The sequence below is a fragment of the Phytobacter palmae genome, from assembly GCF_039409775.1.
Lineage (GTDB): Bacteria > Pseudomonadota > Gammaproteobacteria > Enterobacterales > Enterobacteriaceae > Phytobacter > Phytobacter palmae.
In genome coordinates, this window is record NZ_JBCIVJ010000001.1 from 172,882 (window position 1) to 230,552 (window position 57,671).

56 protein-coding genes (2 of these 56 only partly in view) are annotated in these 57,671 nt (G+C 53.2%); 35 read left to right on the top strand and 21 right to left on the bottom strand.

Annotated features, from left to right (window positions below):
* Positions 1-499: the 3' portion of an SDR family NAD(P)-dependent oxidoreductase gene (locus AAIG39_RS00860; protein ID WP_090082144.1), read on the top strand. Its footprint begins 269 nt before the window's first position; the window shows 499 of its 768 coding nt (coding positions 270-768); its start codon lies beyond the left edge, outside the window; the stop codon is at positions 497-499.
* Positions 500-607: 108 nt separating this feature from the next.
* On the opposite strand, the gene AAIG39_RS00865 is transcribed toward AAIG39_RS00860, so the two are convergent.
* The 4 genes from AAIG39_RS00865 to AAIG39_RS00880 are packed head-to-tail and all read right to left on the bottom strand — an operon-like array spanning position 608 to position 3,578.
* Positions 608-1,369, bottom strand: coding sequence for an amino acid ABC transporter ATP-binding protein (locus AAIG39_RS00865; RefSeq protein WP_090082146.1), 762 nt, complete (start codon positions 1,367-1,369; stop codon positions 608-610).
* On the bottom strand, positions 1,362-2,027 hold the full coding sequence (locus tag AAIG39_RS00870; RefSeq protein ID WP_090082149.1) for an amino acid ABC transporter permease: 666 nt from the start codon (positions 2,025-2,027) through the stop codon (positions 1,362-1,364). The genes AAIG39_RS00865 and AAIG39_RS00870 overlap by 8 nt, the downstream gene beginning before the upstream one ends.
* A gap of 14 nt (positions 2,028-2,041) precedes the next feature.
* Entirely contained in the window at positions 2,042-2,683 is a 642-nt protein-coding gene (locus AAIG39_RS00875) for an amino acid ABC transporter permease (RefSeq protein ID WP_047371366.1), read from the bottom strand.
* Between the two features lie 46 nt (positions 2,684-2,729).
* Entirely contained in the window at positions 2,730-3,578 is an 849-nt protein-coding gene (locus tag AAIG39_RS00880; protein WP_041852217.1) for a transporter substrate-binding domain-containing protein, read from the bottom strand.
* 233 nt (positions 3,579-3,811) lie between these two features.
* On the opposite strand from AAIG39_RS00880, the gene pdxR reads away from it, so the two are divergent.
* From pdxR to AAIG39_RS00895, 3 genes are all read left to right on the top strand, one after another.
* Complete coding sequence (gene pdxR, locus AAIG39_RS00885) at positions 3,812-5,275, top strand: MocR-like pyridoxine biosynthesis transcription factor PdxR (RefSeq protein ID WP_090082152.1); 1,464 nt, start codon at positions 3,812-3,814, stop codon at positions 5,273-5,275.
* Between the two features lie 71 nt (positions 5,276-5,346).
* Complete coding sequence (locus AAIG39_RS00890; RefSeq protein ID WP_090082155.1) at positions 5,347-6,465, top strand: YbdK family carboxylate-amine ligase; 1,119 nt, start codon at positions 5,347-5,349, stop codon at positions 6,463-6,465.
* 71 nt (positions 6,466-6,536) lie between these two features.
* Entirely contained in the window at positions 6,537-6,782 is a 246-nt protein-coding gene (locus AAIG39_RS00895) for a DUF1158 domain-containing protein (protein ID WP_047371369.1), read from the top strand.
* A 160-nt stretch (positions 6,783-6,942) separates the two neighbouring features.
* Here AAIG39_RS00895 and AAIG39_RS00900 read toward each other — a convergent pair whose 3' ends face one another.
* Positions 6,943-7,284 carry a RamA family antibiotic efflux transcriptional regulator gene (locus AAIG39_RS00900; RefSeq protein ID WP_047371371.1) on the bottom strand — a complete coding sequence of 114 codons (342 nt, stop codon included), beginning with the start codon at positions 7,282-7,284 and terminating at the stop codon, positions 6,943-6,945.
* Between the two features lie 36 nt (positions 7,285-7,320).
* On the bottom strand, positions 7,321-8,421 hold the full coding sequence (locus AAIG39_RS00905; protein WP_343192981.1) for an MBL fold metallo-hydrolase: 1,101 nt from the start codon (positions 8,419-8,421) through the stop codon (positions 7,321-7,323).
* A gap of 202 nt (positions 8,422-8,623) precedes the next feature.
* Here AAIG39_RS00905 and AAIG39_RS00910 point away from each other — a divergent pair, with 202 nt between their 5' ends.
* From AAIG39_RS00910 to AAIG39_RS00920, 3 genes are all read left to right on the top strand, one after another.
* Positions 8,624-9,214, top strand: a complete 591-nt coding sequence (locus tag AAIG39_RS00910) for a TetR/AcrR family transcriptional regulator (protein WP_090082159.1) — start codon at positions 8,624-8,626, stop codon at positions 9,212-9,214.
* Positions 9,204-9,572, top strand: coding sequence for an MmcQ/YjbR family DNA-binding protein (locus AAIG39_RS00915; protein WP_090082162.1), 369 nt, complete (start codon positions 9,204-9,206; stop codon positions 9,570-9,572). Before AAIG39_RS00910 ends, AAIG39_RS00915 begins: the two co-directional genes overlap by 11 nt.
* Positions 9,573-9,634: 62 nt before the next feature.
* Complete coding sequence (locus tag AAIG39_RS00920; protein WP_343192982.1) at positions 9,635-10,432, top strand: PhzF family phenazine biosynthesis protein; 798 nt, start codon at positions 9,635-9,637, stop codon at positions 10,430-10,432.
* A 7-nt stretch (positions 10,433-10,439) separates the two neighbouring features.
* On the opposite strand, the gene AAIG39_RS00925 is transcribed toward AAIG39_RS00920, so the two are convergent.
* Positions 10,440-11,312, bottom strand: a complete 873-nt coding sequence (locus AAIG39_RS00925; RefSeq protein WP_343192983.1) for a helix-turn-helix transcriptional regulator — start codon at positions 11,310-11,312, stop codon at positions 10,440-10,442.
* 107 nt (positions 11,313-11,419) lie between these two features.
* Here AAIG39_RS00925 and AAIG39_RS00930 point away from each other — a divergent pair, with 107 nt between their 5' ends.
* Positions 11,420-12,841: an MFS transporter gene (locus AAIG39_RS00930; RefSeq protein ID WP_090082168.1), complete on the top strand. Its 1,422-nt coding sequence runs from the start codon at positions 11,420-11,422 to the stop codon at positions 12,839-12,841.
* Positions 12,842-12,846: 5 nt separating this feature from the next.
* Here AAIG39_RS00930 and AAIG39_RS00935 read toward each other — a convergent pair whose 3' ends face one another.
* The 6 genes from AAIG39_RS00935 to pheP form a co-directional block, all read right to left on the bottom strand.
* Positions 12,847-13,716: a DMT family transporter gene (locus tag AAIG39_RS00935; protein ID WP_090082170.1), complete on the bottom strand. Its 870-nt coding sequence runs from the start codon at positions 13,714-13,716 to the stop codon at positions 12,847-12,849.
* Between the two features lie 64 nt (positions 13,717-13,780).
* Complete coding sequence (locus AAIG39_RS00940) at positions 13,781-14,761, bottom strand: LacI family DNA-binding transcriptional regulator (RefSeq protein WP_090082173.1); 981 nt, start codon at positions 14,759-14,761, stop codon at positions 13,781-13,783.
* Between the two features lie 201 nt (positions 14,762-14,962).
* Positions 14,963-16,111, bottom strand: coding sequence for a Gfo/Idh/MocA family protein (locus tag AAIG39_RS00945; RefSeq protein ID WP_343192984.1), 1,149 nt, complete (start codon positions 16,109-16,111; stop codon positions 14,963-14,965).
* Positions 16,108-17,172 (bottom strand): sugar phosphate isomerase/epimerase family protein, encoded by a 1,065-nt coding sequence (locus tag AAIG39_RS00950; protein WP_343192985.1) that lies wholly within the window; start codon positions 17,170-17,172, stop codon positions 16,108-16,110. Before AAIG39_RS00950 ends, AAIG39_RS00945 begins: the two co-directional genes overlap by 4 nt.
* 15 nt (positions 17,173-17,187) lie before the next feature.
* A complete protein-coding gene (locus tag AAIG39_RS00955; protein ID WP_343192986.1) occupies positions 17,188-18,426 on the bottom strand; it encodes an MFS transporter in 1,239 nt (412 codons plus the stop codon).
* 163 nt (positions 18,427-18,589) lie between these two features.
* On the bottom strand, positions 18,590-19,987 hold the full coding sequence (pheP, locus tag AAIG39_RS00960) for a phenylalanine transporter (RefSeq protein WP_090082208.1): 1,398 nt from the start codon (positions 19,985-19,987) through the stop codon (positions 18,590-18,592).
* 491 nt (positions 19,988-20,478) lie between these two features.
* On the opposite strand from pheP, the gene AAIG39_RS00965 reads away from it, so the two are divergent.
* Positions 20,479-20,949 (top strand): helix-turn-helix domain-containing protein, encoded by a 471-nt coding sequence (locus tag AAIG39_RS00965; protein WP_249568750.1) that lies wholly within the window; start codon positions 20,479-20,481, stop codon positions 20,947-20,949.
* 35 nt (positions 20,950-20,984) lie between these two features.
* Here the strand turns inward: AAIG39_RS00965 and AAIG39_RS00970 are convergent, their stop codons facing one another.
* The 4 genes from AAIG39_RS00970 to AAIG39_RS00985 all read right to left on the bottom strand — a co-directional run bounded on the left by AAIG39_RS00970 (position 20,985) and on the right by AAIG39_RS00985 (position 24,204).
* Positions 20,985-21,434 carry a GNAT family N-acetyltransferase gene (locus AAIG39_RS00970; protein WP_343192987.1) on the bottom strand — a complete coding sequence of 150 codons (450 nt, stop codon included), beginning with the start codon at positions 21,432-21,434 and terminating at the stop codon, positions 20,985-20,987.
* A 79-nt stretch (positions 21,435-21,513) separates the two neighbouring features.
* Positions 21,514-22,380 carry an ABC transporter permease gene (locus AAIG39_RS00975; protein WP_090082213.1) on the bottom strand — a complete coding sequence of 289 codons (867 nt, stop codon included), beginning with the start codon at positions 22,378-22,380 and terminating at the stop codon, positions 21,514-21,516.
* Positions 22,352-23,194 carry an ABC transporter ATP-binding protein gene (locus tag AAIG39_RS00980; RefSeq protein WP_249568751.1) on the bottom strand — a complete coding sequence of 281 codons (843 nt, stop codon included), beginning with the start codon at positions 23,192-23,194 and terminating at the stop codon, positions 22,352-22,354. Before AAIG39_RS00980 ends, AAIG39_RS00975 begins: the two co-directional genes overlap by 29 nt.
* Positions 23,195-23,214: 20 nt before the next feature.
* A complete protein-coding gene (locus AAIG39_RS00985; protein WP_249568771.1) occupies positions 23,215-24,204 on the bottom strand; it encodes an ABC transporter substrate-binding protein in 990 nt (329 codons plus the stop codon).
* Positions 24,205-24,462: 258 nt separating this feature from the next.
* On the opposite strand from AAIG39_RS00985, the gene AAIG39_RS00990 reads away from it, so the two are divergent.
* From AAIG39_RS00990 to AAIG39_RS01010, 5 genes are all read left to right on the top strand, one after another.
* Positions 24,463-25,476, top strand: a complete 1,014-nt coding sequence (locus AAIG39_RS00990) for a malate/lactate/ureidoglycolate dehydrogenase (protein ID WP_343192988.1) — start codon at positions 24,463-24,465, stop codon at positions 25,474-25,476.
* Positions 25,477-25,803: 327 nt separating this feature from the next.
* The gene (locus AAIG39_RS00995) at positions 25,804-27,012 is read left to right on the top strand and encodes a SpoIIE family protein phosphatase (RefSeq protein WP_343192989.1); all 1,209 of its coding nucleotides are present in this window, start codon (positions 25,804-25,806) and stop codon (positions 27,010-27,012) included.
* A gap of 8 nt (positions 27,013-27,020) precedes the next feature.
* On the top strand, positions 27,021-27,602 hold the full coding sequence (locus AAIG39_RS01000) for a SiaB family protein kinase (protein ID WP_052958864.1): 582 nt from the start codon (positions 27,021-27,023) through the stop codon (positions 27,600-27,602).
* Complete coding sequence (locus tag AAIG39_RS01005) at positions 27,595-28,011, top strand: DUF1987 domain-containing protein (RefSeq protein ID WP_071193932.1); 417 nt, start codon at positions 27,595-27,597, stop codon at positions 28,009-28,011. The genes AAIG39_RS01000 and AAIG39_RS01005 overlap by 8 nt, the downstream gene beginning before the upstream one ends.
* The gene (locus AAIG39_RS01010; RefSeq protein ID WP_343192990.1) at positions 28,005-28,787 is read left to right on the top strand and encodes a GGDEF domain-containing protein; all 783 of its coding nucleotides are present in this window, start codon (positions 28,005-28,007) and stop codon (positions 28,785-28,787) included. The genes AAIG39_RS01005 and AAIG39_RS01010 overlap by 7 nt, the downstream gene beginning before the upstream one ends.
* A gap of 20 nt (positions 28,788-28,807) precedes the next feature.
* On the opposite strand, the gene accB is transcribed toward AAIG39_RS01010, so the two are convergent.
* Both accB and AAIG39_RS01020 read right to left on the bottom strand, forming a co-directional pair.
* Entirely contained in the window at positions 28,808-29,269 is a 462-nt protein-coding gene (accB, locus tag AAIG39_RS01015; protein WP_343192991.1) for an acetyl-CoA carboxylase biotin carboxyl carrier protein, read from the bottom strand.
* A 582-nt stretch (positions 29,270-29,851) separates the two neighbouring features.
* The gene (locus AAIG39_RS01020) at positions 29,852-30,466 is read right to left on the bottom strand and encodes a cupin domain-containing protein (RefSeq protein WP_343192992.1); all 615 of its coding nucleotides are present in this window, start codon (positions 30,464-30,466) and stop codon (positions 29,852-29,854) included.
* Positions 30,467-30,655: 189 nt separating this feature from the next.
* Here AAIG39_RS01020 and AAIG39_RS01025 point away from each other — a divergent pair, with 189 nt between their 5' ends.
* The 17 genes from AAIG39_RS01025 to AAIG39_RS01105 all read left to right on the top strand — a co-directional run bounded on the left by AAIG39_RS01025 (position 30,656) and on the right by AAIG39_RS01105 (position 49,775).
* A complete protein-coding gene (locus tag AAIG39_RS01025) occupies positions 30,656-31,225 on the top strand; it encodes a chromate transporter (protein WP_343192993.1) in 570 nt (189 codons plus the stop codon).
* Positions 31,222-31,752, top strand: coding sequence for a chromate transporter (locus tag AAIG39_RS01030; protein WP_064180983.1), 531 nt, complete (start codon positions 31,222-31,224; stop codon positions 31,750-31,752). Before AAIG39_RS01025 ends, AAIG39_RS01030 begins: the two co-directional genes overlap by 4 nt.
* A 282-nt stretch (positions 31,753-32,034) precedes the next feature.
* Positions 32,035-32,874 (top strand): ABC transporter ATP-binding protein, encoded by an 840-nt coding sequence (locus AAIG39_RS01035; protein WP_064180982.1) that lies wholly within the window; start codon positions 32,035-32,037, stop codon positions 32,872-32,874.
* Entirely contained in the window at positions 32,864-33,745 is an 882-nt protein-coding gene (locus tag AAIG39_RS01040) for an ABC transporter permease (RefSeq protein WP_343192994.1), read from the top strand. Before AAIG39_RS01035 ends, AAIG39_RS01040 begins: the two co-directional genes overlap by 11 nt.
* A complete protein-coding gene (locus AAIG39_RS01045; RefSeq protein WP_343192995.1) occupies positions 33,745-34,815 on the top strand; it encodes an ABC transporter permease in 1,071 nt (356 codons plus the stop codon). Before AAIG39_RS01040 ends, AAIG39_RS01045 begins: the two co-directional genes overlap by 1 nt.
* 47 nt (positions 34,816-34,862) lie before the next feature.
* Positions 34,863-35,879, top strand: a complete 1,017-nt coding sequence (locus tag AAIG39_RS01050; RefSeq protein WP_064180980.1) for an ABC transporter substrate-binding protein — start codon at positions 34,863-34,865, stop codon at positions 35,877-35,879.
* A gap of 41 nt (positions 35,880-35,920) precedes the next feature.
* On the top strand, positions 35,921-36,568 hold the full coding sequence (locus tag AAIG39_RS01055; RefSeq protein ID WP_090082239.1) for a TetR family transcriptional regulator C-terminal domain-containing protein: 648 nt from the start codon (positions 35,921-35,923) through the stop codon (positions 36,566-36,568).
* A 238-nt stretch (positions 36,569-36,806) separates the two neighbouring features.
* The gene (locus AAIG39_RS01060) at positions 36,807-38,192 is read left to right on the top strand and encodes an NAD(P)-dependent oxidoreductase (RefSeq protein ID WP_343192996.1); all 1,386 of its coding nucleotides are present in this window, start codon (positions 36,807-36,809) and stop codon (positions 38,190-38,192) included.
* Positions 38,185-39,489 carry an NAD-dependent dihydropyrimidine dehydrogenase subunit PreA gene (preA, locus tag AAIG39_RS01065; RefSeq protein WP_064180977.1) on the top strand — a complete coding sequence of 435 codons (1,305 nt, stop codon included), beginning with the start codon at positions 38,185-38,187 and terminating at the stop codon, positions 39,487-39,489. The genes AAIG39_RS01060 and preA overlap by 8 nt, the downstream gene beginning before the upstream one ends.
* Before the next feature lie 83 nt (positions 39,490-39,572).
* On the top strand, positions 39,573-41,021 hold the full coding sequence (gene hydA / locus AAIG39_RS01070; protein WP_249568758.1) for a dihydropyrimidinase: 1,449 nt from the start codon (positions 39,573-39,575) through the stop codon (positions 41,019-41,021).
* Between the two features lie 24 nt (positions 41,022-41,045).
* Positions 41,046-42,332: a Zn-dependent hydrolase gene (locus AAIG39_RS01075; RefSeq protein WP_343192997.1), complete on the top strand. Its 1,287-nt coding sequence runs from the start codon at positions 41,046-41,048 to the stop codon at positions 42,330-42,332.
* A 291-nt stretch (positions 42,333-42,623) separates the two neighbouring features.
* Positions 42,624-43,862 (top strand): EAL and HDOD domain-containing protein, encoded by a 1,239-nt coding sequence (locus tag AAIG39_RS01080; RefSeq protein ID WP_064180974.1) that lies wholly within the window; start codon positions 42,624-42,626, stop codon positions 43,860-43,862.
* 609 nt (positions 43,863-44,471) lie between these two features.
* Complete coding sequence (locus tag AAIG39_RS01085) at positions 44,472-44,876, top strand: winged helix-turn-helix domain-containing protein (RefSeq protein WP_249568760.1); 405 nt, start codon at positions 44,472-44,474, stop codon at positions 44,874-44,876.
* A gap of 293 nt (positions 44,877-45,169) precedes the next feature.
* Positions 45,170-45,757: a fimbrial protein gene (locus tag AAIG39_RS01090; protein WP_343192998.1), complete on the top strand. Its 588-nt coding sequence runs from the start codon at positions 45,170-45,172 to the stop codon at positions 45,755-45,757.
* Positions 45,758-45,811: 54 nt separating this feature from the next.
* Entirely contained in the window at positions 45,812-46,537 is a 726-nt protein-coding gene (locus AAIG39_RS01095) for a fimbrial biogenesis chaperone (RefSeq protein WP_249568762.1), read from the top strand.
* A 95-nt stretch (positions 46,538-46,632) separates the two neighbouring features.
* Positions 46,633-49,257, top strand: a complete 2,625-nt coding sequence (locus AAIG39_RS01100; RefSeq protein ID WP_343192999.1) for a fimbria/pilus outer membrane usher protein — start codon at positions 46,633-46,635, stop codon at positions 49,255-49,257.
* 269 nt (positions 49,258-49,526) lie between these two features.
* Positions 49,527-49,775 (top strand): biofilm development regulator YmgB/AriR family protein, encoded by a 249-nt coding sequence (locus AAIG39_RS01105; RefSeq protein ID WP_343193000.1) that lies wholly within the window; start codon positions 49,527-49,529, stop codon positions 49,773-49,775.
* Between the two features lie 261 nt (positions 49,776-50,036).
* Here the strand turns inward: AAIG39_RS01105 and AAIG39_RS01110 are convergent, their stop codons facing one another.
* Positions 50,037-51,356, bottom strand: a complete 1,320-nt coding sequence (locus AAIG39_RS01110; protein ID WP_249572915.1) for a sensor domain-containing diguanylate cyclase — start codon at positions 51,354-51,356, stop codon at positions 50,037-50,039.
* A 312-nt stretch (positions 51,357-51,668) separates the two neighbouring features.
* Here AAIG39_RS01110 and AAIG39_RS01115 point away from each other — a divergent pair, with 312 nt between their 5' ends.
* Together AAIG39_RS01115 and AAIG39_RS01120 are read left to right on the top strand one after the other, a co-directional pair.
* Positions 51,669-53,345, top strand: a complete 1,677-nt coding sequence (locus tag AAIG39_RS01115) for an McrB family protein (RefSeq protein ID WP_343193001.1) — start codon at positions 51,669-51,671, stop codon at positions 53,343-53,345.
* Positions 53,342-54,691 carry an McrC family protein gene (locus tag AAIG39_RS01120; protein WP_343193002.1) on the top strand — a complete coding sequence of 450 codons (1,350 nt, stop codon included), beginning with the start codon at positions 53,342-53,344 and terminating at the stop codon, positions 54,689-54,691. The genes AAIG39_RS01115 and AAIG39_RS01120 overlap by 4 nt, the downstream gene beginning before the upstream one ends.
* 48 nt (positions 54,692-54,739) lie before the next feature.
* On the opposite strand, the gene AAIG39_RS01125 is transcribed toward AAIG39_RS01120, so the two are convergent.
* Positions 54,740-56,191: an MFS transporter gene (locus tag AAIG39_RS01125; RefSeq protein ID WP_343193003.1), complete on the bottom strand. Its 1,452-nt coding sequence runs from the start codon at positions 56,189-56,191 to the stop codon at positions 54,740-54,742.
* Between the two features lie 303 nt (positions 56,192-56,494).
* Between AAIG39_RS01125 and AAIG39_RS01130 the strand changes: the two genes are divergently transcribed.
* Entirely contained in the window at positions 56,495-57,187 is a 693-nt protein-coding gene (locus AAIG39_RS01130; protein ID WP_343193004.1) for a heavy metal response regulator transcription factor, read from the top strand.
* Positions 57,188-57,196: 9 nt separating this feature from the next.
* Positions 57,197-57,671: the beginning of a heavy metal sensor histidine kinase gene (locus tag AAIG39_RS01135; RefSeq protein WP_343193005.1), read on the top strand. 974 nt of this gene lie beyond the right edge of the window; only the first 475 of its 1,449 coding nucleotides appear in the window; it begins with the start codon at positions 57,197-57,199; its stop codon lies beyond the right edge, outside the window.

A 57,671-nucleotide genomic window follows, 5' to 3' on the forward strand; every position in this document is an offset into this window, starting at 1 on the left:
GCTGGCACTGTCACCCCAGCCCGCACAAAACGTTGAGCTGCAAGACTGGCAGACCATGATTGATACCAATGTTACCGGGCTGGTCAATGTGACCCACGCGCTGCTGCCCACGCTGATTCAGCATGGCGCAGGGGCAAGTATCATCAATATTGGTTCGATCGCCGGGCAGTGGCCCTATCCGGGCAGCCACGTTTATGGTGCAACCAAAGCCTTTGTGAAGCAGTTTAGCTATAACCTGCGCTGCGATTTACTGGGTACGGGCGTGCGGGTGACCGACCTCGCGCCGGGTATTGCGGAAACGGAATTCACGCTGGTTCGCACCAAAGGGGATCAGGCGGCATCCGATAACTTATACCGTGGCACCACGCCGCTCAGCGCACAGGATATCGCCGAACAGATGTTCTACATCGCTACGCTGCCGGACCATATGAATATTAACCGGGTGGAAGTGATGCCGGTGCGCCAGGCCTGGCAGCCGTTTGCCATTGACAGAGATTAATCGGTCACGGGGCCATGAGTAACCCGGATAAGGTGCGTTAAGCACCGTATCCGGGATTTGCGTTCCCCGGTGACGCTATGTTTACCGGGGTAACGACAGGGAGGAAAATTAGCGGCTGGATTGCAAGAACTTACGTACCCGATCCGAATCCGGATTAGTAAAGAATTTCTCTGGTGATGCCTTCTCAATCAGTAAGCCTTTCTCCAAAAACACCACCTCATCTGACACCTGGCGGGCAAAGTCCATCTCGTGCGTCACCACCACCATCGTATAACCTTCGGCGGCGAGGTTTTTCATTACCCCCAGAACCTCATTGACCAGTTCAGGATCCAGCGCCGAGGTCGGTTCATCAAACAAAATCACCTCCGGCGACATCGCCAGCGAACGGGCAATCGCCACACGCTGTTTCTGCCCACCGGAGAGGGTAATCGGATAGACATCCGTTTTATGGCTCATCCCGACCTTCTCTAACTGGCGGCGACCAATTTCATCGGCCGCGTCCCGCTTCATGCCTTTTACGTGGATCAGCGCTTCGGTCACGTTTTGCAGTACCGTCAGATGCGGCCACAAATTAAAACTCTGGAACACCATCCCCACGCGTTCGCGGATTTTTGACAGATCTTTGTGCGACATCGGCTTGCCCGAGGCGTCATCCACGCCAAGCCGCTGACCACTGATACGGACTTCGCCGCGATCGGGCTGCTCCAGCCAGTTCATACAGCGCAACAAGGTCGATTTTCCCGAACCGGAAGAACCGAGAATACTGACCACCGTGCCCTTCTCCACCGTCAGGTTGATATCACGTAATACTTCAATGTTATCAAACTGCTTGGACAGGTTCTTAACGCTAACCGCACTTTGTTCAGGCATGGGTCATTCCTCTCTTATTTCCATATTGGCTTAGTCGTTTAATCAGCAATTCAAGTAAAATACTGATGCCCCAGTACAGCGCTATGGCGACGATAAAGGCATTAAACGGAATAAAATACGTTGACTGCACGCTATTCGCGGCGGCGGTGATCTCCTGTACGGTAATAATGCACAGGAAAGCCGTGTCTTTCAGACAGATAATTAACTGGTTGCCCATCAGCGGCAGCGCAGAGGAGAAAATATTGGGCAGGATGATACGCTGAAAAATTTTATAGCGAGAAAAACCCTGCGACACAGCGGCTTCGATATAACCCGCAGAAAATATACGACGCTGGCTGCGTAATATTTCAAAGAAATAGGCACCATGATAAATTACCAGCGCCAGAAGGCCGGCAGTCCAGGCTTCCATACTAATACCCAACTGCGGCAGACCGTAATAAAGTAAATAGGCCAGAATCAAAAAGGGAACAGCGCGCATCAGGCTGACAAACGCAATAATTATTCTGTCAATAACGCGATTTTGGTATTCCATAATGTAGCACAGCACTATGCCGATAAATAAACCGACAACTGCTGCAATAATAAACAACTCAAGCGTTGAAAGCAGGCCATTGAAAAAACTCTCGCGTGCTGACCAGACAATACTCCACTGACTCATATACCCTCCTGCTTTTATCGCGCCAGGCGCTTCGCTTTACGTTCCGCCATGCCCTGCAATTTCAGCAACAAGCCGATAATGATGACGTAGAGCAATCCCGCCGCCAGAATGGGAGACAGGGGTTCATAGGTCACCGAAGAGATGCGGTTGGTGACACGGGTCAGATCGACCACGCCGATTATCGCTATCGCCGGGCTGCCTTTGATCAGAAACGACATCTCATTGACCAGCGCAGGCAGGCTTTCAATCCACATTTGCGGCAGCATGATGTAACGAAAATAGGTCCAGCGCCGCATACCGACAGATTCGGCGGCCTCACGCTGTTCGCGAGGGAAGTTACGAAATGCGTTACGCCAGATTTCGGCATTAAATGCGGAGGTATTAAGCGTTAATGCCACAATCGCCGCCGCTGTTTTATCCAGGTTTATCCCAAGCGTCGGCAGCGATAAGAACAGGAACAGTACCAGCGTCACCAACGGTGTAGCGCGCGCCAGACTGATATAGACCACCAGCGCCTGGTCGACGACCGGGATTTTCATCATACGAATAAAGGCGATCACCAGACCGATAACCACCCCGAACGCGATAGCCACGCCCGAAATCCAGAGGGTCGTCCATGCGCCTTCAATTAATAACTGCCATGCCATTGAATCCATGGTGCCCCCCTTCTTTAACTGGCGGCGGTTGCCCGCCGCAATGAACTTATAAGCCTGCTAACTTGTGAAACTGATCGGCACTGGTGATCGGCTCTTTCGGCAGATCGTAGGTTTCGCCGAACCATTTTTTCTGCAGCTCAGCCAGCTTGCCGGTTTCGGTCATGTGATTCATAAATTTGGTCATGAATGCCAGTAATTCCGGGGAGCTTTTGGAGATTGGCCATGCCATATAGCCAGGGCCAGAGACCGGCAGCCCCTTGGCAAAGACTTTTGGCTTCGCTTTCACCAGGTCGTTGACGGAGATAACCACGTTAATCACGTAATCGACGCGTTTGTTGGCGAGGTCAGCATAGGCTTCCGGGTAAGATTGATATTCCACAACCGGGCCAAGTTTACCGCCGACTTTCTCCAGCATCGCTTTCAGTTCTGGCAGACGTGCCAGCAATGCGCTACCCGCCTGAACGCCTACTTTTTTACCGCTCAAATCAGCAATGGTATTTAATGTTTTGTCATCCGCACGTTTTACAAAATAATGTTGTGCAGAGGCCCATGGCGGCGTGAAATTAAAAACATTAAGACGTTCATCGGTAATCACCGCGCCGGTTAAGGCCATATCGTATTGCCCGGTAGACACGGCAGCGAGCAGGCCTGTCCAGGGTAAAATACTTTGGTTGATATTGAATTTTGCGTATTTACGCAACTCGTCGAGCATATCCTTGTTAAACCCTTCCGATTTACCATCTTTCATAAAGTTAAACGGTGCATAGTCATCTTCGGTCGCCACTTTCAATGTGCCAGACTTTTCGATTTCCGGTAAATCCGCTGCGACTGCGTGTAAAGAAAAAGCCAAAGTGAACATGGCTGCAAGACAATATTTGCCGAATACTTTTTTCATTTCTCTACCCTTAATTAAATATGCCAGAAAGGTTCATCCCAGACATGCTGGAACCATTGCAATAAATATGCCGACTGCGTTTCTTGACCGCTCTTTTGTGACTGCGTTTTTACAATAGGGAGCCTTTTTGCTTTCTGAATAGAGCCAGTTTCGGCAAATGAATGTGTCAGATAACGGGAAGCTGGTATGGAATTTGCTCAAATATATTCAGGTCTTTTCCAGCGGAGTGCGTCATGATTCGTCACCTTTTGCATGTCAATTTTGATGGTCAGCGTGGTTTACAGGAACAGGTGCGTGAATCGCTGATAAACGCCATCCTGAGCGGTATTTTTCCGGCAGACACCCCTCTTCCCTCATGTCGCCAACTCGCTGGTCAGCTTAATGTTTCTCGCAATACCACGGCGCTGGTATTTGAAAGTCTGGTTAACGAAGGGTATCTGGTCAGCCGCCCACGCAGCGGGTACTACCTGCACCCGGATTACTACCATGCCGGTCAAAACGTGTCGCAGAGTGCACCTGAATGCGAAAGCGCTGCACCACGATGGAGCAACCGCCTGCAAATCACGCCCAGCCAGCAGGAATCTATTCTCAAACCCGCTGGCTGGATGCACTATCGTTACCCGTTTATTTACGGCCAGCCAGATACGCAACAGTTCCCCCTCGCCTTCTGGCGCGCTGCGGCAAACTGGCTGCACGGCGGCGTACGTGACCCGTCCTGGGTTATCGATCATATCGATCAGGATGTTCCCATGCTGGTTGAGCAGATCCGCACGAGGGTGCTGCCCAAACGCGGTATCGTGGCCGCACCGGACGAAATTCTCATCACGCTGGGTTCACAAAACGCCCTCTATTTGCTGACCCGTCTGTTGATGTCACGACAGACGCGCGTGGCGGTCGAAAACCCGGGATTTCGTGAAGCGATCAATACGTTCCTGCTTAACGATACCCATATCGTTCCCCACCCGGTTGATGAAGAGGGTATTGTGCTGGGTGAAACGCCCTGCGATTACTACTACGTGACGCCGGGCCATCAGGTGCCGACGGGCGTTACCATGAGTAAAGCACGCCGGGTACAGTTGCTCGAATACGCGACCCGGCATGACGCGGTGATCATTGAAGATGACTACGACTCGGAGAGTAACTTTACGCAAAACCCTTTACCGGCGCTGAAAGCCAGCGATCGAAGCGGGCGCGTTATCTATGTCAGCAGCCTGTCAAAAGCGCTCTCACCTGGCCTGCGGCTGGGGTTTATGGTGGCCGCCCCGGAAATCATTGACGAAGCCCGTGCGTTGCGTCGCCTGGTCTATCGCCATCCGCCAACCAACATTCAATATCAGATGGCCCATTTTCTGGCTCAGGGCCATTACGAGACCCACCTGCGCCGCTACCACGAAGACTCCGCGCGCCGCTGGGATACCCTGCATAATGCGCTGCAAACCTTTTTACCCGAATGCAAAACATTCGGCGGCAGCGAGCATGCCAACGCCTTCTGGCTGAGTACACCAAAGCATATCAGCACCCAACAGCTCACCTGGCGCGCGGCCCATGCGGGGGTATTGATTGAACCGGGGGCACGGCATTTTCTTGATGACGCGCCACCAGATAACTATTTCCGTATGGGCTTCCATGCCATTAACCCGGACGCCATTGTGCCGGGCGTGGAAGTACTGCGTGGACAACTGGAACAAATCGGATAGTTCGCGTAAAAGCGGGTTTGGAGGGCATGCCTATACTTATCCAAAACCTCACAAGGAAAGGATAAGACAATATGCCTCTACCCGATTTTCACGTTTCCACCCCTTTTACCCTGGGTATTGAACTTGAGTTGCAGGTCGTTAACCCGCCAGGATACGACCTGAGTCAGGACTCCTCACGACTGATCGATGCGGTAAAAGCGCAGCTCAAAGCCGGTGAGGTCAAGCATGACATCACGCAAAGCATGCTGGAAATTGCGACCGGGGTCTGCCGCGACATCAACCAGGCGTCACACCAGTTTTCTGCCATGCAGCAGATCATTTTGCAGGCGGCAAACGAGCATCATGTACAGATTTGCGGCGGTGGTACGCACCCTTTTCAGAAATGGCAGCGTCAGGAGATCAGCAACGATGAGCGTTATCACCGGACGCTGGAAATGTTCGGCTACCTGATGCAGCAAGCGACAGTTTTCGGCCAGCATGTGCATGTAGGGTGTCCGAGTGGCGATGACGCCATTTACCTTCTCCATGGGTTATCACGCTTTGTGCCGCATTTTATCGCGCTTGGCGCCGCGTCCCCCTATGTGCAGCGAACCGATACCCGTTTCGCCTCATCGCGACTGAATATTTTTTCCTCTTTTCCGGACAATGGCCCCATGCCCTGGGTCAGTAACTGGCAAGAGTTTGAAGGATTATTCCGTCGCCTCAGCTATACCAGCATGATTGAAAGCATTAAGGATTTGCACTGGGATATTCGCCCGAGTCCCCATTTTGGCACTGTCGAGGTGCGGGTAATGGATACACCATTGACCTTATCGCATGCGATTAATGTCACCGGTTTTATTCAGGCTATTGCCCACTGGCTGCTGGCAGAGCGCCCGTTCAAACATCAGGAACGTGATTACCTGCTCTATAAATTCAACCGTTTTCAGGCCTGTCGTTTTGGTCTTGAGGGGATCATCACCGATGTTCATACTGGCGAGCAGCGTAAGATAGCCGACGATATTGAACGGATGCTGGAAAAAGTTGCGCCGTGGGCGGATAAGCTCAATGCGGGCAGCGCTATCGCTGAATTGATGAATTTCGTCAAACGAGGGAAAAGCGAATCGCAACTGATGCGCGACTTTGTTGCCGACGGCGGTTCGCTGATTGGGCTGGTGCAAAAACATACCGAGATTTGGGCGGCGGGCTAGAACAGTACCGGGAGATTGCACCCTTACGCACTTTCCCGGACAATATCGCTTTTAACAACCGATTAACTGTTATGAAGCACCCACTGGAAACATTAACCACCGCGGCAGGTATTCTGCTGATGGCCTTCATCTCGGTCTTGCTGCTACCCGCCCCTTCCCTGGGGCTGGTACTGGCGCAAAAACTGATGGATACCTTCCATTTCCAGGACCTGAATCAGCTCTATACCGTGCTGTTTTGTCTGTGGTTTCTGCTACTTGGCATTATCGAGTTCTTTGTTTTGCGCTTTATCTGGCGCCGCTGGTTTTCACTGGCTTAAGCCGATGAAATCCCGCAGGCCAGGTTCGCTTCCCGCCCGGGCATCCATAACCTGGAGCAGGCGTTTGCGCCGCCGTGCGGGGCATCCCCGTCAGGCGGCGCTTCGCTTACCTGACCTGCCTGTTAGCCCGGATAAGCGCAGCGCCATCCGGGGTTACACGTCAATGCGCTCGTGGATGATTCTCTTTGCGCCAGACACCCGGCGGCTGATTGAAGGTACGGGTAAAGATCCGGGTAAATGTCTGTTGCGAATCAAAGCCATATTTCAGGCAAATATCGTAGACCTTGTCATTGGTATTGAGTAAATCCCGCGCCGCCAGTGACAGTTTGCGTTCGCGAATATAGCGCCCCAGACTTTCACCTTTGTAATGCAAAAACAGCCGTTGCAGATGCCATTTTGAGTACCCGGCATGGCGCGCGATATCATCAATACGCAATGGTTGATGTAAATTGTCGTCGATCCACTCGACGATAGTGTCGATAACCTGAGCGGAAATAGTCATACAGCGCTCCTCCTCTCTGCTCTTCGAAATAAACCGTTATTCCCACCATGCGTGGAAGCTCTGGGCGTTATCCGCCGCATGAACCGCCTCGCCGAGTGTGGGCGTTAACAATCGATACCCTTTGCCGAGGCTTGCCGCCGCCAGACGTTTATAAGGATCGTCCCAGGTATGTTTTGCCAGCACGAATCGTCCGGCGTGGCCCGGCAGTACCGCCCGCGCATTTAACTCCTCCGCTGCTTGCGCCGTTTCCTCCGGCATCATGTGAATGTACTTCCAGTCCTGGTCGTACTGACCGTTTTCAAGGATCGCCAGATCCACCGAACCAAATTGCTCGCCGATGGCCTTAAAGTGCGGCCCATAGCCGGTATCACCGCTGTAATAGAGCGTGCGATCCGGGGTGACGAACATAAAACTCGCCCACAACGTCTGGTTGCGTTTAAGACCGCGCCCTGAAAAGTGGCGCGCTGGCAACACATACACATCCAGCTCACTGCTAAATGTGATTTTCTGCTGCCAGTCCGCTTCCTGGATGATGTCCGGGTTCATGCCCCAGTAACGCAGGTGCGATCCCACGCCCAGCGGGGTGATCACCCGTTTGATTTTTGGCATCAGCCCCCTGATGGTGGCGTAATCCAGGTGGTCGTAGTGGTCATGGGAAATGATCAGCAGATCGATCTCCGGCATGGCCTCCGCCGTCCACGGATAGTCGCCGTCAAAGGCTTTATTCAGAAATGAAAACGGCGCGGCGTAATTGCTCAGCACCGGATCGATAAGAATGCGTTTCCCGGCCAGTTGCAGATACCAGGAGGAGTGACCCAGCCATATCACCGTGTCCTGCTCCAGCGGCAGGCTTGCCAGGTCGGTCTTTACCATCGGTAAGGGTCGCTGCGGGCGCGCATTTTCCCGGCGGGTGGTTAAAAACTCCCATATTGCCGCCAGCATGCTTTTCTGCCCGGTGTAGCTGGGCGTAGGTAACTGGTTATGGAATTCACCGTCCCGGTATTGCGGAGACTGCTCTACCCTGGTCAGTTGCTCGCCCTGTGGGCGCTGACCAAATCCGGCATTTAAAACAAAAGGTAAACTGGCAGCAGACACAATGAGCATAATAAGAACCACGCTTAGTAAGAGACGATTCATACCCTGATCCGAGAAAATGTCCCTTCCGCTGGGACATTGACAATTGAAAGTAGGCTGGACTTGATTATGAGTGAGTAAGCACTCATTATAGAAATGAATAGAAAGTCGTCAAGATGATTTTCAATCTTTGATGTTCAGCGTTGCAGCGTCACAGAGGGCATGGTTCAATCGTGGTTTTTCTTAATGAGAGAGGGAAAGTGTAGTGGCTCGTCCGAAGAGTGAAGATAAGAAAATGGCATTACTGGATGCGGCGGCTGTCGCTATCGCGCAAACCGGCATTGCCGCCTCGACCGCGGTGATTGCCCGTAACGCGGGCGTAGCTGAGGGCACCCTGTTTCGTTATTTCGCCACCAAAGACGATCTGCTTAATGCTCTCTACCTGCATCTCAAATCTGATCTTTGCCAGACCATGATCGACAGCCTCGACCGTTCAGTAAGCGATCCCAAAATACACACCCAGTCCATCTGGAACAGCTATATCGACTGGGGCATCCGTCATCCCTCTGCACATAACGCGATTCGCCAGATTTCGGTGAGCGAAAAAATCACCCCCGAAACGCGCCAGCAGGTTATGGATATGTTCCCTGAGCTGCATGAAATCTGCCACCGCTCGGTGAGGCCTGAATTTCTCTCCGAAGCGCTCTCACCGTTTGGCGATGCCATTTTTCTGACGCTGGCGGAAACCACGATGGAGTTCGCCAGCCGCGATCCGCAAAAAGCAAAAGAGACCAAACGGCTGGGCTTTGAAGCGATGTGGCGCGCGCTCACCGTGGATAGCAGTGATGGACAGTAAAACGCTGCAGGAGACCGCACGTCGTATTGCGCTGGAGCTGCCGTTCACTGAACTTTGCTGGCCGTTTGGCCCGGAACACGACATATTCAAAGTTGGCGGCAAAATTTTCATGATGACCACCACCGCCCATGGCCGGCCCATGGTGACCCTGAAATCAGATCCGCAAAAATCCCTGCTTAATCAACAGATTTATCGCAGCATTACGCCCGGTTATCACATGAATAAAAAGCACTGGATCTCGATTTTTGCCGGCGATGATATCACCGAAGATCTGCTCGTCGATCTGATTAACGACTCGCGGGATCTTGTGGTCAATACGCTGGCGAAAAAAGATCAGCAACGCCTGCGTCCACGCTGACTGTTCGGAAAACGTAAAACGCGCTACCGTAGCGTTTTGCTTTTCTGACAGGAGTACGCGCAGTGGAGCTTGAGATTTACCAGGTTGATGCTTTCAGTACACGCCCTTTTTCCGGTAATCCGGCGGGCGTGTGCATTACTCCCCAGGGTCTTGAAACCACAGTCATGCAGCAGATAGCGGCGGAGATGGCTGTATCCGAGACCGCATTTCTGGCACTTGATGACTACCGCCTGCGCTGGTTTACCCCCAGGGCAGAGGTCGACTTATGCGGTCATGGCACGCTCGCCACAGCCCATATTCTTCGCCAGACCGGGCAGCTTGCCGTTGGTGAAAGTGTTATCTTCACTACCCTCTCCGGGCCGCTTAAAGCCACCGCCAGCCCTGACGCTATCGAACTGGATTTCCCGCTCTTAGTGCCGGATATGCGCTTTACCCCGGACGACGCCTTGCTGGATGCGCTGGGTCTCGACGCGAGCCATGTCTCTGCCTGCGGAAAGTTTGGCCCCAAAGTGATGATGGTGGTGGATGACGCGCAGGTAGTTGAACAACTCAAACCCAGGTTTCAGGCGCTTGGCGCGCTGCCCGGGCGGGGCGTGGCTATTACCGCTCCGGGTTCTGGTAAATATGATTTTATCTCTCGCTACTTCGCGCCGTGGGTGGGAGTGAATGAAGATCCCGTGACCGGCTCCGCACATTGCGCGCTGGCAGCATACTGGGGAGCACGTCTGGATAAACATAGCCTCTGTGCATGGCAGGCCTCGCCGCGTGGCGGCGAATTGCACATTGCGCTTACCTCAGAAGGCAGGGTAGCGCTGGCAGGCCAGTCGCATACGGTTCTGGCTGGCACGCTCTATCTTTGAAAAACCGTTAGCCGTGCTCCGCCAGCCATGCCAGCGCCTTCTCACCCTGCTCATCTATCGGTAAATAGACCAGCAGTCGCGAACCATTACGCGGCGCTGAAAACCAGTACATCTGCTGCAAAGAAAATTCGCCCAACTCGGGATGAGTAAAGGTTTTCAACTGATTCTCTACGCCTCGCACGTCATAGTGCTTATGCCATAGCGAGGCAAACTCTTCCGATACCGCGCAAAAGCGCGCCAGCTTCGCTTCCCACAGCGGATCGCCCCGGTGCTCCGCCATTGCCGCGCGGAAATAGGCAACAAATGTCGGCAGCACGCTCTCTTTACGCCCGATACGGCTGCGCCACGTCGGATTCGTCAGATAGAGATAGATACAATTGCGCTCATCTTCTGGTAATTGGTGAAAATCTACGCCCATCATCCGCGAAAACGCTTCATTCCACGCCACAATATCAAAATTGGGCTTTTGAATACTGGCCGGTTGTGGCAACAGGCTATCGAGCATTTTACGCGCCCCGACGCTGATGCCTTCACACTGCGGCACGGAGGGCGTCTCCGCAGGCGTCAGTCCCGCCAGCAAAAAAAGATGACGGGTTTCAGTTGCTGAACACTCCAGCGCACTGGCGATCGCCTGCATCACGCTGGCAGACGGATTCACGTCCCTCCCCTGCTCCAGCCAGGTATACCAGGTCACGCCAACATCCGCGAGTAACGCCACCTCTTCACGCCGTAAGCCTGGTGTACGACGCCGCCCGCTGCGCGGCAGGCCAAGACGCTGCGGATCAAGGCTTTCCCGGCGGGAGCGTAAAAAAGCGCCGAGCTGTTTTCGGTTCTCATCCTGTACGCTCAACAGAGGGGCTCGTTCCGACATCAGGCTCATAAAACCTCCAGCATGGTAGTGCCAGTACCAGTATAAGCAAGAACTGGTACCCGTTTTAAGTATCAGCGATGCTACGTCTATCCGATGAATGACGCAATGGAGTTACCATGAATACGTCAGTTGTTTCACCCGGTCGTGCGGGCTTGTTGTTACTGTTGACCGGGCAGATGCTGCCGATGATCGATACTTCGATCACTAACGTCGCCCTCGATTCCATCACGTTATCGCTGCATACCAATACGACGCAACTCTCCCTGATTGTGGCGCTGTATGGCGTTGCGTTTGCCGTCTGCCTGGCGATGGGCAGCAAACTGGGCGATAACTTTGGCCGCCGTAAAATGTTTTTGTGGGGTGTAGCGCTGTTCGGTATCGCCTCTCTGCTGTGCGGTGTTGCAAATTCCATCACCGCCCTGCTCGCGGCGCGTACCCTGCAAGGCATGAGCGCGGCGCTGATCATGCCGCAAATTCTCGCAACGCTGCATGTGACCCTCAAAGGCCCGGCCCATGCCCGCGCTATCAGCCTGTACGGTGGTATTGGTGGCGTGGCGTTTATTATCGGACAGATGGGGGGCGGCTGGCTGGTGTCGGCAAATATTGCCGGGCTCGGCTGGCGAAACGCCTTTTTTATTAACGTGCCCATCAGCCTGCTGGTGCTGGCATTAAGCCATCGTTATGTCCCGGAAACCCGTAATGAAACCCCCACGCGCATTGACTGGCAGGGCACATTCGCGCTGGCGCTCATCTTATGTTGCCTGCTCTTCCCGCTCTCTCTCAGCCCGGATTTAGGCTGGCCGTGGCAAAGCCAGGCGGCATTACTGGCGATAATTCCGCTAACGCTCTGGATGCGCGCTGGCGCACTGCGTCAGGAACGACAAGGATTGCATCCGCTGATGCCCCCGCGCTTACTCAAACTACCCAGCATTCGTTTCGGCCTGTTGATTGCGTTGCTGTTTTTCTGCGCCTGGTCCGGCTTTATGTTCTGCATGGCGCTCACCTTACAGGCAGGTGTCGGGATGGCGCCGTGGCAATCCGGCAACAGCTTCGTGGTATTAGGATTGGCCTACTTCGCCTCGGCCTGTTATGCACCGAAACTGATCGCCCGTCACAGCCTGCGAACCATTCTGCTAAGCGGCATTGCGGTGCAAATAAGCGGCCTGGTAGCTCTGTTTGCCACGATCGGGTTGACTCACGGCCATCTCAACGCCATAAACCTTGCACCGTCCACCGCGCTTATTGGTTACGGCCAGGCGCTGATCGTGAACAGTTTTTACCGTATCGGGATGCGTGATATCGCCACCCAGGACGCTGGGGCAGGCAGTGCGATTCTCAGCACCCTGCAACAGGCCACCCTGGGACTTGGCCCGGCAGTGCTCGGCGGGCTGTTTTTGCATCTGCTCAACCTCACCCGGGGCAATTACAACGAAGCGCTGGGCGGGTTTTTAGTGGCAGAAATCGTGATGATGCTGCTGCTTGCCGTCGCCGCGATTGGCGCGCGTCAGCAGCTCGCGCCACGCTGCCCGGCAAACTAAGGCGATCACCTTTTTGACGGCAGGCGTGCCACCAGTCGCCAGCGAAACCAGAGTTGCGCGACCAGAATCAGCACGCCGCCGATGATTTTTTGCAGCGGCAGGCGTTCGCTGTACCAGATCGCGGCAACGATCACCGTCAATAGCGGTTCAAGTACCATAATGATGGCGGCGCTGGCAACGGCGGCATATTTCTGCCCTTGCAGTTGCAGACCAAAGCGCAGACTGGTGGCAATGAGAATACTGGCCACCAGCCACAGTGCAGTGGTGGCAGTAAACGGCTGCGTCCAGTGTTCGAAGAAAAGTGAGATCAACACCCCCGCCAGCCCCGTCACCGCCAGTTGAACCGCAGTGAGCGGGAGGAGCGGGACGTCGCCGGCAATGCGGCTGGTGTAGCAAAACGAAATGGATTGCACAAAAGCGGTCAACAGGAACCAGCCCTGGCTGGGATGGAAGACAATCGGTGTATGCAGACTGAGTAATGCCAGGCCAATAAAGGCAAGCGGCAGGCATTCCCAGTACGCACGAGCCGGACGCACCCCCATCATGCCCCAGGCGACCAGCGGCACAAACAGCATCGAGAGGCTCATGATAAACGCCCCTTCGCCCAGCGATGGTGTTGTCGATACTGACCAAATCCACAGGCACAGGTTGAGCGCCATCCACAGGCCGCTGATCAACACCTGCCGCAGTTTTGCCAGCGCTATACGCTGCCCCCGACAAAACGGTAGCAACACCAGTGCCGCACCTAAAAAACGCAGCCCCAAAAAGGCAAAGACCGGCATGCCGGATATGGCTTCGCGGGAAAAGATCCAGCCACAGGCCGCAATCATGGTGGTGATGACCAGGAACAGTTCAGCTTGACGTTGCCGGTTCATTGGCAAAGCTCCCAACATATAAAAAGCCAGCGAAAAGGCTGGCAAAAAAATCACATCACTCTAATCAGGCGCTGGCCCGGGAAATATACTGCCAGTCCATCATAATCCGCTCTGCCGGGGCCTCGGGGTTATCTATTTTATTGAGCAGTAACCCCACGGCTTTGCGGCCAATCTCTTTTGACGGTTGATAGACGGTCGTCAGCGGTGGCGTAACCATTTCTGCCAGCTCTGTGCCATCAAACCCGACCACTGCAATGTCCTGTGGCATTTTCAGTCCGGCTTCATGGATAGCCAGTACGGCCCCCGCCGCGAGAGTATCCGACACGGCAAATACCGCATCGGGACGTTCACTGTGGCGCAGCAAAGCCTGCATGGCGGCTTTCCCGGCGCTAAAACTCAGGTCGCTTGCGTACTCAACGACCGCATAATCGCACTGGTGTGCGTTAAGTCCGCTGTGGTAGCCCTCTTCACGCGAGCGGGCATATTTATAGCTGAGATCGTGGTTAATCAGCGCGATACGCTGACAGCCGCGCGCCAGTAACTGGTCAATCACACATTGCGCCGCACCAACATCGTTAATGCCCACACAGGAGACATCGCCGTCATCGGCATATTCCGCGCACTGCACCCAGGGGGCGCTACCAATAAGCGTCGCCAGCTCCGGCAATCTTGAGGAGGCGTCCATCGTAATAATGCCGTCGACAATTTTCCCGGAAAGCAGGTTCAGCGCCGAGCGGGAGCGCTCCATGTCCGAACCGGTATTGCACAGCAGAATACGAAAACCGTTTTTCTCCGCTTCCTCTTCAATCCCTTTCACCACCTCGGCACAAAACGGGTTGGCGATATTGGAAACCAGCACCAGAATCATTGAGCTGCGGGCGGTACGAAGCTGGCGCGCCAGCAGGTTCGGCTGATAGTTGCTTTCGGCAATAGCTTTGAGCACGCGCTCGCGGTTTTTAGCTTTAACGGATTCACTGTTATTGAGCACGCGCGAAACGGTCGCGACGGAAACGCCAGCCAGCCTGGCGATTTTTTGAATGGACATAACGTCGATATTTCCTGCGGTTAGCGTCTGGCTAGCAGGCTACCACAACGTCGGATGGCATGCACGACGCACACCGGGCGCCGAAGGCAACCCCGGAAGGCGTATGGGGCGCCAGGTTTGTCCTGGATGCGGCGACGCCTTATCCGGGCTACGCACTGCCCTGGTCGGGTAAACAAAGCGCCCCCGCCAGGGCAACCCGTATCAATAGGCGACTGTCACCCACTTTTGCTGCTGATGGCTTTGTAAAATGGCATCGATAATAAACATCACGTTGGCACCGTCGTAAAACGAGGCAAATCGGGCCTCGTCACGCGCAGGCATTTTCCCGTCCTGTACCGCACGATAGAAATTCAGCATCATATTTTTAAACGCATCCGGCCAGCCTTCGATATGCCCCCCCGGGAAATGGGCGCTGGCGGCGACATCCGGCGACATCAGCCCTGGGTCATCGGTCAGTATCTGGTTAGGCTGCTGGCGATGGCCAATCCACAGTTGCTGTGGCACTTCCTGGTCCCAACCCAGTGAGCACTCACTACCGTTTACTTCAAAACTCAGGCGATTTTTCCGCCCCGCACTCACCTGCGACACGCTAAAGCAGCCCTTACTGCCGTCATCAAAACGTACCAGCACCGATCCGGCATCCTCGGTGGTGACAGATTTATCTTCCAGCTCTGCCCCCGGCTGCCCATAGGTAAAGGTTGCGACCTCGCGGCTGGCTTTGCGTGTCGGCCAGACAATAGAGAGATCTGCCATCACCTGAGTAATGCGCCGCCCGGTCACAAACTGCAGGGTATCGCACCAGTGCGAGCCGATATCGGCTACCGCCCGCGATGGGCCGCCGGATGCCGCGTCCACACGCCAGTTATAGTCCGTTTCCAGCAGCATCCAGTCCTGCAGATAGCTGCCGTAGACGGAAAAGAGCCGCCCCAGACGCCCGGACTGACGCAAACTCGCCGCCTGCTGAACCATCGCAAACTGGCGATAGACAAAACTGACGCCGTGTACCACCTTTGCCTGCTCTGCCAGCGCCACCAGTTCTCGCGCCTCTTCGGCCGTCATGCACAGCGGTTTTTCTGAAAACAGATGCTTTCCGGCCCGCAAAACCTGGCGGTTTATATCCGCATGTAAATGGTTGGGCGTGCAGTTATGCACCACCTGTAACCCCGGATGCGCCAGCAGCGCCTCCACATTGTTATACGCATGCGGTACGCCGAGCTGCCGCGCCTTTTGCTGGGCGTCCGCCAGCTTCGCATCACACAGCGCCACCACCTCAACAAAGCCCAGCCGCCGAATAGCTTCAATATGCGCCGGGCCGATAAACCCGCTGCCGATAATCCCGACCTGAATCATTCCACACTCCCCAGCCCTAACATATTGCGCACGCTGCGCTGGTCTTCTTGCCCGGCGGCAAAATCATCAAACGCATGTTCCGACACAGGAATAATGTGACGGCGAATGAACTCACTTCCTTCCCGCGCGCCAGCCTCCCCCGCTTTCAGACAGCACTCCCACTCCAGCACCGCCCAGCCGTCATAACCGTACTGCGTGAGCTTGCTGAACACCGCGCCAAAATCAATTTGTCCGTCGCCCGGCGAACGAAAACGGCCAGGCCTGTCGACCCAGCTTTGATAGCCGCCATACACGCCACTGCGGCCCTCCTTCCGGTACTCCGCATCCTTGACATGGAATGCCTTAATCCGCTCATGGTAAATATCGATAAAGGCCAGATAATCAATCTGTTGAAGATGAAGATGGCTTGGATCATAAAGAATATTGCAGCGTGGGTGGTTGTCTACGCCATCAAGAAAACGTTCAAAGGTGACGCCATCATGCAGGTCTTCACCGGGGTGTATTTCATAGCACAGGTCCACACCCTGCTCATCAAAGCAGTCCAGCACGGGCCGCCAGCGGCGGGCCAGTTCAGCAAATGCCTCTTTAAACAACAGGGCATTGTGGGGCGGCCACGGGTAGAGATAAGGCCAGGCCAGCGCGCCGGAAAAGGTCGCATGGGCGCGTAACCCGAGGTTATTTGAGGCCCGCGCCGCCTGATATAACGTTTCTGTCGCCCAGGCCTGACGCGCCAACGGATTTCCACGCAGCGATGCGGGGGCGAAGCCGTCAAACGCCGCGTCATAGGCCGGATGCACCGCAACGAGTTGCCCTTCAAGATGGGTAGAAAGCTCGCTAATCACCAGGCCGCGCTCCGCCAGCACGCCGCGCACATCATCACAATAACTCTGGCTTTGCGCCGCCAGTCCGACATCAAAAATCGTCGGGTGGTTACAGGGAATTTGCAGCGCCTTGTAGCCCAGCGCTGCCGCCCAGTCAGCCAGCCCTTCCAGCGTATTAAACGGCGACTGCTCCCCAATGAATTGCGCCAGAAAAATCCCCGGCCCCTGAATGGTTTTCATAGCACCTCCCACAGCTTATGCGTGCTCCTGGTCGTTGTATTTAAAAGAAAGAAGGAAAATCAGCGCGATAACGGCTGCGGCAATTGCCGGGATCCACCAAAAGCTCACCCACGCCTGCGGCAACGTCTGACCGGCGACAAGGCGGTTGTACAGCGCGCCGGAAATTTGCGAGCCCAGCAGCATGCCAATGCCATAGGTAAACATCACAATCATGCTCTGCGCCTGGCCTTTTACCTTCTCGCCCGCTACGCGGTCGGTATAGATAAAGCCGACGACAAAGAAGAAGTCGTAACAGACTCCGTGTAACAAAATGCCAAGATAGAGCAGGAACCGCCCCTCCTCACTTACACCGAGAGCAAAGAAAGCATAACGCACAAACCAGGCGCACATGCCGATAAGCAGCATGTACTTCACGCCAAGACGGCGAAACAGCAGCGGGATCACCAGCATAAAGAAGATTTCAGACATCTGGCCGAAGGACATGGCGGTACTCACATCCGCCACGCCCGCATCCGCCAGATAAGAGGCGGTATAAGCGTAATAAGTACCGAGCGGAACGGAAATCAGCATGGCGCAGAGCGAGAAGACGAAGAAGTGACGGGTTTTCAGCAAAGCAAACGCGTCCGCGCAGAATAGATCGCGCATGGCAACGAGCAGTCCTTTAGCCGGCGCCGGCGTATGCGGTAACGTCAGGCTATAGAGCGCCAGCGCCACGGAGCAGATTGCCGCCACCTGGAAAATGGTCACGCTGGAGGAAATGCCTGTCACGCCGATAAAGATGCCCGCCACAATCCAGCCAATGGTGCCGAACACACGTACCACCGGGAAGGTCTTATCGATATTGCTCAGACTGTGGAACGCAATATTGTTGGTCAGCGCAAGCGTAGGCATATAGCACAGCGTATAGCCAAATAGCAGGGCAATTAGCATGGCGCCGTTTTCCGCCACCAGAGCCTGCGGCACAAACATCAAAATCGCGGCCCCGGCCAGGTGCATCACCGCCATCACTTTCTGCGAGGCGAAGAATCGGTCCACCAGCATGCCAAGTACGAACGGTGACAGAATGGAGGCGATAGGCCCGGCGGAAAATGCGTCGCCAATCAGCAGCGACATATTGTGCCGGGTCATTACCAGACCGAGCGTGACTGACCAGCTCCCCCAGATAAAAAACTGTAAAAACATCATCAGCGACAGCCGCGGAACCAGCAGTCGATGCTGAACGAGATTTCCACTACTTTCGGTTGTTGACACCATTTTTCTGCCTCACCTTTTAAAAGTAATCGATTACAAAAAGCATCAAGAAGAAAAGTAATCGATTACAATTTATTTAGCTTGCACGATGACGCAATTGTGGGAGTTTTATCACGATAAATTTACGCAAGAGAAAATGCCCCGCCGGATCCGGCGGGGCAGAGAGTTACGCGCGTTTTGCAGGACGACGTAGCAGGCGGAAAGCAGCAAACAGGACGAGGATCCACACAGGCAGCAGAATAGCAGACAGTCGCATCCCGTCCATGGTGCACATCAGCACGAGGATCATCAGCATAAAGGCGATACACAGGTAGTTGCCGAAAGGATAGAGCAGCGCCTTAAACTGGGGATCGCGCCCTTTGCGGCGCATCGCGGCGCGGAATTTCAGGTGCGCCAGTGAAATCATGATCCAGTTGAGCAGGAGTGTTGCCACCACCAGCGCCATCAACAGCCCAAAAGCCTCTTTGGGCAGGATATAGTTAACCAGCACCACCAGCGAGGTGATCGCCCCGGAGAGAAGTAATGAGTTCACCGGTACGCCACGACGGCTGACGCGGGTCAGAAATGCGGGCGCATTCCCCTGTACCGACAAACCAAACAGCATACGGCTATTAGAATAGACACCGCTGTTATAGACCGACAGCGACGCCACCAGGATGACAAAATTCAGTGCCGATGCCACGAGATTGCTGTTCAGATTGTGGAAAATCATCACAAACGGACTGCTGTCAGCTTTGATATCGACCCAGGGATAAAGCGCCAGCAGCACGACTAAGGAACCGATATAAAACAGCAGGATGCGATAGACAACCTGGTTGACCGCTTTCGGGATAGTGGTGTGCGGCTCGCTGGCTTCTGCCGCCGTGATCCCAATCAGCTCAAGACCGCCAAAGGAAAACATAATCACCGCAAGTGAGAGGATCAGGCCGTTCCAGCCGGTGGCGAAGAAACCACCGTGAGACCAAAGGTTGTCAAAGCTGGCATTCTCTCCGCCATGACCACCGAACAGCATCCACAGACCAAAGCCGATCATGCCAATGATCGCCAGCACTTTGATAAGCGCAAACCAGAATTCAGTTTCGCCGTACAGACGCACGTTAACCAGGTTTACAGCATTAATAATGATGAAGAAGGCGGCGGCCCAGATCCAGGTAGGGACATCGGGAAACCAGTACTGCATATAGATGCCGGCGGCGGTCAGTTCCGCCATGCCCACCAGCACAAACATCGCCCAGTAGTTCCAGCCGGATAAAAAGCCCGCAAAAGGCCCCCAATATTTGAAGGCAAAATGGGCAAATGAACCGGACACCGGCTCCTCAACCACCATCTCACCAAGCTGGCGCATAATTAAGAAAGCAATAATGCCCGCGACGCCATAGCCCAGCAGCACAGCCGGCCCCGCCATCTGGATTGCCGGACCGATCCCCAGGAACAGCCCGGTACCGATAGCGCCCCCGAGGGCGATTAACTGGATATGGCGGTTTTTCAGTCCTCGTTGTAGCGTCGGCCCCGATTCCGACGCGGTATCCGCTGAGTGCTCAGATACCTTTGACGCGTTTTTCACGTCTTTCCCCTTTTCTCGTTGTCATGAAGCCGCACCTTTTAACATTTACGGCACGGTGTAGCAAGAAAGTCAGGGCTACCAGAAAGTCAGTCGCAGGCGGTCTCGCCATCTCTCTTCCCGGTTAGCCATGCAGGGTTATCGGGGCTGCCACATTTCGCAGAAAGGGTGAACGCGTAAACATAACGTTGTTGCAGGCAAAAACCGGAGGCTTCTCAGACCTTCGGTGTCATTGTCCGTTGCGCTGTTTCCTGGGTTAGCTGCTCGTCTGAGCAGATAACATTCAGAATGGGAAAACCCACCTGGCCTGGTTGTTGCGGCGGAATGAAAACGAAAAAACGCATCACGCATTGTGCTTGAATATCGGAACGTCAAAGAGCAAAGTGGCTCGGCAAGCGGCGTGTCATGCCGCTGTCAGGTTGCTGTCGGGTGCATGTCGTGTCGCTATTTTCACTTTTGGGCGAGGCTGTCATCCTGCTTACCACGGAGACATTATGATGAGTACCAATCGAGTGAAAGAGTTTCGCCTTGCCCGTGCCTGGTCTCAGGAACAGCTCGCGGAAATGGCGGCATTAAGCGTGCGTACCATACAGCGCATTGAAAATCAGGAGCAGCCCAGTCTGGAGACGCTCAGCGCTCTGGCAGCCGTTTTTGAGGTGAGCGTCAGCGAGCTTTCCGGCAACATACAAAGCGAAGGCGATGACGCGCTGGATCAGCGCATCACGCAAGCCAGAAATCAACTGGAGGAAGAAAGCCGCCTTTACCGCTCAGTATTAACCGCAGTGGTGGTCTGCGTTTTACTCTACATCCTTAATCGCACTACCTCGCCAGAGAACATCTGGTCGCTGTGGGTGGCCGCTATCTGGGGCGCCTTACTGGTGGTGCGTGGGCTGCGTATTTTTGTTTTTGGCAATCTGATTGCCGGGTGGCAGAAAAAGCGACTGCAAAAGCTGCTGCGCAAATAAGCGTTACTGCCGCCGCATAGCGCCTGGCCCGAAGCTTACAGGGTCTTGATAAAACACACGGCTTCATCCCTGCCGATATAGGCACCATAATTGTCGGTAACGGTGTAGCCATACTTTTGATAAAACGTCACGGCCTTGTGGTTGACGCGCCGCGTTTCGAGAGTGATTGCACGATAGCCAAGCTCGCTTGCGGCCTCTTCCAGAAAACGCAAAATTGCGCTGCCGACACCCGCTTCGCTACCTGCGGAATACATTCTTTTCAATTCCGCCGTTTCCTGCGTTAACGGGCGAATGGCGCCGCAGCCTATTGCAACACCCTGCGCGTTCCGGGCCAGCGCCCACACTGCCCGCGCGGATTGCAGGTCATCAATATTAAATGAGTGCTTACCGCTGCTACCGGTGATCTGTGCGAGCACGATGGAAAGTTTTTCAATAAGCGCCTGCGAGTCCGCCGAAAACGGATCACCTTTTTCTATGTGGATCATTCTTCCCTCTTACGGTTGGCACAGAGCGCAGGCTCGCCCTCTTCCCCTTTGAGAAGAGGCCAGGAGTGAGGGGAAAACGCTAACGCTGCATTCCCCAGCGCTTAATGGTGATTTTCTCGAGAGTAGCAAACACTACGCCCTCTACCAACAAGCCAATCACAATCACTGTCACCAGCCCGGCGAATACCCTGTCAGTAAACAACTCATTACGGTTCTGGAAAATATACCACCCCAGCCCACCCTGCCCACTTGAGGCGCCAAACACCAGTTCAGCAGCAATCAACGTACGCCAGGCAAACGCCCAGCCAATCTTTAACCCGGAGAGGATCGACGGAAGCGAGGCCGGGATCAAAATGGTCAGCACATAGCGTGGGCCACTCAATCCATAGTTGCGCCCGGCCATGCGCAGCGTTTCCGGCACACCACTGAACCCTGACCAGGTATTGAGCGCAATCGGCCACATCACCGAATGCACCAGCACAAACACCAGGCTGACATTCCCCAGGCCGAACCACAACAGCGCCAGCGGTAACAACGCAATGGCGGGTAATGGGTTAAGCATCGCCGTCAGCGTACTCAGCAGATCGCGACCAAACTGGGTGGTCACCGCCAGAGCGCTCGCCAGTAGCGCCAGTACGCTGCCAATCAAATAGCCCTTTAACAGGGTGCTAAAAGAGTTGACGATCTTCTCGGGCAACTCACCATTACGCATATCCTCTGCCAGCGCGTGCATTGTCTGTACCACGCCGGGTAGCATTAAATCGTTTTGCGTCACCCGCGCCGCCAGCTCCCATAATGCCAGCACCAGTAGCAAAATTAGCGATTTGCGTAGCCATGTTTGATTCCATAATCGCTGGCCCAGCGGCAGCGGCGTCTCAACAGGAAGATCGCGCAGCGGCGCAAGCTCGCGCTCAAATTCAGGACGAATGTAGGGTGGCTGCGACATACGCGCGCTCCTGTTTCTGTTCGGGCCGCGGGTCGCTAGCCGTGGTCGGGAATAACAAATCGTGAATATGACGGGCGGCATGTTGAAACGCTTCGCTGCCGAAGTCATTCAGGGAATATTGATGGCAATTCAGCTCAGCACGCACCCGACCAGGATGCGGCGATAACACCAGAATACGGCTTCCCACCACCAGCGCTTCCTCAATGGAGTGCGTGACAAACAGCAACGTAAAGCGTTCTTCTTCCCACAGGGCGAGCAACTCTTCCTGCATGGTGCGGCGCGTCAGGGCATCCAGTGCGGCAAAGGGTTCATCCATCAGCAGAATACGCGGCTTCATCGCCAGGGCGCGGGCAATCGCCACGCGCTGCTTCATGCCGCCTGACAACATATGCGGCATCACATCGGCAAAATCTGCCAGCCCCACTTTATCCAGAAAATGCAACGCCGTGTCCCGGGCTTGCGCGCGGGTAGCCTTGCGACTTGCCAGCAACGGGAACATCACGTTCTCCAGAACCGTCTTCCAGGGCGGTAACTGATCAAATTCCTGAAACACCATCATCCGCTCCGGACCCGGGGCGCAAATACGTTGCCCTTCCAGCAACATCTCACCGCCGCGCGGGCTGAGAAAGCCGCCTGCCGCCTTTAGCAGGCTCGATTTCCCGCACCCGGATGGCCCGAGCAAAATAAAGCGATCGCCTGGCCAGACATCAAAGCTGACATCATGGGTGGCCCGCACCTGGCGTTCGCGGGTGCGGTATTCAATATCCACATTTCTGACCTGTAGCAGCGGTCCATCGGATGTTGTCTGTGCCATTATTGCCTCCGCCATGCGGCTTAACTGCCTGGGTTTTCCCACGCTTCATTGAAGAAATAGTCTTTCCAGGAGTCGGCTTTGTTTTTCAACACACCCAGCTCATAGAGTTTTTCGGCGTATACGCCCGTACGTTCAGGCGAGACGGTAAAACTGATTTCCGGGTCGTTAACAATTTTTTGCACCAGCGCCAGCGGCAGACGAGATTTCTCAACCCGAATATAAGTTTCTGCGGCGGCATTTTTATCGGCATTGATAATTTTTGCCGCTTCATTCAGCGCACGATAAAACGCTTTATATGTTTTTGGGTTCTCATCATGAAATTTTTGCGTGGTGTACAACACGTTAAATGTCGCCTGTCCGCCGAGCACATCATAAGAACTGAGAATTTTATGTACGTTGCTGTGTTCCAGCGCCTGATACTGGAATGGGGGGCTGGAAAAATGGGTCGTAATTTCCGAACCGCCAGCAATTAATGCAGCACTGGCATCCGGGTGTGGCAGGCTGACGCTAATATTATCGAAGCGTTTATAATCTGCATTGCCATATAATTTGGCGGTTTCAATCTGCAAGGTCCGCGACTGGAAACCCACCCCTGCCGCCGGTACCGCAATACGGTCTTTATCGCTGAGATCTTTAACCGTTTTCACCGCCGGGTTATTACTCAGCAGGTAGTTAGGCATCGATCCTAATGAGGCAATCGCCTTCACATTCTGTTTGTCTTTGGTACGATCCCAGAGGGTCAGAAGCGGCGGAACACCGGCAGATGCCACATCCAGTGCGCCTGAAAGCAGCGCTTCATTCATTCCTGTCGCCCCGGAAATAGTGCGCCAGTCGACCTCTATATCAAGCCCCTCTTTTTTCCCTTCTTTTTCGATAAGCTGCTGGTCACGCACCACATCGAGAATCAAATAGCCAATACCAAACTGCTGGGCAATGCTGATTTTTCCTTCTGCCAGCGCCGACGCGCTAATACCGCTCAGCGCAACGGCCAACATTGCACTGGCGATCATTTTCATTTTATTCATATCCTTTCCCCGGAGGTTTCTTAAGTCATATCCGGAAAATGATTGGCTGGCGCGGCATTAAAAAGGAAATGATTTTATTCGCAATGCTTATCTAAAAATTCACAATAGCGCTGTGGGTGGTCTTTATTGCTAATGCATAGCTAAAAACTGGCAAAGCAAAGTTAATTTTGATGGTTATGTAAAAAAAACATCCTCGCTATAGTCAAAAAACTCTTAATAACCCTGTTTGCGGTAAGATTAATTATGCCCGTATTAACCCACCAGCAATTGCGCACGCTGCTGGAACAGCATCTTGTGCGTGTGAATACCCCTCAGGAGATTGCCCGCCAGGTCGCCGATAACCTCGTCGAAGCATCATTGAAAGGTCACGACTCGCACGGCGTTACTCTGCTCCCACGCTATATCAGCGCCATACTGGCAGGTGATTTACAGCCCTCAGCACAGTTGCGGCTGATTCGCGATGCAGGCCCACTCCTCTCTTTTAATGGCGGACACGGTTTTGGTCAGGTCCTGGGCAGGCAGGCGATGGCGGCAGGTATTGAACGTGCACAGCAATATGGCGTCGCGCTGGTAAGCCTGGCGGATTCACACCATCTGGGGCGTATCGGGGCCTGGGCTGAGCAGGTCGCCGCGGCAGGGCTGGTGTCAATCCATTTTGCCAATGTCGCCGCGCCGTCTGCGGTATTACCGTTTGAGGGACGCCACCCGCGTCTTGGCACCAACCCCTTCTGCGTGGGAGTACCGGTCAGCGGTCGCGCGCCGGTGATTCTGGACTTCGCCACCAGCGCCATTGCCGGAAACAAAGCGCGTATCGCATGGAATGAGGGGCGAGCTATTCCGCCAGGCTGTGCGGTGGACGCACAGGGTAATCCTACCACCGATCCGCGCTGGCTGATGGAGGAGCCGCGTGGCGCACTGCTGGCCTTCGGCGGGCATAAAGGCGCAGGGCTGTCGCTGATTTGCAGTCTGCTGGGCGCTGCGCTCACGGGCGGCGAAACCGAGAGCCACCAGATCCCACCGCGCCAGGGAATCATCAACAATATGCTTTCTATTATTTTCGATCCTCTCCGGCTGGGCGCGGGCGAAAACTATGCCCGGGAGGTGATTGCCCAACTCGACTGGATGCAGCACGACCAGCAGGGGCACGATGTTCTGCTCCCCGGCGAACCAGAAGCCCACGCCTGGCAACAACGGCTGGAGAACGGTATCTACGTTGACGAGGTGAGCTGGAAACAGTTTGAGGCGCTGGAACTGTAGGCTTCCCTCTCACCTGGGCTGTTCCCCTCCTTTTTTGAATGCTGCACAAAATTTGGGGTTGATAACAAAGATGATAAAGATTATCTTTCTCATCACTGAATAGTTGAGTGAATCGCTCAGGTATTCAGTACGACATTGCTCACATTGCTTCCAGTATTATTTGCCCGCTCGTCAAGTGCGGGCTTTTTTTTGCCTCTGGCGAAACAGCTGTGATTTGCCATTGGGAACAATAATCTATCGTAATAATCCTCGCTCATCCGCTGCAATGAAATCGTCACAATCAGACCTTATCCTCAGATTATTCTTATTACGCAAGACAGCAGGATCATGGATATACCTCTTTCATCGCGGCAGCTTACAGCGGGCGTGCTACGTATTGCCGTTCCGCACGTAACCCCCGAAGCAAATAATGTGCAGGTCATGTCGATGTTCTCTGAGCATAAGTCACTGATTGGCTTACCCGTTCTTGAGCAAAATCGGCCCATTGGCATGATTAACCGCCATATTTTTCTTTCGCAGATGAGCCGCCCGTTTTTCCATGAACTCTATGACCAGAAAAGCTGCATCGCGTTTATGGATAAAACCCCGCTGATTGTTGATGCTGACGCCAGTCTTGACTACCTGGCCGAGCGCGTCATCGAAACGGGCGATAAGGCGATAACCGAAGGGTTTATCCTCACCGAAGAGAATCAATATATCGGCATTGGCCTGGGTCTTGATCTCATTCGCACGGTTTCAGATTTGCAGGCTAAACAGCATATGCAAATCATGCAAAGCATTGAATATGCGCGAATTATTCAGGAGTCTATGCTCAGTCGCTCGCGGCAAAATATTGAGCAAACGCTGAATGACTGGTGTCTGTACTGGCACCCGCGTGATTGTGTTGGCGGCGATATTTACGCCTTTCAGCGCTGCGAAAACGGCTGGCTACTGGTGCTGGCCGACTGTACCGGGCATGGCGTTCCCGGCGCCTTTATGACCTTTATTTTTTCGTCGGCGCTCGAAAAGGCGCTAACTCAGGCGCAGCCCCACGAGCCAGAGCGCCTGCTCGCGTCGATTAACCATTATATAAAGCAGACGTTGAGCCAGAGCCATCCCAGCGCCGATATGGGTCAGTCCAACGATGGTTGTGACGCCATTGCCGTGTTTGTCGATACGCAAAATGAGCAACTCATTTGGTCTAACGCGCGCATGCATGCCTTTATGCTCGGTGCGGACGACGCAGACGTCGTTAATCTTGACGGCGACCGTAAAGGTATTGGCTATTCAGATACGGCCACAGATTACCAGTGGCGTCGTCATCAACGTCCGTTGCGTCGTGGCGATCAGTTGTTGATCGTTACCGATGGCGTAACGGATCAGATTGGCGGCCCACGGGAAATAATGTTTGGTAAGAAGCGTATTCAGTCACTGTTATTGCAGCAACGTGCGCTGCCGATGTCATCTGTTTCCAGGGCGCTACTCGGCGCGCTGACGACCTGGCAGGGCAAGCAATCTGCGCGTGATGACATGACGTGGTTTGGTTTCCGTTGGTGAAAAATTAAATGAAAATAAGCGACCTGCAGGTCAAAGAAGCCGTTTTGCTCCCCCTTTTCACTCTTCAGCGGCAAAGCGCTGTCGAGCTTTTTTACACGGGCTATTTTTCCCAACAGCACATTGTGTCGATGGGTGACGTGATGCGCACGTGGCTGGATAAACATGAAGCCTCTTCTGCGACACGTCGCAAATTATTCTCCGTCTTTATCGAGATGGGACAAAACATCGTTCGCTATTCATCGGATGAACGCTTTCTGTGCACGGGCCAGGATGAATTGCGCTATGGTTCACTCTGTTTTCACACCGACCAGGTGAATTATTACCTTGAAACCGCAAATCTTGTTGGCCCGGAAGAATCCTCTTTGCTAAAGACAAACCTCGAAGTCCTGCGCACGATGACCCAGGCGGAAATCCGTAATGCCTGGAAACAGGGATTACGCAGTGAAGCACCTGCCACGAGCAAAGGTGCAAACATAGGTTTGTTGACCATGGCGCGGGATACCAGTGAGCCACTGGAGTATCGCATTCATCCACTGGCGGCCAGTTCGTTGTCCGCCTTTCACCTAAAGGCAACGTTTTGCCATGACTGATATGACATTAACCTCTTCCATCGAGCAGCCCGCAACCCAGGCCACACCGGAAGTGAATTTTGATTTTTCAGCACATCGTCTGGTGCTTAAAGGTGAAGCCTATCCTGAAAATGCCGCGGCGTTCTTTCGCCCGCTTTTGCAGGCCATTGAGAACTGGCTGCAGGACAAACCGGCCACCGATGAACCGGTTCGTCTGCATGTTGCGCTGAGCTATTTCAACAGTTCCAGCACCAAGCTGTTATTTGAACTCTTCGAGTGTCTGAACGGCTTTGCGAAAGGCGGTATCGCCTGCGAGCTGCACTGGTACTATGACGAGGAAGACGATATTTCCGAAGAATTCGGTCAGGAGTTACGTATCGACTTCCCTTCCCTGGCTGTCTTTCTTATTCCGGACCTTGACGCATGCTAGATATCAATGAGCTATTCAAGGAGGAATATTCCGTACTCGAAGAGGCTCGCCTGGCGGCGGCAGACGCCGCGCTGCCCGCAGACGCCTGCCGTGAAAAACTGTGGAGTGTGGCGAAGCACTATCAACGCCTGATTCGCGAATCCTACCGCGTGATCAGCCGCAGCGACCGTGCGGAACGCGAACTTAACCGCATGAATGAGCAACTGCAAAAACTGGCGGCGCAGCTGGAGTATGAGGCCACGCACGATCCACTCACCGCCGTATTTAACCGCAGCGCCATCATTAACCACATTAATAAGTCCCTGACGCAGGCAAATGTCGCCCTGATCCTGCTGGACATTGATCACTTCAAACGTATCAATGATGAATATGGTCACCCTACGGGCGACCGGGTGATTTGCGCGCTGGTTTCGCGTATTCGCCGCGCCCTGCCGGAAAGTGCGGCCATTGGCCGTGTCGGCGGTGAGGAGTTTACGATTTTACTGCCGGAAGCCCGTATTGAAGATGCGATGATCATTGCCAGCTACATTCACTCTTCCCTTAATGCATCGCCACTGGATGTCTTACCGCAACAGCTGGTGACCGCCAGTTTCGGTGTCAGCCTTGGTCTGAAGAACAGCGATTTTGAAAACCTGTACAGCGCTGCCGACGCCGCGCTCTATACCGCGAAAAAGCGCGGGCGTAACCAGGTTGCGCTGCATGAAGATTTTTTTCGCCAGGTACACCTGGCCCGGGCGGGCATCGCACTTGCCCACCAGAGTAGCAGAGCGTCGTAATATATCGGTCGTCAGTCGCGTTATTCGATGACGACCAGCGGCTCGTCAAACTCAACCGGCTGGCCACTTTCCACCAGAATCGCTTTCACTACACCCGCTTTGTCGGCTTCGATCTGGTTCATCATTTTCATCGCTTCAACGATACACAGGGTATCGCCTACATTGACTTTCTGCCCGATTTCACAGAACGCTTTGGCATCCGGGCTCGGCGTGCGGTAGAAGGTCCCGACCATCGGGGAACGCACAAAATGACCACTGACTTGTGCAGCAGCAGGCTCCACTGCCACAGCCGCTACGGCTGGCGCTGCCACGTTTGATGGTGCTGACTGCGGCATTACGGGAAGTGTATAAGAATGTTGTGTCGCAGGAGTAGCGACGGCGCGAGTGATACGGACCGACCCTTCGCCCTCAGAAATCTCCAGTTCGCAGATGCCTGATGCTTCGACCAGTTTGATCAGTTGCTTGATTTTCTCAATATCCATAAAGGTTCTCAGTGGTTCTGTGCCGATGTCGCGCAGGAGCAACGACGTTAATATGCAGTGTATAGAAGAGGTTATGGCAAAGCGCAACGATAAACGGGATCACAGGCGATCGAAGGGAGATAACGGAACGGGCAGAAAGAAGAAAATACCGGCGCTAAAAACGATTAAGCCCTGGCAGATGCCAGGGCCTGGTGTTTTAAATCGAGCAAATACTTCAATTTTACTTACCCTCCCGGCGCTTATCTCCGGCACTCACTATTTATTGTGGCGTTAGCTCTGTCTGGGGGTGAGGCCATAGTAGTCCATCAGAAAATTCCTGGCAATAAGCAGATCATGCCAGTTTTTCAGAATTATGACGGCGATCATGATTTCCAAAAAGTTCCAAAAAATAGCATTAAATGAACAAAAAAAAGCCAGCTCGCATGAGCTGGCCGAACATGTCCAAAACCTTTTATTCAACAATGCCTTTCAATAGAGAAGACCATCATTACATACACAGAGAGCTTCGCATTCCTGATGCGCTTTAAGCGTAGACCCCACAGTAAGCCCCGCCACAAAACAAGAAAATTCCTGGGCACGGGATTACAGCCACTGCTCTAAAAGCAAACCCTGCGCACCAAAAACCGGGTCGCTATGGGGAAATGTTGCGCTGGCAATCGCTGCCAGCCTTTGTGCAGTAGGAGCATCGCGGCAGAGATCGAAATTCTGCCCTGGCGGATAAGCGCCGACGACAGAAAAATCAGCGCTACTGCCAAGGTTACAGTGCCCCGTTCCGGCAGGTAATACCACCACGTCACCCCTCCGTACGGTCAATTCCTTACCGCCCGGACCGCCCAGCATCAACCGGGCTTCGCCGCCGACAACTCCCAGCACTTCATGCGCCGTACTATGGTAGTGGTGGTAATCAAACACCCCGTCTACCCATTGCGGCGGCCAGCCATTTTTCGCAAATAGCTGCTGCGCGTCCTGGGCTGTTGCCCGCCCTGGAATCACCTGACGATAGAGCAATACTGGCAACGCAGGATTATTAGGTACCCACTCTTTTGGTGAAAGCAAGAAAGCCCCGGTCACGGGAGCCGAAGCCGAAGCCGAAGCCGCTGCAGAATGCCCCTTTTCCGCCGCCTCAAGCAACCAGGGGGTCGTCAGCGCAGCGCCAGAGAGCATCTTCATAAAACAGCGACGATTCATATCAGCCATAGCACCTCCTGAATGTTGATCTGTCTCCTTAGCGTAGATGAAATTCAGCACATCCTTTCTCTCTTCCCGTATCTGTCACTTCGGATCCCGGTTGCGATCATTTTTCTGCCGATGAAATTCCTGTAATTTCATCACGATTACAAATGGGTTATCGGGTGCCAGGGAGCCGACCATCAAAGGTAGGTCGTTGTGCAAGAAAATAAGAATATGTTCGCGTCTGCCGACGCTAAACCAACATCGTGGCAGCTCTGGCAGACCTGCTTTATGTTAGGAGTGACCGGATTTGGCGGGGTGCTGCCGTTAATGCACCGGGCGCTGGTGGAAAAAAAACGCTGGCTATCAGAACAACGCTTTGCCGAACTGCTGGGGCTGTGCCAGTTTCTGCCAGGCGGAAATGCAGTGAACTTATGCGTCGCCACCGGCGTGGAATTTCATGGCATAAAAGGGGGATTTGTCGCACTGGTGGGGTTACTGACCGCTCCCTTACTGGTTATTGTTTGTCTCGGCAATATCTGGCTGCTCTGGCATGACAATCCGCTGGTCGCCTCGGTCTTCGCAGGCATTTCCGCCGCGGCGGCCGGGCTTATCATCGCCACCGGCCTGAAAATTTTGCGCTCCATGCCGCGCGCGCTGACTTCATGGCTCATCCTTGGTGGGATCATTGCTGCCATTGCCGTTTTTCGCCTGCCTCTGCTTCCGGTCTTACTGGTCGCTGTACCGCTGAGTATTGTGCTGAGCTACCGGAAACACAGATCATGACAACGTTGTTCTCCCTCGCCTTCATCTTTTTACAACTTTCGTTTTTAGCCCTCGGCGGCGGTAATGCCATTATCCCTGAGTTGCAACGCCAGGTCGTCGATGTTCATCACTGGATGACCTCCCGGGAATTCAGCGAACTGTTCGCTCTCGCCCAGGCCGCGCCCGGCCCCAATATGATGATTACCTCACTGGTCGGCTGGCGCGTTGCGGGGATCGCCGGGCTGCTGGTGTCAACCGTTTGCCAGTTCATCCCCTCGTCACTGATAGTGGTGGCGTGCGTGACGTTATGGAATAAGAACACCGACGAGAAAATGAAACGCGTGTTAAACCATGCGTTAGTTCCACTGACGGTTGGCCTGGTAATCTCCGGCGGGGCGCTGGTCGCCGGTGCGGTAATACACAATGTTCTGCAATTCGCCACGATCGCCGTGTGTATTGTCCTGTTTTTGAAAACCCGTCTTTCGCCACTGATTTTGCTGGCCGCAGGCGGAATTGTCGGGCTGATCGCTGCCTTATACGGGGTGTAACGCCATCTGCCACACCGCTGTGCCCGGACTGTCACTCCCCCTTTGCGAAGGGGGAGTGTAACCTGCATGCTAGCGCTTCTTTTTTCATCAAAACCGGGCTGACTTTCCCACTCCTTATTGCCCCACGACCACGCACCATTGCCGACATTTGCACCAATTTAGCCATCAAAAAACCTTATCTTGCGGCCAAAAAGCACGAAATAACGCCTTTTAACGCCTGGCACAAAAATGGCATAGAGAAACAAACTTAACCAGTTAGTCAAAAAACAGGAGAGGCCTGGAATGAGCCAGTTGATCTATGCAGAGGAATCTGCGGTCGTACCGTTAAAACCGGCAACCGCCAGCGCACGGCCTGCCATCAGGGTAAACCAGGCCAACGTGATTTATCCGGCTGCCGACCAGCCGGTTCATGCCCTCAAAGACATTAACCTGACCATTCGCCAGGGGGAGTTTGTCTCGTTCATCGGCCCCTCCGGCTGTGGCAAAACCACATTGCTGCGCGCTATTGCCGATCTCGAACCCATCACCTCCGGCGAAGTGCTGGTTAACGATATGACGCCTTCGGAGGCGCGCCAGGCGGGGGCATACGGCTATGTCTTCCAGGCCCCTGTCCTGTTGCCATGGCGTACCGTGCTGGCCAACGTCAAACTGCCGCTGCAAATCCAGGGCGTACCGCCGGAGCGCTGCGATGAAATCGCTCGCGAGCAGCTTGCGCGCGTTGGGCTGAAAGGCTTCGAGAAAAAATATCCGTGGCAGCTTTCCGGCGGCATGCAGCAGCGCGTCTCGATTGCCCGTGCTCTGGGTTTTGAGCCCAAAATCCTGATGATGGACGAGCCCTTTGGCGCACTGGATGAACTGACGCGCGACAACCTCAACCAGCAGTTACAGCAACTGTGGTTTAACGAACAGCGTACGATGGTCTTCGTGACACACTCCATTTCTGAGGCCGTCTATCTGTCGACCAAAATTGTGGTGATGTCGCCGCGCCCGGGACGGATTGTGAAGGTGATTGACTCGCCGCTTCCCGCCGAGCGCTCGCTGGCGATTCGCGATACCCCGGCCTTTTTACAGCTCGCCGCTGACGTGCGTGAAGCGCTGGTGGAGGGACATCATGACCATTAGTCAGCGTCTGCAACGCCATGTCCTGCCCGTCGGCAGTGTGTTACTGGTGGCGTTGATCCTCTGGTATGTGCTGGCCTTCGCCCTGAATGCCTCCGGGGTGATCGACCACGTACTGACCCCGCGCGGTCCCTGGACAAGCAGTGACCTGATTGCCGCCTCCCTGAATGCCACCCGCCCGCTGCTCCCTGCGCCGCATCAGTTGATCATGGATATCTGGAACAGCATTACCCAGTGGCCGCTCACCTCGCCGCGTAACTTATTACTGCATACCTGGGTTACCGCGAGCGCCGCGTTGACCGGTTTCGCCATGGGTGTGGTGCTGGGCGTACTGCTGGCGGTGTGTATTGTCCATTCACGGACGCTTGATAAAGCACTGATGCCGTGGATTGTCGCTTCGCAGACCATTCCTGTACTGGCGATTGCCCCCATCGTGCTGATTATTCTTGGTAGCCTGGGAGTGACGGGCATGCTTCCCAAAGCGACCATTGCCATGTATCTGTGCTTTTTTCCGGTCACCATCGCCACCGTTCAGGGGCTGCGTTCACCGCAAAAAATGGAGATGGAACTGGTTCATACCTACGCCGCAAGACGTGTCGATATCTTCTGGATGGTGCGTCTGCCCTCTTCTCTGCCGTATCTCTTTCCGGCATTTCGCGTCGCCATTGCCAGTGGTCTGGTCGGCACGATGGTAGCGGAGCTGCCCACTGGCGCACAGGCCGGGCTGGGGGCCAGGCTTCTCACCGGCTCCTATTACGGCAATACCATCCAGATCTGGTCTGCGCTGGTGATGGCCTCATTATTAGGCCTGGCCTTAACCGGGCTGGTAACCCTGACCGAACGTCTGGTGATGCGCCAGCGTAAGGGGGCATGATGAAAAAAAAACCCATTCCCGGCACGCTGCTCCTGGTCGCTGCCTTCATCGTTAGCGTGCTGTCGCTGATTCAGTTAAGCGCAGAGAGCGATACCTCTAATGGACTTCGTTCTCATGCGCTCTTGCTGATTGTCAGTTCACTGCTGGCCTGTTCACAAACGGCTTTGCGTAGCGTGTTGTTCGCGGTGGCGCTCGCTGGCAGCGCACTCTGGCTTGCGCTGCTGCCGTTTAATGGCCTGAGCACCCTCGCGCTGGCGCTGCTTGCCGCCGTCAGCGTACAGCGCCTGGCGAGTGCATCGGTTCCTGCGGCTGCTGTCGCCGCACTGCTCGGCATTTGGCTGTTGTGGTTCTGGCAGATTCTGGTCACCGGGTTTGCCGTTCCTCAGGTCATCCTGCCTGCGCCACTGGATATTCTCACTGCGCTCGTCGACGGTGTCTCTCTGCTGGCGGGTGACCTGGTGCAAACGGTCCTCAAGTCGGTGCTGGTGGGTTATCTGCTGGGCTGTGGCGCAGGCGTTGGCGTAGCGCTGCTTATCGACAGACTTCCCTTTCTGCAACGCGGTCTGCTCCCTGTCGCCAGCCTGACCAGTACCGTACCGCTGGTCGGCGTCGCCCCTATCGCTGTGATGTGGTTTGGTTTCGACTGGCCGTCAAAAGCTGCCGTGGTCATTCTGGTGACCTTTTTCCCGGCGCTGGTCAGCACGCTTGCCGGGCTGAAAGCGAGTGGCAAGCTCGAACAAGAACTGATGTATTGCTACGCCGCGACGCCCCACCAGCAGTTGCGCATGCTGCGCCTGCCTGCTGCGATGCCGTTTATTTTTAGCGCTCTGAAAGTCAATGCCACCCTGGCGCTCATTACCGCCATTGTCGCTGAGTATTTTGGCTCGCCGACCGCCGGGCTTGGCTTTCGTATCTCCACAGAGTCAGCCCGGATGCATATGCCCATCGTGTGGTCAGCGATTGTGGTCTCATCGCTGGCCGGTTCGCTGATTTACACCTTGCTGGTCCGGCTCGATCGCCGCGTGAATTTCTGGCATCCCTCGATTCGCGGGATGGCAACGGAAAAGTAAAACAACATAAAAACATGATGATGCACACTAACCCGAGGAGTTATCCCATGAAGAAACGTTCCGCTTTTCGCCGGGGGTTGTTACTGGCGGCAATGTCTGTGGCTTTTACCTTTTCAGCACACGCAGCAGAGAAAGTGACGCTGCAGTTGAAATGGGTGCCACAGGCGCAATTCGCTGGCTACTACGTGGCGCAGGAAAAAGGGTTCTATAAAGAAGAAGGACTGGATGTCACGATCAAACCCGGCGGTACGGATATCTCCCCGGTTCAGGTGATTGCCGGAAAATCTGCGGATGTCATCGTCAACTGGCTGCCGGATGCGCTGGCGTCACGCGAGGCGGGCGTTCCGCTGGTTAACATTGCTCAGGTTTACGATCGCTCCGGGATGATGCTGACCTGTAAAAAATCAAGCGGCATTAAAACGCCTGCCGATTTCAAAGGTAAAACACTGGGCGTCTGGTACGGCGGCAATGAGTATCCCTTCTTCAACTGGATGAACAAACTCGGGCTGAAACCTGGCACCGATATTACCATTCTCAAACAAGGCTTTAACGTTGATCCGCTGTTGCAGGATCAGGCAGCCTGCATCTCCACCATGAACTACAACGAATACTGGCAGTTGATCGACGCAGGTTTAAAAGAAGCGGATTTGATCACCTTCCCGTATGAGGATCAGGGTGTTTCCACCCTGGAAGATGGCCTGTATGTGCTGGACTCCAGCCTGAAAGATCCGGCGTTCGTCGCCAGAATGGCGAAGTTCCTCAAAGCGTCATTTAAAGGCTGGGACTACGCGGTGAAACACCCGCAAGAGGCGGCAAAAATCGTGGTTGCGGAAGATGCTTCCGGCGCCGCTACCGAAGAAGTACAGACTCGCCAGATGGAAAACGTGGCGAAGCTGATTACTAACGCCAACACACCGAAAATTGGCTATCTCGATCCGGCAGCCTACCGCCGCACGATTGATGTTTTATTGCACAGTGGTGGTGATACCCCGGTTATCAAAAAAGATCCGGGTGACAGCGCAATGACCCATACCGTCTGGGATGCCGCGGCAAAACTGAAATAACCCTTCCCCGCCAGGGACGGCGGATTTCACTGGAGCCTGTCATGAATGAAAGCCTGCTAAGTGGTATCGAGGTCGCGCTGGAAAAAGGGCGTATTCGCCAGGATAACGAGGCAATCATCATGCCCGCCGCAGAACGGGTCTTTGCCCGTTACGGATTTCGCGGTGCCACCATGCAGCAGATTGCCGATGCCGCTGACCTGCCCAAAGCCAATCTGCATTACTACTTCGGCAGTAAACAAACCCTTTATTTGCGTGTGCTGGAGTGCATTCTTCACGACTGGCTGGCGCCGCTGGAAGGCATTTCCGCCAGTGCCGATCCCAAAACTGCGCTCGAAGAGTATGTCCGTAAAAAGATCGGCTTTAGTTTTGCCCGCCCGGAAGCCTCCCGCCTGTTCGCCAATGAGATCCTGCAAGGGGCACAGGTGGTTCATCCACTGTTAAAAACGCAGCTTCGACAACTGGTGGCGGAAAAAGCCCGCATTCTTGATGGCTGGATTGCGCTCGGTAAGCTCTCTGCGATGGACACCACCCACTTCTTTTTTACCGTCTGGTCGATGACCCAAACCTATGCGGATTTTGATATCCAGATTGCCGCTGTACTGGGAGATGACTCGCATAGCGAAACGGCACAGCAACGGGCGACAGACCATGTATTGCGTTGTGTCTGGCGGATCTGCGGTCTTGAATAAACCTTGCTGCAAAATGCAGCAATTGGCAGCGAATAGGGTGCGAAATGCACCAAAAAACAGCAATAAAAGTCAGGTCATTGTGTTAACGATCTTATGCCCTCCTGAATTTACGCGCTCTGCGGCAAAGTTGTCGCAAATGGCACGTAATTAGCATGGTTATTACGCGAAAACTTAACCATCTGGTCAGGATTCATAACACGGGGAGAGATGACCCCGCTGACAATTCAGGAGAAGCATGATGAGCAACTATTCAGGTAGCCACGCCCGGGGGATCCAGGCCGCACGGCTGACTCCCGACGCGTATGCCCGCGAGTTTGCGGACTGCGCCCCCCCGTTAACCACCACCCAGGCGGTGATTGAAGCAGAACGTTGTTATTACTGCTTTGACGCCCCCTGCTCCCGGGCCTGCCCGGCTGATATCGATGTGCCGAGCTTTATCCAGCGAATTGCCCAAAGCAACGATCGCGGCGCGGCAGAGGTTATTTTACGCGCCAATGTGCTGGGCGGGATCTGCAGCCGCGTCTGCCCTACCGAAACCTTGTGCGAGCAGGCCTGCGTGCGTAACGCGCAGGATGGTCGTCCGCTCAATATCGGTCTGCTCCAGCGCCACGCCACCGACCATTTCTTTGCTAACACCGGTAAACCTCTGTTTGTCCGCGGACCCGAAACCGGCAGACGCATTGCCGTGGTCGGTGCCGGCCCCGCCGGGCTGACTGTCGCTCACCACCTGGCAATAGCAGGCCACAACGTGGATCTCTTTGATGCCCGCAGCAATGCAGGCGGTCTTAATGAATACGGTCTCGCCCGCTACAAGGTGACCGATGATTTCGCCGCGCGGGAAGTGGCCTGGCTGCTTTCGGCAGGCGGCATTACGCTTCATGCGGATAAAACACTCGGCAAAGATTTTAGCCTTGCTCAGTTACGAGCCAGCTACGACGCGGTATTTCTCGGACTGGGGTTAGCGGGGGTTAATCAACTGGAAACGGGGGATGCAGAACCAGAAGGCGTTTGTGAAGCGGTGGATTTTATTGCTGATTTGCGCCAGTGCGCGGATCTCAGCCAGCTCCCCGTTGGCCGCAAAGTGGTGGTGATTGGCGGAGGGATGACCGCCGTCGACGCCGCTGTACAGGCGAAAAAACTCGGCGCTCAGGAGGTGACGCTGGTGTATCGCCGTGGCGAAGCGCAGATGAAAGCCTCGGAAAAAGAGCGGCAGTGGGCACAGCTTAATGGTGTGACGATACGCCTGTGGGCCGCCCCTTTACGCTTCGAGCAACACAACAATCAGCTGACGGGCGTAACGTTCAGCGTAGTGCGTGAAGGTGAAGTCAGTGATGAGATCTTCACGCTTGAAGCTGACATGGCGCTTAAAGCCATCGGCCAGACCTTCGACAGCGCCTCTGTCGGACAAACCATTTCGCTCAAACACGGGCGTATTGTCACCGACGAGTGCGGTCGCACCTCGCTGGCTGGCGTCTGGGCCGGGGGAGACTGCTGTGCGGGTGGCCTTGACCTGACGGTCGATGCCGTACGCCAGGGCAAACTCGCCGCCCGCTCTATCGCGCTGGCCCTTACTGTCTCCGACGCTGCAAACGCCACCTCATTTCAGGAGCACTCCCATGGCTAATCTGCATACCGATTTTCTTGGCATCAAAAGTCCCAATCCATTCTGGCTGGCATCCGCGCCGCCCACTGACAAAGAGTACAACGTGGAGCGTGCCTTTCAGGCGGGCTGGGGTGGCGTGGTGTGGAAAACGCTCGGGCTGGATCCACACGTGGTTAACGTCAGCGGGCCGCGCTACGGCACCCTGCTCGGGACCGACCGACGTATTCTGGGGCTGAATAATATCGAGTTGATCACCGATCGTACGCTGGCCATCAACCTTGAAGAGATTACCCGCGTTAAAAAACGCTGGCCTGACCGGGCGGTTGTGGTGTCGATCATGGTGCCCTGCGAAGAAGAGGCCTGGAAAACCATTCTGCCGCAGGTAGAAGCCACCGGGGCTGATGGTATTGAGCTTAACTTCGGCTGCCCGCATGGGATGAGCGAACGCGGAATGGGTGCGGCGGTGGGCCAGGTGCCGGAGTATATCGAAATGGTCACCCGCTGGTGCAAGCAATATTGCAGCCTGCCGGTGATTGTCAAACTGACGCCGAATATCACCGATATCCGTTATCCGGCCAGGGCGGCGAAAGCAGGCGGTGCAGATGCCGTATCGCTGATCAACACCATTAATTCGGTGATAGGCGTGGACCTCGACCAGATGTTGATGTCACCTCACACCGGCAGCCAGGGTTCACACGGCGGCTATTGCGGCCCGGCAGTGAAGCCGATTGCGCTGAATATGGTCTCGGAAATTGGCCGCGACGCCCAGACCCGTGGTTTACCGATTTCCGGCATTGGCGGCATCGCCACCTGGCGCGATGCCGCGGAGTTTATTGCACTGGGGTGCGCAACGGTGCAGGTCTGTACCGCCGCAATGGTCCACGGCTTCCAGATTGTGCGCGACATGATAAGCGGCCTGGAGAACTACATGGACCAGAAAGGGTTCCGGACCATCGAAGACTTCCGCGGCATGGCGCTGCCAAGCGTCACCGACTGGCGTTATCTCAACCTTAACCACGTGGATAAAGCGGTAATCGACCAGGCGTCGTGCATTAAGTGCGGGCGCTGCCATCTGGTCTGTGAAGACACATCGCACCAGGCGATTACCGCCATCACCGGGGATGAACGACGTTTCGAGGTACGCGAAGAGGATTGCGTCGGCTGCAACCTCTGCGCCTCGATTTGCCCGGTGGAGAACTGCATTTCACTGCGTAGTTTGCAACCCGGGGAAGTGGATAAGCGTACCGGCAAGGTTGTGACGGACCAGTACGCTAACTGGACAACGCACCCGAATAACCCGATGGCGCAACCAGCTTAGTTGATGGTGGTGCGGCCCGCCCCCCTCCCTCAAAGGTGAGGGCAAAAGAAGATAACTAACCAAAGCACTACAGGAGAAAACGAATGCGTAACCTGTTGATCAAAGGCGGTACCGTCGTCAACGCGGACCATCAGCGTCGTGCCGATGTGCTCTGTGTCGATGGCATCATCGCAGCCGTCGGCGATGCATCCCAATGGGATATTCCCGCCGGAACCGAAACCGTGGACGCGGGCGGGCTATACGTCATGCCCGGCGGCATCGACCCACACACCCATATGAATTTCCCGTTTATGGGCACCACCACGGTTGATGATTTCTACAGCGGCACCGCTGCCGCGCTGGCAGGCGGTACGACCACCATTATCGATTTCGTCATTCCCAACCCGCAACAACCGCTGATGGACGCTTACCACCAGTGGCGCGGCTGGGCAGAAAAAGCGGCGGCCGATTACAGCTTCCACGTCGCCATTACCTGGTGGGATGAAAGCGTACGTCAGGATATGGGCACGCTGGTACAACAAGAAGGCATTAATAGCTTCAAACATTTCATGGCCTATAAAAACGCCATCATGTGCGATGACGAAACCCTGATGAATAGCTTTCGCCGTTGTCTGGAACTGGGGGCGATGCCTACAGTACACGCGGAAAACGGAGAGATGGTCTACCTGTTGCAACAAGAGATGCTTAAACAGGGTATTACCGGACCGGAAGCCCACCCCCTCTCTCGTCCGCCGGAAGTGGAAGGCGAAGCCGCTAACCGCGCCATTACGGTCGCCAGCATCATGGGCGTACCGATTTACGTGGTACACGTCTCGTGCCGCGAATCCGCTGAGGCCATTGCCCGTGCGCGTGGACGCGGGCAGCGCGTTTATGGCGAAGTGCTCGCCGGGCATTTAGTGATCGATGATAGCGTCTATCGCCATCCAGACTTTGGCTTCGCTGCAGCCCATGTTATGAGCCCGCCGTTTCGCGATAAATCCCACCAGTCTGCGCTGTGGCATGGCCTGCAATCAGGCCAGTTGCATACCACAGCAACCGACCACTGCACCTTTTGCGCCAGCCAGAAAGCAGCAGGCCGCGACAATTTCAGCAAAATACCTAACGGCTGCGGCGGCGTAGAAGAGCGCATGGCAGTTATCTGGGACGCCGGGGTCAACAGTGGACGCCTGACGCCAGGTGAATTCGTGGCGATCACCTCTGCCAATACCGCCCGCCTTTTCAATATCTATCCGCGCAAAGGTTGTGTAGCACAGGGCGCTGACGCAGACCTGGTACTCTGGGACCCGGCTGGCAGCAAAACGCTATCCGCCAGCACCCACCACTCGCGTAATGATTTCAATATTTTCGAAGGCCGTACCGTCACCGGCGTACCGGCCTTCACCATCAGCCAGGGTCAGCTGGTATGGGCTGATGGTGAGTTGCGCGCCCGTGAAGGAGCCGGGCGCTATATCAAACGCCCGGCATTCGGCCCGGATTTCAGCGCAGCGGCAGCATGGGAGCGTCAGCGCGCCCCGCAGGCCGTTGCCCGCTAATCACCTGACATTGAGGAAATAATCATGAGCAGTGAAGTCGTTTCACCAGACACAAACGGCATTGATATTAGTGACCTGCGGGTTGATGGCGAGCGTTTGTGGCAATCGTTAATGGATCTCGCGCAAATTGGTGCCACACCCAAAGGCGGTGTCTGCCGTTTAACGCTGACCGACCTCGATCGTCAGGGGCGTGATTTGGTCGTCAGTTGGGGTAAAGCGGCCGGGTTGTCGGTCGAAATAGACCAAATTGGTAACGTTTTTATGCGCCGCCCCGGCCGTAACAACGCCCTGCTGCCGATTGTTGCAGGAAGCCATATTGATACCCAGCCAACAGGGGGTAAGTTCGACGGCAACTTTGGCGTGCTCTCGGCGCTGGAAGTTATTCGCACCCTCAACGAACGTGGTATTGAAACCGAAGCGCCGGTGGAGATGGTTTTCTGGACCAACGAAGAGGGCTCGCGTTTTGTGCCTGTCATGATGGGTTCCGGCGTTTTCACTGGTATTTTCCCGCTGGAAGTGGCTTACGCGGCAACCGACACCGAAGGAAAATCGGTGAAAGATGAACTGTTCAAAATTGGTTATGCGGGCGACGTTGTACCGGGTGACCACCCCATCGGCGCCTACTTTGAAGCCCATATCGAACAAGGCCCCATCCTGGAAGACCAGGACATTACCATTGGGGTTGTGCAGACTGTGCTTGGCATTCGCTGGTATGACTGTGTCGTTACGGGGATGGAATCTCACGCCGGACCTACGCCAATGGCGATGCGCAAAGATGCCCTGCAGGTTGCCACGCATATCATGCAGGAAGTGGTCAATATTGCCGGGCAGTTTGCTCCTCACGGACGGGGGACCGTAGGCATGGTGCAGGTGCATCCCAACAGTCGTAACGTCGTGCCCGGCAGTGTCAAATTTTCCATTGATTTTCGCAACATGACCGACGCCGATGTGGACAAAATGGATGCGGCACTGAAAGCGTACATTGCGCAGATCGCTGAAAAAACCGGACTGAGCATAACGCTGCAACAGGTCTCACATTATCCTGCTGCGCCTTTCCATCCGGATTGTAAAGAGGCCGTACGGCGTGCAGCCCAAAAATTAGGCTACTCTTCAATGGATATCGTCTCGGGTGCCGGACATGATGCCGTTTATATGAGTATGCTCGCACCTACCGGAATGATTTTTATTCCCTGCAAAGATGGCATCAGTCACAATGAGATAGAATATTCAGCACCGGAACAGGTCACGGCCGGGGCAAATGTCTTGTTACACGCTATGCTGGAAAAAGCCGGAGTTGTCTCTCGGTCATAATCGGGTTTCCCTCACCAAAAACCCGATTGCAGGCAATCGGGTTATTTTTTTAGCGAACTGAACATTTTTTCAGAAAACCGGCTCAATAATACCCTGTAAACGTAGATGGGATTTGACTTAAGTCCCTAAGAAGTTTACAAAAGATACTGCCTTCTGTAAGACCCATATGCGTCTTTGCCATTTTCGTCCAGGCTTTCCTTTCATCGGTAAGAGAAAATGCTGGGGGATTAACCGGTTACATACCTGTTTAACCGGGTTTTGATATCTACAGGCATCTGTATGGAGTATCCAATGTTTTCTTTTGTCGCCCGCCAGGCGATTTTTGACGAAAATATGAACACAGTCGGTTATGAGCTGTTGTTCAGAGACAGCATGACGAACCGGTTTCCCGACGTTACTCCGGAATATGCCACTGCCCAAATTATCGTAGAACAATTTCTTGGTGCGCCGCTGGGTCGCCTCAAGGAGTACAGCGCGATATTCGTTAACTTCCCCTATGAACTGCTGGTACAGGGCATGGCAGAAACCTTGCCAAAAGATCGCGTGATTGTGGAAATACTGGAAACGGCTGAACCCACCCCTCGGCTGCTTAAAACCGTAAAACAGCTTTATCAGCACGGTTTTCGTATTGCCCTGGACGATTTCGAACTTGGCAATACATGGAACGACTTTTTGCCCTATGTCAGCATCATTAAGTTTGATGTACGTATGAGCACGCCAGAAGAGATCAAAGAGTACATTGAAAGCAAAGCTGAACTGCTAAAAGGGACGGTTTTTCTGGCAGAAAAGGTCGAAACGCAGGAAGAATATGAGTGCTACCGTAACCTTGGCTGCACCCTCTTTCAGGGGCATTTTTTCAGTAAGCCGGTCATTCATGCTAATAACAAGCTTATCCAGAATCAGTCGATAACCTTAAAGTTAATGAAGGAAGTGAACACTGACTCACCGGATTTCGCCAGAATCGAAGCACTACTGAAACAGGATCTTGCACTCTCTTTTAAGCTGATGCGCTATGCACAGAACATCGTCTTCAATGCGCGAGGCATTAAAAACTTCCGCAGCCAGTCGCTCAAAGACATCATCTTTTATCTTGGCGCCAATGAGCTACGCCGCTTCGTCCTGGTGGCCTGCTTAACCTCGGTAAATGTCGGCAAAACTGATGAAATTTACCACCGTTGCCTGATCCGCGGAAAATTCTGCGAGCTGGCCGCCGCACGTTCCATAAGCCGCCATTCATCGGATGATGCCTTTATCGTGGGCCTGTTCTCACAGCTGGACGATATCTTCGAAATGCCAATGGCGGATTTGATTGGTCAGATTGACGTCTCAACCAATGTGATGATGGCGCTCAGAGAGAAACGCGGCCCGCTCTATCCTTATTTGCATCTGGCACAGCTGTATGAAAATCACAAATGGGAAGACGTCAGCGCACTGGGCCATCGGCTCGGCTTCAACCGCAGCGTGGTGGCTGAATTGATCACTACGGCGACACAATGGGCAGACGATATCCCAACTGGCGTTGCCAGCTAAATCCCGTCGGGTTTTTATATGGCGCACATTGTGACTCGTTCTACAAACCCGCGTCTTCCCACCACACAACGCTCGCTTTTATTTTATTAAAGGAAAAATCTGCCTGAACCACTCACGCTAGTGGTTCAATATGCTATTCGCTCTGTTTTTGCTTCCTAATTATTACAGGATTCGTTATTCTTTAGTACCCAATGAAATATATTTATCACATCAATACATTTAAACATAATATAAATCAAACTTATCCCTCCCCTTAACCGTTAACACAAAAAAAACAATTCGAATTAAAACCCATTAATTAGTTAAAAAACAGTATAATTATTTTAGTATAAAAAGTTGAAAATTTTGTGAGTTCAGGCACGCTTTAAATTGATGTGACCATACAGAATTTCTCAAGTTACAATATCAATAAAATTTTACACTAGAATTTATTATGAAATTAGCATTCCAGCTTGCGTCTATGGTTTAATGAAATAAAGTTGATTAACGAACGATAAAATCAATAACATTCCCCTCATCAGCAAGACAGAGAAGAATTATGATTAAGCAGGCAGGAGCGCCAGTCAGTCTTAATCAGCCCTTCCAGGACGAGAAGGAAGATTAAGGACAATGGTCAAACTAACAGTGTATGGATATCGTCTTGGCGAACGCAACGAAGTTGAGTTCCTGCCGTTCAAAAGATGTTTACTGCTTCCTGAAACACCGGGGAAAGCGGTTGAATACCTTAGGCCGACCATGGCCAACCTGTTGGAATACCTGCTGACACATGCTGTCGGAGAAATTGTCTCGGATAAAACCCTGCAAATTCAGGTCTGGGAAAATAACGGTCTGAGCTGTTCAAGCCAGCGATTATGGCAAGTAATGAAGAATCTGAAAAACAAGCTGGCTCTTGTCGGTTTGCCAGATAATTTCATCATACGTGTTACCGGCAAAGGTTACATGATCGCTGGTGAGATGGTGATGGAGTTGTATTGTAAGCGCAAACAACTTCCTGTAAATATTGCGAAATATTGAAATACGCAGGAGCAATTTAACCACCCATGGGTGAAGTGTTTTAACAAGAATATATAAACCAGGATAACATTCACCATCGCAATAAAAAATAAAAACAAATAATCATGGTGAATAATATTTATGGAACTAACTATCCTGAACAAATAATTCAGATAAGCAGTTGCCATAAGAGGGTTACAACTGAAAAATAATCTCCTGAACATCCATGAGGAAACAGGAAATCATTAGCACTTGTGGAACAGGCTGCTAATTATCAACAACAATGTTGTTAGTTCATATCAAAGGGAATATTTATGAAAAAAATACTTTTAGCAGTATCTATTGCATCTGCGCTGTCACTGTCTAACGTGGCACTGGCAGATAGCTCTGGCACCATCGATTTTAATGGTGAAATTACTGACGCTACCTGTGATGTCGTACTGAATGGCGGCTCCAGTGCCAACGGCACAGTAACACTGCCTACCATCTCTAAAACTTTGCTCTCTGCAGCTGCGGGTACAACCAAAACCGCGGGCCAAACCAAGTTTACGCTTGATGCCAAAAACTGTGTGTTAGGCACCTCAGGTAAAACAAAAGTTCAGGCGTTCTTTAAATCATCCGCTGCAAATGTTGATACCACTAACGGCTTTCTGCTTAACAAAACGGGTACGGCAAAAGATGTTCAGTTGCGTTTAAGTTACTTCAATACGGGTAACGTCATTGATGTAAACAGCAACGCGCTGGTAACAGGTAGCGCAGAGTTTATCGCCATTACGAGCGGCAATACTGCAACCATGCCTTTCACCGTTGAATACATCACCAGTAACAATGGTACAGGCACCGATGCACTGGCTTCAGGTACAGTTAAAAGCCAGGTTGAGTACGAACTGCAATACGATTAATCACTGCATGTGAGGAGCGATTTTCGCTCCTCCCTTTTTCTTAAGGAACTGGGTATGTCTTATTACGCCAAAACAGTAATGGTTGCCATAGGGGCAATAATTTTCTCCGGATTCAGCACCATTGCTCAGGGAAGCGTGGTTGTTAACAGTACGCGCGTAATTTACCAGGCCAGTAAAAAAGAGGTTACGGTTAATTTAACCAATCAGAACAGCGCCCCGGTATTAATTCAGAACTGGATTGAAACAGACAGTGCTCAAAGGGAGTCTGCCAGTAAAAATGTACCATTTATCTTAACGCCGCCCATCAACCGAGTGGATGCAGGTAAAGGACAAACCTTGCGCATTAGCTACCTTGGCAGCCCTGCCTTACCGCAGGACCGGGAATCTGTATTCTGGTTAAATATCCTGGAAGTACCGGCCAAAGCTAAAGACGTTAACGAAGACCAAAGCAAACTGAATATCGCCTTTCGTACACGAATTAAATTATTTTACCGGCCAAATGATCTTCCTGGCACAGCAACACAGGCAATGGAGAATCTTCATTGGTCCATTAAAGGCAATGGTGTCAATGTAACGAACTCTTCAAAATATTATGTTTCGCTTTTTGACGTCACTTATAAATCCGGTGGTAAAAAATATGATACCAAAGGATTTATGATTGCCCCTGGCGCAACGGAGTTTTATCAGTTCAAAGGTATTGCCGTAACTAATATAAATGACCTGAGTTATTCCGCTGTCAATGATTATGGTGCCAACGTGCAATATAAAGCCAAACCTTAAGGTTAGATTACCTTATCAAACAATAAAAGCCATTCACACGATAACAATTACGGCTTTTGTTTTTCAGGGAAAGATACCACTTTTCAGGAGTAATTATGGAAAGATCGACAATTCATCATCAATGTGCGGGGCTTAAAAGCCGATTATCGCCACTCGCGTTGATGGTGATGATGGTATTTCCAGTCATAGCTGCGGAAGAAACAGACGATAAATCGCGTGAGTACGCACGAAATGTAGTGGAATTCGAATCTGACTTATTGCGTCTGGATGACAGCAGTAAAGTTGACCTTAGCCGGTTCAGCTATGGCTCCAGCGCCTCTCCGGGTACATACCGGGTCAATGTATTTGTTAACGGCGAAGAAGTTGCCCAGCAAGAGGTTGAATTCAAGGCGGGTGACAATCGCCTGGTCTACCCTTGCCTGACGCCACGTCTGATTCAGTTAATTAACTTCAATGAAGATAAGCTCCCTTCCGAGGTGAGACAGGCATTAAGCACACCCGCTACCTGTAGTAACCTGGTGTCGATAATTCCGGAAGCCAAATTCGAATTCGACAGCAGTGACCAGCAACTGAATATCGAAGTGCCACAGATCTACGTGCAACGCACGGCGCGCGGAGCAGTACGGCCTGATTTATGGGACAGTGGCATACCAGCATTAATGCTTGGTTATTATGTTAATGGCTATGACTCACAGTACAGCGGCGGGGGGGATTCTCGCTCACTGTATGCGTCACTGAATGCCGGTCTGAATATCGGTGCCTGGTATTTCCGTCATAACGGTTCCTATAACTGGCAAAAAGATAATGGTGGGGAATACAACACCACCAATACTTATGTACAGCGTGATATTGCCCCCATTCTTGGGCGGATTATCCTCGGTGAATACAATACCTCGGGACAGATGTTTAACTCGGTACCGTTTGTCGGGGCGCAGGTTTCCAGCGACGAGCGCATGTTGCCCGAATCGCAACGTGGTTATGCACCAGATATTCGCGGTATTGCCAAAACCAACGCTAAAGTAACGATCAAACAGCTTGGCAATATCATTTATGAAACCACGGTTCCGCCAGGCGCTTTTCTGATTAACGATCTCTACCCTGCAGGATATGGGGGCGACCTGGAGGTCATTATTCAGGAAGCCGATGGGACAACACAGCAATATACTATCGCTTACGCATCCGTTGCCAATTTACTTCGTCCGGATACTCAGCGCTATAGCGTGACCGCAGGTAAAATCCGTAATACCGGCATTTCCGATGAGCCGATGATTTATGAAGCCACTTATATGCGCGGCTTAAGTAATATTTTCACTGGCTATGGCGGTGTGCAGGTCAGCGAAAATTACCAGGCCTACCAGTTAGGTCTCGGCACCGGTAGCCGGCTTGGTGCAATTGCCATTGATGCAACACAGTCAACAAGTAAGCTGGGTAACAAAGCCGGTGGAACGAAATCCGGCCAGAGTTACCGTATCACCTACAGTAAACTTATTGATGAAACCAACAGTAACATTACCCTCGCGGCATATCGCTATTCGACTGCGGGTTATATGGATCTGCTGACCGCACTGCAAACCCGTGATGCTGCTCAACACGGCTATGATCCAAACAATATCTGGCGTTCGAAAAATCGCTTTACCGTTAGCATCAACCAGGGATTGCCAGAATCATGGGGTAGTATTTACCTCAGTGCTACCCTGGAAAACTACTGGAACAGCGGGCAGGGCTATAACAAGCAATACCAGATGGGCTATTCCAACAACTGGAAGCGGATGAATTACAGTGTGAACGTAAGTCGCAGCCAGGCTTCGAATGGCCATGAACAAACCAACTGGTATCTGAACTTATCATTTCCGCTGTGGGATGCATGGGATTCCCATGCGCCTTATATGAGTCTGCGCTACAACCAGGACAATAACGGTGGGAAAGGTGAACAGGCAATGCTCTCCGGAACACTGGGCGAGCAAAATCAGTATAACTACAACCTGAGTGGTAGCCACGATTCACATAGCGGCACCTCTGCGAATATTGGTGCGGGCTGGACCAGTAGCATCGCAACAGTCAATGGCGGCTACAGTACAGGTAAAAATTACCATAGCACCTCGTTGGGCTTAAGCGGAGCACTGGTAGCGCATTCGGGCGGCGTCACGTTCACGCCTTATAACAGCGATACCTATGCGCTGGTTGAGGCAAAAGACGCCAAAGGTGCAAAAATTTCTGGCTATGCGGGAACGTCGGTCGACAGCTTTGGTTACGCACTTTTCCCATCGCTATCACCTTATCAGATGAACAGCGTATCCATTAACCCGGAAGGTTCTTCAATGGACGTGGAGTTTGAAAACACCGCTCAGAAAATTGCACCACGTTCGGGTGCGGTTGTAAAAGTGAAGTTCAATACCAACAAAGGTTCACCGGTACTGATTTCCTCTTCATTTGCCGGAGAGAACTTGCCATTCGGCGCAGATGTTCTTGATGAAAGCAACGCATCAGTAGGCATCGTCAACCAGGCCGGGTCTATTTACGCCCGCGTGAGGGAAGACAAAGGTTCACTGTTGGTTAAATGGGGTAGTGATAAAGGTTCAAGTTGTAAAGTGAACTATATGCTGGCTCCAGGGAAGAACGACGGCCGGACCAGCCACATTCAGCAATTTACAAGTCCGTGCCTGCCGGTTCAGGGACCTGTAAGTAGTAGTCCGCGAGCCGAAATGGCAAGTACGCACTAGCTGAAAACCTGACATTAGTTTCCGAAATGCATCCAAAGCGCTGAGTAATGGATGCATTTTTATTTATAAACAAAGAGTTATTTCTCACCCAAATCTCCCATTAATTTATATAACCTCAAGCTATATAAACAGGTAAAATTTTACTGTATTTTTTATAGCAATCTTATTTGTAAAGAACTCCTTCCCTGTCTAATTTTATCTGGCAAAACAAAACACTCCCGACACTCGCGGGAAAGTAATCAGCCTCTTTTTCACAGGTACATTTGTTGATGAGCGTTCATGAAATGGATATCGATACCGAATCCCCCGTAGCCCCTCATCTGGACGCTAAAACTAGCGAGCAGCAGGTTCTGGCCGGGATCCGCACAGCGTTGTCGGCCCGCAAATCGATGGTAACCAATAAGGACATCATTCTGGAGTTGCAGGTAAAGCTGGAAACTGAAAAGGACCTTGCAAAACTGGATTTGTACAGAAGTACGCTTGAACGCGTGGTTCATGCCACGCCGGATGATATCTAATCTCTGCGTCTCGTTTCCTCCGCCTGCGGGTGGAGGTTTTTTCTCTTAATCTTCTCTCGCCGCAGATACAATCCCTCAATATTTATAAGCTTTTTCTCCTCTCAGCCATTATCCATGAAAAATATTTATACATATGGCTTTTATAATCACGCTATTTATTTTTAATAGGCTTTTGTAACGAATGGCCATATGGTCTCCCCTTCTGAAGCCATGGATTTATCTTCAGAAGGGGTATTTTTTGAACCGGTGCTCACCATCGGATCACGCGACATTCATGTCCGCAACAACCACCCGGTTACGACCCTGTTTTTTCGCTGCATAGAGCGCAGTATCGGCTTTACCAATCAGCGCGCTGGCAATCATATGTTGCGGCTTGTCCTCTGAAAAGATGCTCTCGCAATCAAGCGTTGCCACACCAATGCTGATAGTTAAGAAACCCATCGGGCTTGCGGCATGCGGCAATTTCAGCGCATTGATTTGCTTGCGCAGACGCTCAGCAATCGATAACGCAGCCGACTTATTGGTATCCGGTAATATCGCCAGAAACTCTTCGCCACCATAGCGGCTGACATTAGCATCCGGGTGAACCAGCGAAGTGACCAACGCCTTCGCAACGATTTGCAGGCATTCATCCCCCGCCTGATGACCCTGGCTATCGTTATAAAGTTTAAAAAAGTCGATATCGACCAGGCAGATAGAGAGCGGAAAATGGCCATGATAAGAACGCGTGACCTCGGTCAGCAGGCACTCATCCATATATCGACGATTAAACAATCCGGTCAGATGATCGTGTTGCGCATGACGTTGCAAAACCTGGTTCGCGCCGGCCAGTTTTTGTTCTGCCTGCCGACGTGCGGTGATATCCACCCAGGTGATTGATAACCCCACAACATTACTGCTCGCATCCGTCACCGCAATAGACTGCGCATCGTAGCAGCGGTCATGCCAAATCATTTCCCGACGAGGGATGGCTTCCCCCATGTCCGCCAGCGCAAAGTCTTCTTCAAAGAGATGCCAGAATTCAGGCATATGCTGGGAAAGATAGCTCTCCGTAAGCTCATGCCCATCATGGGTGAGCAGGTGGTTCATTGCTTTATTTGACATGACGAGCCGGCCAGAACGGTCAATCATGCACAACGCCACGGGGGTGGTGTCATAGATCGTTTCCAGTTGCAGAACACGTTCGCCGAGAGTGGAAATGTTGCGGTCCACACCACGGTAGCCTCGTAGTTCACCGTGTTCGTCGAAAAGGGGAACGCCGCTGGTTTCCAGTACAACAATGCGCCCGTCGGCACGCCTGTTACGATTCACCAGACCTGAAAACGCTCTTTTCTCTTGCACGATCTCCATAAAGGCACGACCAACACGTTCAGCTTCGCCGGGAGGCATAAAATCGAACGGCGTTTTACCAATCACCTCACCCGGCGGATAGCCGAGCAAGCTGGTGACCACATCGGAGGCCCAGGTATAACGTCCTTGCGCATCCACTTCCCATACCCAATCCGAATTTTGATTTAATAAATCATACAGATGCTGCACATCCACATCCTGGAGAGGCAACGGCTTTTTTTTATCATTCATGAATGTTTTCCGCATGTCCCAAAACCGCCCGGACAGCAAAGGCAAAGTGGTGTTGACGCCTGACTACACGTTTCAGCGAAGCGCTGAATTATCTATTATTGATACAGTAAATGTTAACGTTTTACTAATTCACTGTAACGATAACAACGCAGAAAAAGCTGAAATACGCCCGTTCATCATATCCCCCTTCGACCTCCTTCAGACTGATGTAAAGCATTCGCTAAAAAAATAGAATGACATAGCCTGTCAGCGCCCTGTGCATAATGGCTCAACTGCATGAAATTTTTGACTGCCCATTGGATGGAGTATGCAATGACTGTTACAGCAGAACAACGAGAACAAATACTGGCGGATTTTCACAGCAAATGGCCCCTTTCCGCCCTGCAAGACCTGACGCTGGAACAGTACATTTGTCTTGGTGATAAAAATACTCTGGCCTACTGGCTGGAGTTTGGTGAAGGTCGTTTTCTGGGGTCTATTAAAGGCGGTGATGCCTCGAAATTTGGCATATACGAGCGCAAAGCTCAGGCCAAAGGCGAGCGTGGCTTTATCTCATCTGATAACCGCTATTCCTGGAAAAATAAGTATGGCCACACGGCGCAAGAAGCCTTCTCGACAATCAAAGCACACATCCTGACCATCGTTCAGGCAGCCAGGATGGGCGACACGGAAACTATCGAAAAACTGGATTTTGAAGTTGCCTTAAAATGGAAGCTCGCTTTTCTCTATCAGAATCATGACGATCCTTGCGTATTGTCAATTTACAAACTGCAGGCATTACAGAGCTTACTCCCCGGAAACCGGTACCTTACACACGCTGACGCTTATCGCAAACTGCTTGCTGAACGAGGCAACAAACCGCTGATTCAATACGGCCTGGATCTGTGGAAAGAGAGTGAAACGGACAGGGATGATGACCGCCCGCAAAGTCTGGATGATATTACCGATGATGAGAGCGAGCGCGTTATCGACCGCCCCGTCGCCGCATTAAACCAGATCCTCTATGGCCCTCCGGGAACCGGTAAGACCTGGAACACGGTGAACCATGCACTGGCGATTCTCGATCCTGTGTTTCTCGATGCCCATCGCGACGAGCGTCACCTGCTCAAAGCGCGTTTTGATGAGCTGGCAAATGAGGGATGTATTGATTTTGTCACCTTTCACCAAAGTTTTAGCTACGAAGATTTTGTCGAAGGCATTCGTGCGGACATTGCAGGTAACGGCGCCGGATTGCAGTACCGTATTGAGGATGGCATTTTTAAAAAGGCCTGTCTCCGGGCGCAAACGCTCCCTGCACAACCTCATGTCCTGATTATCGATGAAATCAACCGGGGAAACATTTCCCGCATCTTTGGTGAACTCATCACCCTGATTGAGCCCTCCAAACGTCAGGGACAAAGCGAAGCGTTAGGCGTCACTCTGCCCTACTCGAAGAAACGTTTTAGCGTGCCAGGCAACCTGTATATCATCGGCACCATGAATACCGCCGACCGTTCGCTGTCCGGGCTGGATATAGCCCTGCGCCGCCGATTTACCTTCATTGAAATGCTCCCACAACCGCAACTACTGGATGAGGTTGTTATTCACCATGAAGAGGGAAACATTCACGCAGGCAAGCTGCTGCGCGTCATCAACCAGCGCATTGAAGTCTTGCTGGATCGTGACCACTGCCTGGGGCATGCGTATTTTATGCCTCTGTTGGTCACACCCACTTTGCCAATGCTGGCATCGATCTTCAAAAACCAGGTCCTTCCGTTGTTACAGGAGTACTTTTTTGAAGACTGGCAACGCATTAACTGGGTGCTGAACGGTCATCATCCCGACAACATCACGCCACGCTTTATCTGCCCGCCTTCCGGCAGCCAGTCACTGGAAAAACTGTTTGGAAAAGAGGTTGCCGCGGAACTCACTGACAGACGCTGGCAGTTTAACGATGCGGCCTTTATGTGCCTGGAGAGTTATCGTCTGATTCTCCGGGAGGCCGAGTGAAGCAAAAGTGGATAACGGTTCGCGAGCATGCGCGCCTGACCACCTCGGATGTGCAGGACACCCTCGATCGCGCGCAAATTAGTGCCAGCGCCTTCGACTGGCTGTGTCAATTGCAGGCCGGGGTCAGTAAGCAAGGCGCCAGACTGGTGGAAGTGGAAGATCGCCGCTGGCTCCGGCTGGATGGCTATGTCGGCATTATTCATACCCCGTGTGGCACGGATATTGAAATTTTGCCCAAGCATTTTAACGAGGAAGACTCACCACAAAGCAGTCGGGCGCTGCTGTGCAAGCTTATCGCCTCTGCGCTCGATCTGCCCTATCGGGAAACCGGGTCGGCAGATCTGCAACTGTTTCGTTTTCCACTCACCGAGTGGATCATGCGCCAGTTTTTACTTGCTCTTGACCGGCTACTCAAACGTGGATTGCGATTTGATTACCAGATGGTTGAGGAAGAACAGCCGTATCTGCGGGGCCAACTGGATATGGCCAGACAGATGCGACAGCCTCCAGGACGTGAGCACCGCTTTCATCAGCGCCACGCCCTGTTTTTACCGGACCGACCGGAAAACCGTCTGCTGCGTCTGGCACTGGATAAAGTGTGCCAGCATGCCAGGGAAGCCGACAACTGGCGGCTGGGGCATGAACTACGCGTCATCATGCATGAGATTCCGCCCAGCCGACAGGTGCGACTCGATTTCTGCAACTGGCGTAATGACCGCCTGCTCGCCCATTACCAGCCCGTCCGTCCGTGGTGCGAGCTGATACTTGGCGAGCATATGCCGCTGGCGATTCAGGGGCGGTCGAAGGGAATCAGCCTGCTCTTTCCAATGGAACGACTGTTTGAACAGCATGTTGCGCGCTCGCTCAAACAACAACTTCCCCCCAGCGCACATCTGCGTTCCCAGGTGGCGAGTAGATACCTCTGTACCCATGACGGCGACGATATGTTCAGGCTGAAACCTGACTTGTTACTTGAGCACGATGGAGAGAAATGGCTGCTGGATACCAAATGGAAGCGTCTGGATGGCGGAGCACGCGACAATAAATATGACCTTGCACAGCAGGATTTCTATCAGATGCTGGCCTACGGGCATAAATACCTCAACGGCAAGGGGGAAATGGTGCTGATTTACCCTAAAACACTGGATTTCTCCGCCCCGTTAAAGCCCTTTGTCTTCTCACCTGAACTGATACTCCATGTCTGGCCATACGATCTGGAGAGCGACAAACTCGTGGCTTCGGCGGTCCATTCACTGCCGCTCCTTATCACGCCGAATGGCAGTCTCGCCCTGATAAATAACGGCGCTGAGACAACAAAGGTTGATGCGGCCGAGGGGACAGCTTAAGTACTCACTTGCCCTGATACGCATGCGAGGGGCTATTCGCCCCCCGGTTTATTTATTCGGCTTCTGTGAGACATTTCGCCCCGCCCCGGCCTCAAGGCGAGTCATGTCATACAGTCCGACAACCGTGATAAGCGCAATAATCACAAACCCCAGCTTAAAGGCCATCCCCTGAATATCATCGTATCCCAGCTGGTCGGTGATGAGTGCGCCGGCACGAATACTTAGCGCGCCCAGCGTTACCCCGAGGCCATTAGCCAGTTGCAGCGAGGTACTAAAAAGCGTATTCGCAGAGCTCATCTCCGTCTGTGGCACCTCGGCAAATGCCAGCGAACTGATCCCGGTAAACTGCATTGAGCGGCTCAGTCCTCCGATAAATAACAGCGTGAGGGTAAGCATGTGCGGTGAGCTCGGCGCTAAAAAGGCGCAGAAAAACAGTGACAGTACGCAGACAATCCCGTTGCCAATCAGTAGCTTTTTAAAACCAAAACGGCGAATCAGCGGCGTCGTAGCAGGTTTCATTGCCAGATTACCGGCAAATACCGCCAGCACCAGCGACCCGGACTCAAACGCGCTCATCCCAAACCCTACCTGAAACATCAGGGGCAACATAAACGGCGCGGAGCTAATAGTGGCGCGCAGAATAAACCCGCCGCGCATAGTAATGCGAAAGGAAGGCACTGACAGCGAACTCAGGCCGATCAATGGCGCACGAGCACAACGCAAATGATAAATACTCCACGCCAGCGCCAGCAGCCCAATGACGAGCGTCACGGCGGCGCTGACTATACTCACATGCTGCTGACTCAACATCTCAAGCCCTGCCACCAGGCATAGCATGGTAAGCCCGGTTGCAATAAAACCGACCACATCGAACGGGCGTTTTTCGTCAGCGGACAGCCCCGGCATCATCCTGAGGGCCAGAACAATCGCCACCAGGCCCAGCGGCACATTGAGAAAAAAGATCCAGTGCCAGCTCGCATACGTAGTAATAAAGCCACCCAGCGGCGGGCCAATAATTGGCGCGACCAGTGCGGGCCAGGTCAACGTAGCGATGGCTTTAATCAATTGTTCTTTTGGCGTGGTTCGCAAGACGACAAGACGCCCCACCGGCACCATCATGGCGCCGCCCACCCCTTGCAGGACGCGCATCAGCACAAATCCGGTGACATTATTTGTCAGGCCGCAAAACAGAGACGCCACGGTGAAAATTAACAACGCCAGGCTAAAAACCGTCCGCGCGCCAAAACGTTCCGCGACCCAGCCGCTGGCCGGAATCAGCATCGCCAGCGTCAGCAAATAGGCACTAATACCGATATTCAAATCGATGGCAGAAACGCCAAAGGCTTTCGCCATGTCCGGCAGGGCAGTCGCAATGACCGTGCCATCCAGAAACTCCATAAAAAACGCGCTGGCAACCAGCAACGCCAACCCGGAAATTCGCCCGGAACCGCTCACGTTTTCCCGTGGCGTTTGCGTCCGGGTTGTCTCAGAGGAGGCCATAACGTACCCTCAGCATAGATGACATCTCCTGCCGGGGAGATGTCTGACAAGAATGGAAAAGTTGTTATACCAAAAATACCTGACATCGGGTAATTCAATTTCCTCCTGATTGTCCGTAGATTGATATTTTGCAATTTATCGCAGTCCGTCCTCGTCGGTATGGACCTTGTCGCCACTTCTCGCCGCTCTCTTCTGGCGCAAGCTGACAAAAATGTCAGTAAAATGTCAGCCAGCTGTTGGCAAGAACACGATAAAATCGCTTTCATCATCACATTTGTCCGTCGTGACAAAGGAAGAGCTGCCATGCGACTTCTGCTGGTTGAAGATGAGGAAAAAACCTCGTCATATATCTATCGTGCGCTCAGCGAACTGGGTTTTACCGTTGACGTCGCCGCCAGCGGTACCGAAGGATTGCATCTGGCGGTTGAATTTGACTATGACGCCATCATCCTCGACGTCATGTTGCCAGGCCTTGACGGTTACAGCGTATTAAAAGGGCTACGCGCCAGTAAAAATACACCAGTGCTGATGCTTTCTGCCCGTGGTTCCGTCGATGAACGGGTTAAAGGGCTACGCCAGGGGGCGGATGATTATCTGCCCAAACCGTTTTCCCTCATTGAGCTGGTCGCCCGCATTCAGGCATTGCTGCGTCGTCGCTCCAGCGATGGTGCCGACACCACGCAGTTGCAGATCCACGACTTACATCTCGACCTGCTGGCCCGCCGCGTTACACGCGCCGGAGACCGCCTTGAACTGACGGCCAAAGAGTTTGCCCTGCTGAGCCTGCTCGCCCGCCATAAAGGTGAAATCCTCTCCAAAATGATGATTGCGGAACAGGTGTGGGATATGAATTTTGATAGTGATGCTAATGTGGTGGAGGTGGCGATAAAACGCCTGCGAGCCAAAGTAGATGCCCCCTACCCCGTTAAACTGCTGCATACCGTCCGGGGCATGGGATATGTCCTTGAAACTCGGCCCGAGAGCCCCGCTAAATAGAGTCAGTCTATGCTCAAACGTTCGATTTCAGGACGCCTTGCATTAATGTTTGCCCTCGCCTCAGTACTGATCGTCTCAGCGATTGGTTTTCTGCTGCGCAGTACCCTGCATGAATCCTTGCAAAAACAGATGTACAACGAGCTGCTGTTCAGAGAGTCCCTGATGGAGCCGTGGCTACTTTCCCGCACCACCCTGCACAGTTGGCAAATGTTACCCACTAAGCTCGCCGACATGGCCACTGCGGAAGGCGGGCGCGTCAAATACTGGGTTCTCAGTGATGATCCCCGCTTTCAGGTGGGGGGTGAGCCACCGCAAGGGGTCAACTGGTCGACGCTTGCCGACGGATTTAGCGAAGCGCCGGGGGCCACAAAAGAGTCCTGTTCACTCTTTATCCTCGTTAAGTTAATTCCGGCAAGCGGCGAACGCCCGGCAATTCGCTATGTGATTGCTATTGATTCCACCCCTTATATGGGCACGCTGGAGG

Coding starts and splice junctions, on each gene's coding strand:
- AAIG39_RS01060 (WP_343192996.1), top strand. CDS start 36,807: ATGAGCAACTATTCAGGTAGCCACGCCCGGGGGATCCAGGCCGCACGG.
- AAIG39_RS00870 (WP_090082149.1), bottom strand. CDS start 2,027: ATGAGTCAGTGGAGTATTGTCTGGTCAGCACGCGAGAGTTTTTTCAAT.
- AAIG39_RS01085 (WP_249568760.1), top strand. CDS start 44,472: ATGGTCAAACTAACAGTGTATGGATATCGTCTTGGCGAACGCAACGAA.
- AAIG39_RS00940 (WP_090082173.1), bottom strand. CDS start 14,761: ATGTCCATTCAAAAAATCGCCAGGCTGGCTGGCGTTTCCGTCGCGACC.
- AAIG39_RS01050 (WP_064180980.1), top strand. CDS start 34,863: ATGAAGAAACGTTCCGCTTTTCGCCGGGGGTTGTTACTGGCGGCAATG.
- AAIG39_RS00980 (WP_249568751.1), bottom strand. CDS start 23,194: ATGGCACAGACAACATCCGATGGACCGCTGCTACAGGTCAGAAATGTG.
- AAIG39_RS00895 (WP_047371369.1), top strand. CDS start 6,537: ATGAAGCACCCACTGGAAACATTAACCACCGCGGCAGGTATTCTGCTG.
- AAIG39_RS01030 (WP_064180983.1), top strand. CDS start 31,222: ATGACAACGTTGTTCTCCCTCGCCTTCATCTTTTTACAACTTTCGTTT.
- AAIG39_RS01045 (WP_343192995.1), top strand. CDS start 33,745: ATGAAAAAAAAACCCATTCCCGGCACGCTGCTCCTGGTCGCTGCCTTC.
- AAIG39_RS01040 (WP_343192994.1), top strand. CDS start 32,864: ATGACCATTAGTCAGCGTCTGCAACGCCATGTCCTGCCCGTCGGCAGT.
- accB (WP_343192991.1), bottom strand. CDS start 29,269: ATGGATATTGAGAAAATCAAGCAACTGATCAAACTGGTCGAAGCATCA.
- AAIG39_RS01110 (WP_249572915.1), bottom strand. CDS start 51,356: ATGAATGATAAAAAAAAGCCGTTGCCTCTCCAGGATGTGGATGTGCAG.
- AAIG39_RS01020 (WP_343192992.1), bottom strand. CDS start 30,466: ATGGCTGATATGAATCGTCGCTGTTTTATGAAGATGCTCTCTGGCGCT.
- AAIG39_RS00880 (WP_041852217.1), bottom strand. CDS start 3,578: ATGAAAAAAGTATTCGGCAAATATTGTCTTGCAGCCATGTTCACTTTG.
- AAIG39_RS00890 (WP_090082155.1), top strand. CDS start 5,347: ATGCCTCTACCCGATTTTCACGTTTCCACCCCTTTTACCCTGGGTATT.
- AAIG39_RS01075 (WP_343192997.1), top strand. CDS start 41,046: ATGAGCAGTGAAGTCGTTTCACCAGACACAAACGGCATTGATATTAGT.
- AAIG39_RS01095 (WP_249568762.1), top strand. CDS start 45,812: ATGTCTTATTACGCCAAAACAGTAATGGTTGCCATAGGGGCAATAATT.
- AAIG39_RS00955 (WP_343192986.1), bottom strand. CDS start 18,426: ATGGTGTCAACAACCGAAAGTAGTGGAAATCTCGTTCAGCATCGACTG.
- AAIG39_RS01005 (WP_071193932.1), top strand. CDS start 27,595: ATGACTGATATGACATTAACCTCTTCCATCGAGCAGCCCGCAACCCAG.
- AAIG39_RS00965 (WP_249568750.1), top strand. CDS start 20,479: ATGATGAGTACCAATCGAGTGAAAGAGTTTCGCCTTGCCCGTGCCTGG.
- AAIG39_RS01115 (WP_343193001.1), top strand. CDS start 51,669: ATGACTGTTACAGCAGAACAACGAGAACAAATACTGGCGGATTTTCAC.
- pdxR (WP_090082152.1), top strand. CDS start 3,812: ATGATTCGTCACCTTTTGCATGTCAATTTTGATGGTCAGCGTGGTTTA.
- AAIG39_RS00950 (WP_343192985.1), bottom strand. CDS start 17,172: ATGAAAACCATTCAGGGGCCGGGGATTTTTCTGGCGCAATTCATTGGG.
- AAIG39_RS00925 (WP_343192983.1), bottom strand. CDS start 11,312: ATGAGCCTGATGTCGGAACGAGCCCCTCTGTTGAGCGTACAGGATGAG.
- AAIG39_RS00990 (WP_343192988.1), top strand. CDS start 24,463: ATGCCCGTATTAACCCACCAGCAATTGCGCACGCTGCTGGAACAGCAT.
- AAIG39_RS00975 (WP_090082213.1), bottom strand. CDS start 22,380: ATGTCGCAGCCACCCTACATTCGTCCTGAATTTGAGCGCGAGCTTGCG.
- hydA (WP_249568758.1), top strand. CDS start 39,573: ATGCGTAACCTGTTGATCAAAGGCGGTACCGTCGTCAACGCGGACCAT.
- AAIG39_RS01055 (WP_090082239.1), top strand. CDS start 35,921: ATGAATGAAAGCCTGCTAAGTGGTATCGAGGTCGCGCTGGAAAAAGGG.
- AAIG39_RS00995 (WP_343192989.1), top strand. CDS start 25,804: ATGGATATACCTCTTTCATCGCGGCAGCTTACAGCGGGCGTGCTACGT.
- AAIG39_RS00930 (WP_090082168.1), top strand. CDS start 11,420: ATGAATACGTCAGTTGTTTCACCCGGTCGTGCGGGCTTGTTGTTACTG.
- AAIG39_RS00905 (WP_343192981.1), bottom strand. CDS start 8,421: ATGAATCGTCTCTTACTAAGCGTGGTTCTTATTATGCTCATTGTGTCT.
- AAIG39_RS00985 (WP_249568771.1), bottom strand. CDS start 24,204: ATGATCGCCAGTGCAATGTTGGCCGTTGCGCTGAGCGGTATTAGCGCG.
- AAIG39_RS01105 (WP_343193000.1), top strand. CDS start 49,527: ATGAGCGTTCATGAAATGGATATCGATACCGAATCCCCCGTAGCCCCT.
- AAIG39_RS01125 (WP_343193003.1), bottom strand. CDS start 56,191: ATGGCCTCCTCTGAGACAACCCGGACGCAAACGCCACGGGAAAACGTG.
- AAIG39_RS00875 (WP_047371366.1), bottom strand. CDS start 2,683: ATGGATTCAATGGCATGGCAGTTATTAATTGAAGGCGCATGGACGACC.
- AAIG39_RS01100 (WP_343192999.1), top strand. CDS start 46,633: ATGGAAAGATCGACAATTCATCATCAATGTGCGGGGCTTAAAAGCCGA.
- AAIG39_RS01000 (WP_052958864.1), top strand. CDS start 27,021: ATGAAAATAAGCGACCTGCAGGTCAAAGAAGCCGTTTTGCTCCCCCTT.
- AAIG39_RS00865 (WP_090082146.1), bottom strand. CDS start 1,369: ATGCCTGAACAAAGTGCGGTTAGCGTTAAGAACCTGTCCAAGCAGTTT.
- AAIG39_RS00915 (WP_090082162.1), top strand. CDS start 9,204: ATGGACAGTAAAACGCTGCAGGAGACCGCACGTCGTATTGCGCTGGAG.
- AAIG39_RS00970 (WP_343192987.1), bottom strand. CDS start 21,434: ATGATCCACATAGAAAAAGGTGATCCGTTTTCGGCGGACTCGCAGGCG.
- AAIG39_RS01010 (WP_343192990.1), top strand. CDS start 28,005: ATGCTAGATATCAATGAGCTATTCAAGGAGGAATATTCCGTACTCGAA.
- AAIG39_RS00900 (WP_047371371.1), bottom strand. CDS start 7,284: ATGACTATTTCCGCTCAGGTTATCGACACTATCGTCGAGTGGATCGAC.
- AAIG39_RS00945 (WP_343192984.1), bottom strand. CDS start 16,111: ATGATTCAGGTCGGGATTATCGGCAGCGGGTTTATCGGCCCGGCGCAT.
- preA (WP_064180977.1), top strand. CDS start 38,185: ATGGCTAATCTGCATACCGATTTTCTTGGCATCAAAAGTCCCAATCCA.
- AAIG39_RS01130 (WP_343193004.1), top strand. CDS start 56,495: ATGCGACTTCTGCTGGTTGAAGATGAGGAAAAAACCTCGTCATATATC.
- AAIG39_RS01035 (WP_064180982.1), top strand. CDS start 32,035: ATGAGCCAGTTGATCTATGCAGAGGAATCTGCGGTCGTACCGTTAAAA.
- AAIG39_RS00935 (WP_090082170.1), bottom strand. CDS start 13,716: ATGAACCGGCAACGTCAAGCTGAACTGTTCCTGGTCATCACCACCATG.
- AAIG39_RS01090 (WP_343192998.1), top strand. CDS start 45,170: ATGAAAAAAATACTTTTAGCAGTATCTATTGCATCTGCGCTGTCACTG.
- AAIG39_RS01080 (WP_064180974.1), top strand. CDS start 42,624: ATGTTTTCTTTTGTCGCCCGCCAGGCGATTTTTGACGAAAATATGAAC.